35 protein-coding genes, 1 tRNA gene and 2 pseudogenes are annotated in these 43,825 nt (G+C 70.3%); 31 read left to right on the top strand and 7 right to left on the bottom strand.

What is annotated here, in order from left to right:
- Nucleotides 1-268 precede the first annotated feature (268 nt).
- Entirely contained in the window at nucleotides 269-1,684 is a 1,416-nt protein-coding gene (locus tag BUE44_RS06270) for an MFS transporter (RefSeq protein ID WP_073494703.1), read from the bottom strand.
- Nucleotides 1,685-2,902: 1,218 nt separating this feature from the next.
- Here BUE44_RS06270 and BUE44_RS06265 point away from each other — a divergent pair.
- The 6 genes from BUE44_RS06265 to BUE44_RS06235 all read left to right on the top strand — a co-directional run bounded on the left by BUE44_RS06265 (nucleotide 2,903) and on the right by BUE44_RS06235 (nucleotide 11,192).
- Entirely contained in the window at nucleotides 2,903-5,161 is a 2,259-nt protein-coding gene (locus tag BUE44_RS06265) for an asparagine synthase (RefSeq protein ID WP_107415635.1), read from the top strand.
- A 535-nt stretch (nucleotides 5,162-5,696) separates the two neighbouring features.
- On the top strand, nucleotides 5,697-6,890 hold the full coding sequence (locus tag BUE44_RS06260) for a DNA polymerase III subunit delta' (protein WP_073494701.1): 1,194 nt from the start codon (nucleotides 5,697-5,699) through the stop codon (nucleotides 6,888-6,890).
- 205 nt (nucleotides 6,891-7,095) lie between these two features.
- Nucleotides 7,096-8,313 carry a hypothetical protein gene (locus BUE44_RS37375; protein ID WP_159450233.1) on the top strand — a complete coding sequence of 406 codons (1,218 nt, stop codon included), beginning with the start codon at nucleotides 7,096-7,098 and terminating at the stop codon, nucleotides 8,311-8,313.
- Nucleotides 8,314-8,400: 87 nt separating this feature from the next.
- Nucleotides 8,401-10,041: an alpha/beta hydrolase gene (locus BUE44_RS06245; protein ID WP_073494694.1), complete on the top strand. Its 1,641-nt coding sequence runs from the start codon at nucleotides 8,401-8,403 to the stop codon at nucleotides 10,039-10,041.
- A gap of 99 nt (nucleotides 10,042-10,140) precedes the next feature.
- A tRNA-Thr gene (locus tag BUE44_RS06240) sits at nucleotides 10,141-10,214 on the top strand.
- 345 nt (nucleotides 10,215-10,559) lie between these two features.
- Nucleotides 10,560-11,192: a hypothetical protein gene (locus BUE44_RS06235; protein ID WP_073494692.1), complete on the top strand. Its 633-nt coding sequence runs from the start codon at nucleotides 10,560-10,562 to the stop codon at nucleotides 11,190-11,192.
- A 636-nt stretch (nucleotides 11,193-11,828) separates the two neighbouring features.
- On the opposite strand, the gene BUE44_RS37015 is transcribed toward BUE44_RS06235, so the two are convergent.
- From BUE44_RS37015 to BUE44_RS06220, 3 genes are all read right to left on the bottom strand, one after another.
- Nucleotides 11,829-12,491 (bottom strand): hypothetical protein, encoded by a 663-nt coding sequence (locus BUE44_RS37015; RefSeq protein WP_143172472.1) that lies wholly within the window; start codon nucleotides 12,489-12,491, stop codon nucleotides 11,829-11,831.
- Nucleotides 12,492-12,591: 100 nt separating this feature from the next.
- Nucleotides 12,592-14,196 carry a site-specific integrase gene (locus BUE44_RS06225; protein WP_073494686.1) on the bottom strand — a complete coding sequence of 535 codons (1,605 nt, stop codon included), beginning with the start codon at nucleotides 14,194-14,196 and terminating at the stop codon, nucleotides 12,592-12,594.
- Nucleotides 14,193-14,855, bottom strand: coding sequence for a helix-turn-helix domain-containing protein (locus tag BUE44_RS06220; protein ID WP_073494684.1), 663 nt, complete (start codon nucleotides 14,853-14,855; stop codon nucleotides 14,193-14,195). Before BUE44_RS06220 ends, BUE44_RS06225 begins: the two co-directional genes overlap by 4 nt.
- A 91-nt stretch (nucleotides 14,856-14,946) precedes the next feature.
- Between BUE44_RS06220 and BUE44_RS06215 the strand changes: the two genes are divergently transcribed.
- A complete protein-coding gene (locus tag BUE44_RS06215) occupies nucleotides 14,947-15,234 on the top strand; it encodes a hypothetical protein (protein WP_073495353.1) in 288 nt (95 codons plus the stop codon).
- A 78-nt stretch (nucleotides 15,235-15,312) separates the two neighbouring features.
- Nucleotides 15,313-15,489, top strand: a pseudogene (locus tag BUE44_RS39475) (HIT domain-containing protein); the annotation flags it as partial.
- Nucleotides 15,490-15,668: 179 nt separating this feature from the next.
- Here the strand turns inward: BUE44_RS39475 and BUE44_RS06205 are convergent.
- Nucleotides 15,669-15,875 (bottom strand): hypothetical protein, encoded by a 207-nt coding sequence (locus BUE44_RS06205; protein ID WP_073494682.1) that lies wholly within the window; start codon nucleotides 15,873-15,875, stop codon nucleotides 15,669-15,671.
- A 203-nt stretch (nucleotides 15,876-16,078) separates the two neighbouring features.
- Here BUE44_RS06205 and BUE44_RS06200 point away from each other — a divergent pair, with 203 nt between their 5' ends.
- A complete protein-coding gene (locus tag BUE44_RS06200; protein ID WP_073494680.1) occupies nucleotides 16,079-17,110 on the top strand; it encodes an NAD-dependent epimerase/dehydratase family protein in 1,032 nt (343 codons plus the stop codon).
- A gap of 1 nt (nucleotide 17,111) precedes the next feature.
- Here BUE44_RS06200 and BUE44_RS06195 read toward each other — a convergent pair whose 3' ends face one another.
- Nucleotides 17,112-18,446, bottom strand: a complete 1,335-nt coding sequence (locus BUE44_RS06195) for a tetratricopeptide repeat protein (RefSeq protein ID WP_073494678.1) — start codon at nucleotides 18,444-18,446, stop codon at nucleotides 17,112-17,114.
- Nucleotides 18,447-18,728: 282 nt separating this feature from the next.
- On the opposite strand from BUE44_RS06195, the gene BUE44_RS06190 reads away from it, so the two are divergent.
- From BUE44_RS06190 to BUE44_RS06090, 22 genes and pseudogenes are all read left to right on the top strand, one after another.
- On the top strand, nucleotides 18,729-19,235 hold the full coding sequence (locus BUE44_RS06190) for a serine integrase family protein (RefSeq protein WP_073494675.1): 507 nt from the start codon (nucleotides 18,729-18,731) through the stop codon (nucleotides 19,233-19,235).
- A gap of 124 nt (nucleotides 19,236-19,359) precedes the next feature.
- Entirely contained in the window at nucleotides 19,360-20,388 is a 1,029-nt protein-coding gene (locus BUE44_RS06185) for a hypothetical protein (protein WP_073494673.1), read from the top strand.
- 88 nt (nucleotides 20,389-20,476) lie between these two features.
- The gene (locus tag BUE44_RS06180) at nucleotides 20,477-22,003 is read left to right on the top strand and encodes an amino acid permease (protein WP_073494671.1); all 1,527 of its coding nucleotides are present in this window, start codon (nucleotides 20,477-20,479) and stop codon (nucleotides 22,001-22,003) included.
- Nucleotides 22,000-23,346: a glutamine synthetase family protein gene (locus tag BUE44_RS06175; RefSeq protein ID WP_079189527.1), complete on the top strand. Its 1,347-nt coding sequence runs from the start codon at nucleotides 22,000-22,002 to the stop codon at nucleotides 23,344-23,346. The genes BUE44_RS06180 and BUE44_RS06175 overlap by 4 nt, the downstream gene beginning before the upstream one ends.
- A 68-nt stretch (nucleotides 23,347-23,414) precedes the next feature.
- Nucleotides 23,415-23,789: a hypothetical protein gene (locus tag BUE44_RS06170; protein WP_073494668.1), complete on the top strand. Its 375-nt coding sequence runs from the start codon at nucleotides 23,415-23,417 to the stop codon at nucleotides 23,787-23,789.
- Between the two features lie 230 nt (nucleotides 23,790-24,019).
- On the top strand, nucleotides 24,020-24,181 hold the full coding sequence (locus BUE44_RS06165) for an FxLD family lanthipeptide (protein ID WP_235001931.1): 162 nt from the start codon (nucleotides 24,020-24,022) through the stop codon (nucleotides 24,179-24,181).
- Nucleotides 24,182-24,262: 81 nt separating this feature from the next.
- The gene (locus BUE44_RS06160) at nucleotides 24,263-27,325 is read left to right on the top strand and encodes a lantibiotic dehydratase (protein WP_322939603.1); all 3,063 of its coding nucleotides are present in this window, start codon (nucleotides 24,263-24,265) and stop codon (nucleotides 27,323-27,325) included.
- The gene (locus tag BUE44_RS06155; protein WP_073494663.1) at nucleotides 27,322-28,569 is read left to right on the top strand and encodes a lanthionine synthetase C family protein; all 1,248 of its coding nucleotides are present in this window, start codon (nucleotides 27,322-27,324) and stop codon (nucleotides 28,567-28,569) included. The genes BUE44_RS06160 and BUE44_RS06155 overlap by 4 nt, the downstream gene beginning before the upstream one ends.
- A 20-nt stretch (nucleotides 28,570-28,589) precedes the next feature.
- Nucleotides 28,590-30,602: a methyltransferase, FxLD system gene (fxlM, locus tag BUE44_RS06150; protein ID WP_073494661.1), complete on the top strand. Its 2,013-nt coding sequence runs from the start codon at nucleotides 28,590-28,592 to the stop codon at nucleotides 30,600-30,602.
- A 66-nt stretch (nucleotides 30,603-30,668) separates the two neighbouring features.
- Nucleotides 30,669-31,745 (top strand): hypothetical protein, encoded by a 1,077-nt coding sequence (locus tag BUE44_RS06145; RefSeq protein WP_073494659.1) that lies wholly within the window; start codon nucleotides 30,669-30,671, stop codon nucleotides 31,743-31,745.
- Between the two features lie 458 nt (nucleotides 31,746-32,203).
- Nucleotides 32,204-32,764 carry a hypothetical protein gene (locus tag BUE44_RS06140; RefSeq protein ID WP_073494657.1) on the top strand — a complete coding sequence of 187 codons (561 nt, stop codon included), beginning with the start codon at nucleotides 32,204-32,206 and terminating at the stop codon, nucleotides 32,762-32,764.
- Nucleotides 32,754-33,800: a helix-turn-helix transcriptional regulator gene (locus BUE44_RS06135; protein WP_073494655.1), complete on the top strand. Its 1,047-nt coding sequence runs from the start codon at nucleotides 32,754-32,756 to the stop codon at nucleotides 33,798-33,800. Before BUE44_RS06140 ends, BUE44_RS06135 begins: the two co-directional genes overlap by 11 nt.
- Before the next feature lie 318 nt (nucleotides 33,801-34,118).
- Entirely contained in the window at nucleotides 34,119-34,799 is a 681-nt protein-coding gene (locus tag BUE44_RS37010; RefSeq protein WP_143172471.1) for an MmyB family transcriptional regulator, read from the top strand.
- Nucleotides 34,800-35,449: 650 nt separating this feature from the next.
- Nucleotides 35,450-35,776 (top strand): transcriptional regulator, encoded by a 327-nt coding sequence (locus BUE44_RS06130; protein ID WP_073494653.1) that lies wholly within the window; start codon nucleotides 35,450-35,452, stop codon nucleotides 35,774-35,776.
- A 1-nt stretch (nucleotide 35,777) separates the two neighbouring features.
- Nucleotides 35,778-36,797 carry a hypothetical protein gene (locus tag BUE44_RS06125; protein WP_073494651.1) on the top strand — a complete coding sequence of 340 codons (1,020 nt, stop codon included), beginning with the start codon at nucleotides 35,778-35,780 and terminating at the stop codon, nucleotides 36,795-36,797.
- Nucleotides 36,797-37,506, top strand: a pseudogene (locus BUE44_RS06120) (ATP-binding protein). Before BUE44_RS06125 ends, BUE44_RS06120 begins: the two are co-directional and overlap by 1 nt.
- A 110-nt stretch (nucleotides 37,507-37,616) precedes the next feature.
- Complete coding sequence (locus tag BUE44_RS06115) at nucleotides 37,617-38,183, top strand: WhiB family transcriptional regulator (protein ID WP_073494649.1); 567 nt, start codon at nucleotides 37,617-37,619, stop codon at nucleotides 38,181-38,183.
- Complete coding sequence (locus BUE44_RS06110) at nucleotides 38,180-39,265, top strand: DUF2637 domain-containing protein (protein WP_073494647.1); 1,086 nt, start codon at nucleotides 38,180-38,182, stop codon at nucleotides 39,263-39,265. Before BUE44_RS06115 ends, BUE44_RS06110 begins: the two co-directional genes overlap by 4 nt.
- 103 nt (nucleotides 39,266-39,368) lie before the next feature.
- Complete coding sequence (locus tag BUE44_RS06105) at nucleotides 39,369-39,593, top strand: hypothetical protein (protein ID WP_073494645.1); 225 nt, start codon at nucleotides 39,369-39,371, stop codon at nucleotides 39,591-39,593.
- A gap of 179 nt (nucleotides 39,594-39,772) precedes the next feature.
- Nucleotides 39,773-40,210, top strand: a complete 438-nt coding sequence (locus BUE44_RS06100) for a MobC family plasmid mobilization relaxosome protein (protein WP_235001930.1) — start codon at nucleotides 39,773-39,775, stop codon at nucleotides 40,208-40,210.
- Complete coding sequence (locus tag BUE44_RS06095) at nucleotides 40,207-41,961, top strand: relaxase/mobilization nuclease domain-containing protein (protein WP_073494640.1); 1,755 nt, start codon at nucleotides 40,207-40,209, stop codon at nucleotides 41,959-41,961. The genes BUE44_RS06100 and BUE44_RS06095 overlap by 4 nt, the downstream gene beginning before the upstream one ends.
- A 106-nt stretch (nucleotides 41,962-42,067) precedes the next feature.
- Nucleotides 42,068-42,472, top strand: a complete 405-nt coding sequence (locus tag BUE44_RS06090) for a hypothetical protein (protein ID WP_073494638.1) — start codon at nucleotides 42,068-42,070, stop codon at nucleotides 42,470-42,472.
- Between the two features lie 352 nt (nucleotides 42,473-42,824).
- Here BUE44_RS06090 and BUE44_RS06085 read toward each other — a convergent pair whose 3' ends face one another.
- Nucleotides 42,825-43,262: a hypothetical protein gene (locus BUE44_RS06085; protein ID WP_073494636.1), complete on the bottom strand. Its 438-nt coding sequence runs from the start codon at nucleotides 43,260-43,262 to the stop codon at nucleotides 42,825-42,827.
- Between the last annotated feature and the right edge of the window lie 563 nt (nucleotides 43,263-43,825).

Below are 43,825 nucleotides of genomic sequence, written 5' to 3'. Positions count from 1 at the left end.
CCCTCAGGGGCGCGGGGAACGGCGCGACCAGCCGTCGAGGGGCCGCACGTCGCCACCGGCCGCAAGGGGCTGTCTCTGTCGTGTCCGGACCACCGTTCGGTGGTGGGTTGCGCGCGCAGTTCCCCGCGCCGCCCCTGAAGGTTGCCGTCTGCGCGAGCCGGCGCCGTCCGGGGGCGGGGGTACCCCCAGACGAAAGTCTGGGACCGGCCCACGGACCGGCACCCCCGTGCCGTAGAGGAACCGCGCCCCCCGCGGCCGGGGGGAGGACTTACGCGGGTGCGGCCAATAACGGCCGCGCGCGTTCGCGGAGTTCGAGCACGCGCGGCTCGTGGGAGTAGGGCTCCAGGCGGTGGAGGAGGTCGCGGACGTACTCGGTGGTGCGGGCGGAGGAGATCCGGCCGGCGACCTCGACTGCCTTGACGCCCGCCGCGCAGGCCGCGTCGAGATTGCCGGACTCCAGTTCGGCGACGGCGGAGACGACGAGCCGCAACCCGTGCGACCGCACGAACTCCTCCGTCGGCTTGGCGAGCGCGTGTTCGGTGAAACGTTGGACCTGGCGGGGGATGCGCAGGTCGCGGTAGCACTCGGCGGCGTCGGCGGCGAGCCGGTCGTAGGAGTAGAAGCCGAGCCAGCTCGGGTCGGCGTCGCCCTCCCTGGCCCGTTCGAGCAGCGCTTCCGCCGCGGCGAGCGAGGCCCCGCAGGCCGCCGCCTCGCCGGCTTTGGCGTGGGCGCGCGCCTCGACGAGGTGGAAGAAACTCATCGTGCGGGCCGTCGCGAGGCCGCGGTTGCGCTCCAGGGCGGCCTGCGCGAGGTCGACGCCCTCGTCGGCGAAGTTGCGGTACGTCGCCTGCAGCGACATCGACGCGAGCACGTATCCGCCGAGCGGCACGTCCGCGGCGGCCCGGGCGAGCCGCAGCGCCTGGATGTAATACCGCTGGGCGGCCTCCTGCTGACCGGTGTCGAAGGCCATCCACCCGGCCAGCCGGGTCAGTTCGGCGGTGGCGCCGAAGAGCGCGCGGCCGACGTCGTCGCTGTACGAGCCGAGCAGCAGCGGCGCCGCCTCGACCCGCAGGCACTCCGGCACCATGCCGGAACGCCAGTCGCCACCGCCGTACTTGGAGTCCCAGCGCCGGGCGTCCTCGGCGGCCTCGCGGAGCTTGGAGACATCGGTGTGCCCGACGTGCGCCATGCCGGGCGCGGGCGCGTCGCGCGCGACCGTCGCGTCGGCCGGGGTGATCAGCCAGCGGGACGCGGGTGTCACGTAAGCGCTCACTGCGAAAGATCCGGCCAAACTCTGCCAGATTCCGGAGCCGCCCGGCCCGCGCCGCCCGGCGAGGTCCAGCCGCCACAGATCGGTGGCCGATTTCACCGCCTCGCCGACGTCGCGCGGGAAGGCGAGACCGACCTCCGGTGCCGGATCGGCGTCGGCGAGCCCTATCTCGTGCAGCGGTACGGGACGGCCGAGCTTGCTGCCGATCGCGGCGGCGATCAGATGGGGCGCGGCGCCCTGCGGCACCATGCCCTTGGCGACCCAGCGGGCGACCGACGTCTTGTCATATCGCAGCGTCAGACCGCGTTGTGCGCCAAGGTCGTTGACCCGGCGGGCGAGTCCGGCGTTGCTGATGCCGGCCAGACCGAGAAGGGTGCCGAGTTTCTCGTTCGGCCCGCGGTGTTCTCTGTTCACTGCGGTTCACCTCGTGATGCCGCTGGGGCAGGCCGGCGGGCCTGGTCTGTCGTCGGGGCTGCGGGGGCCGCCCTCCCCTGGAGTCCGATTCAGCCACCGCGGGGGCCCGTTGGCGGCGAGCGCGGTGCCTGTGCCGGATATCCGAGCCGCACGTACGGGTGCGAACCGGATACACCCAGCGTAGTTCGCCGCCTCCCGACCGTTAAGGGTCTCGTGTCGGATGGCGCGAATCCAGCCCCTTACCCGAACGCGCCCGTAGCGCGGAAAGTGCCCCGCCCGAACATCCCCCGGCGATCCGATGATCGACGGCCGGCGACGCCAGGAGGGGGGCCGGCGGACCGCCGTCGGCGGTGAGCGGCGTGTGCTCCCGGTATATGTGGCCGTGCGCCCGCCTGTGCGCTCTGTGCCGAAGCGGGTGCGGGCGGTTGCATGGTGAGCCGTGGGTCGGCCCGCGCTTCCGCCAGGCGGCTATGGCGGGGTGCGGCGGGCCAGCGAGTTCCGCTGCCACAATCCCCGCGGGTGGCGGACCGGCCCGGGGGGCGTTGAGTCGCCCCCCGGGCCGTGTGTCGTGCGCGGGCCGCCCATCCGTTTCCGGGCGCCCGCGGGCCGCGTTCCGGCGGCCGGACGCGACCGCCGGGGGCGAGGAGGGCACGCCTCGCCGTGCACGCGCCGTAGTCGTGCTCGGCTTCCGTCGTCGCTCCACGTCGCGGCTGCGGTGCGGCGGCGGCGTGCCGAACGGTGATCAGCGACGCCGCGGACGAAGATTCCGCGGCGGGAAACGATCGCCGCCAACTGCCCCTGTTACCCGGCATATCACCTCCGGCATGTGCCCGGCGTGCGCCGCCCCCGCGCCAAAACTTTGGCGCGAACCCGACGTTTCGGCCGGGCGGCGACTCCCGCCCCCCGCGGCTGTCCGCAACGCCCCGATTGCGTACCTCCGGCGGGCCCCGGCTGACATCTTTCTGTTGTTGGTCCGTTGCGGATCCGCGTCGATCGGCCTCGATCCGCGTCGGTCGCCGTGCTGTTCCTCGGCGGCGGCCGGGCATCCGGCGCACGAACCGGCGCACCCGGGAGCACTCATGCGCCTCCTTGCGGGTGTCCACGTGGCAGCATGGTCTTTCGGACGTCAGACGTGGCGGCATGGCGGGGCGAGGCGCGCGCGAGCAAGCGGTGGGTCGGAGCCTGCGCATCGGCTGTCCACAGCCTGTGGAGGCGACGATGCGGTGGTTGGTGGGGTGGAGCAGTGCCACCGCGGGTCCCGTTCACGGCGACAGCGGGCGCACCCTGCTGCCGGTCGGCGCCCAACTCCTGTGGGGAGACCTCGATCCGCTGTGGGCGGTGGGCGACTGGCGCCCTGACGAGGTGCGGGTCGTGGACGCGGACTCCGCGCACCCGGGAGGGACGTACGGCTCGTCCTCGTACGCATCCCCCACGTCCGGCACTGCCCGCACCTCCGGCGGCAACGGCAGCGCGTACGGCGGCGGTTACGGCTCGCGCGCCAACGGCGGTACGGGCGGCGGCTCGCAGGGCATCGCGCGGCTCGCGATCCTCGGGCGCTGCGGCGCCAGCGACGCCGACCTGCGGCTCGGCCTGCTCGCCGCCCGCGGCGGTGCGCTGCGCCATGTGACCGCCTGGCCCGGCAGTTACACCGCCGTCCTGCAACTGGGCCGCCGCATCACCGTGCTGGGCGACCTCGCCGGCGCCAGACCCGTCTTCCACACCCGCTTCTCCCGTGGTACGGCCTACGCCACCGCCGCGCTGCCGCTCGCCGACCTCATCGAGGCCGGGCTCGACGTCACCCACCTGGCCGCCATGCTCGCCTGCCCCGACGCCCCCGAGGCGCTCGGCGACGGCACGCCGTACCTCGGAGTACGCCGCGTCCCACCCGGCCACGCGCTGACCCTGCGCGACGGCGCCCCCGAGATCACCGGCTACGAGCCCACCGCCTCGCTCGCCCTCGGCCATCAGCCGGCCACCGCCGCGGACGCCGACGCGGCCATCGCGGCGATACGCGACGCGCTCGTCGAGTCGGTACGGGCGCGGCTGGCGCAGCCCCGGTTCGTGCCCGACGCGGGCGGCCTGGGCCACGAGGAGGACCCCTTCGGCAGCGGGCTGATCCCCGCCCCCGGAATCGGCGCCGACCTGTCGGGCGGCAGCGCCTCCGCCACGCTGGCGCTGCTCGCCGCCGGACTCCCCGGCATGCCCGGCACCCTCCCGGGCGCGCCCGGCTCGCTGGCCGGCGAACGCCTGCTCGCCGTCACCTTCAACGACCTCACCGAAGGCGGACGGCCGCTGCGGGACGGCGAGCTGGCCAGGGCCGGCGAACTGGCCGCCGACCCGCGGCTGCGGCACGTCGTCGTACCCGGCGGCGCGGAAGCCCTGCCCTACGCCGACCTCAACGGCGGCCCCGCCGTACCGCTCACCGACGAGCCCGGCCCCTCGCTGATCGTCGCCGAACGCCACCGCCGCCGGCTCGCCGCGGGCGGCGCCGACCACCTCATCGGCTTCGGCGCCCGGCAGGTGCTCGACGCGCACCCCGCTCGGCTCGCCGACCTGCTCATGGACCGGCGCCGGCGGCACCTCGTACGGCCCGTCGCCGCGCTGACCCGGGCCGGCGGGTCCGCTGCCGCGGGGCCGGCGGTGCTGGTGCCCTTCACCGTGCCGATCACCGTCTACCGGGCCGCGCGGCGGCTGGCCCGCACCCCTTATCAACAGGGTGTGGAGGACGCGGCGGCCCGGCTGCTGCGGTACGCCTCCGACGGGTCCTTCGGCGTCTCCCTCGGGGGGTCCGACGGTCCCATCGGGGCGTCGCTCGCCGCGATGGCCTGGGTGCGGCCCGGGCCGGCCGCCCGATGGCTCACCGGCGAGGCGCTGGCCGAGGTGTCGGTCCGGCTGCAGGACGCGGCCAGGCGGCCCTGGCCGATCGAACGCCCCGGCGAGCGGCGGGCCCGAGCCGCGCTCGCCCGGCACGCCGCCGACTTCCGCGTCCTGGAGCAGGCCGCCGCCGTCCCCAGCCAGCGGCTGCACGCGCCCTACCTCGACAACGCCGTCGTCCGCGCCGCCCGCGCCCTGCCCGGCGCCCTGCGCGTCCGGCCCGGCGCGCGCGCCGACATCCTGCGCGACGTGCTCGCCAGCGCCGGCGTCCGCGACCTGCCTGCCGGCTGGGGCGCCGCCTCCCACACCTCGGCCACGGCGGCGGCCGCCAGGGCCGGCGTCCGCTCGGCGATCGACCCGCTGATCGAGCTGTTCGAGGCCCCGCTGCTGGCCGACGCGGGCCTGGTCGACGCGCGGGCCGTACGCGACGCCCTGCGAGCGGCGGCCTCCACGCCCGCGGCTCCGCTGGACGGCCTGGGGGAGCTGGTCGCCGTGGAGCTGTGGCTGCGGCGGCTGCTGGCGCGGCGGGGTTCGTGCTGGACCGGCACGGAGTCGCCTGGGCGGCGGGCGGTTGCGAGTGGGGTGCAGCGGCTCTCCCTCTGAGCCTCTGAGTACGGTCCGCCTGCGGCGGGCTGGGCCGCGGTGGGGTGCGGCTTGGGCGGGGGCGCCTGGCGCGCGGTTGCGGTGTGCGGGCTGCGGTGGGGGCAGCCGCTCGCCGCCGTGGGTGGGGGCGCCTGCGGTGCGTGGGCGGGTCGGGGCCACTCCGGGGAGTATCTCCTCGGACCGCGCACCTCGGCACTTTCCGAACCTTCCAGCGGCCATCGTGCGCAGTCCTGCGGGGACACCCCCGGATCGTCCCCTCCTGCGGTGCGTCGGCGGCCAACGGTCTGTGGGGGTTGGGTGGGGGCAGGGCGGGGGCCGCCGCCGGGTCGTCCCCCCTCCTGCGGTGCGTTGGTGGCAACGGTCTGTGGGGGTGGGGGCAGGGCGGCGGGCCGCCGGTGGCGAGGGAGGCGTCGCGGGTGGCCTGCTCGCGGAACTGCCATGTGCACGGGCACGCGCGGGTGGGCACCCGTCCGGTGGTGGCATGGGTGTCAGCGGCATGGCGCAGAATGGAGGCCTGTGGCGAAGGGAGTACGCGGTGACCGTATGGGACGACGTGGTCGGCCAGGCCCATGTGGTGGCCGAACTGTCCGCTGCCGCGGCGGACGCCGACGCTCTCGTGACGTCCGGTGGCGCCGGGTCGCGTATGACCCACGCCTGGCTCTTCACCGGCCCCCCCGGGTCCGGCCGTTCCACCGCCGCCCGTGCCTTCGCCGCCGCACTGCAGTGCGTCAGCCCCGACCGGGCGCTCGGTGCCGCCCCCGGGTGCGGCTTCTGCGACGGCTGCCATACGACGCTGGTCGGTACGCACGCCGACGTCGAATTCGTCCGCACCGACCTGCTGTCCATCGGCGTCAAGGACACCCGGGACCTGGTGCGGCGGGCGTCGCTGTCCCCGGCGGTCGGCCGTTGGCAGGTGATCGTCATCGAGGACGCCGACCGGCTGACCGAGGGCGCCGGGAACGTGCTGCTCAAGGCCGTGGAGGAGCCGGCGCCCCGCACGGTCTGGCTGCTCTGCGCCCCCTCGGTGGAGGACGCCCTGCCGACGATCCGCTCGCGCTGCCGGCTGCTCAGCCTGCGCACACCGTCCGTCGAGGCCGTCGCGGACGTGCTGACCCGGCGCGACGGTATCGACCCGCGGCTCGCGGCGGACGTCGCGCGCGCCACCCAGGGCCACATCGGGCGGGCCAGGCGGCTGGCCACCGACGAGTCGGCGCGGGAGCGCCGGGCGGCGGTGCTGCGGTTGCCGCTGCGGGTCGGCGACATCGGCGGCTGCCTGCGTGCGGCGCAGGAACTCGTCGACGCGGCGGCCGAGGACGCCAAGGCGGTCGCCGAGGGCGTCGACGCCAAGGAGACCGAGGAGATGCGGGCCGCCCTCGGCGCCGCGGCGGGCGCGGGCAGCCGGATGCCGCGTGGCACCGCGGGTGCCATGAAGGAACTCGCCGACCGCCAGAAGCGCCGCTCCACCCGCACCCAGCGCGACTCCCTCGACCTCGCTCTCACCGACCTCGCCTCCTTCTATCGCGATGTGCTCACCGTCCAGTTCGGTACGGGCGAGCGGATCGCCAATACCGAGGTCGACGACGGCATCCGGCAGATCGCCGCCACCTCCCGCCCCGAGCACAGCCTGCGCCGCATCGAGGCCGTGCTCGCCTGCCGCGACGCCCTCGACCGCAACGTCGCCCCCCTCCTCGCCGTCGAGGCCATGACCCTCGCCCTCCGCGCGGGCTGACCCACCGCCCGCGCCCCCCGAGGTCCGGCGCCCCGGGCGGCCCGACTCGCGCGTCCCCGCCGGGACGCGATGCGGCGTTCGGGTGATCGCGGCCCGGTGCACGCGACGGCAGCCGGGGCTGGGGCCGTCTCCGTTGCAAGGTGCAGGCAGTGGTCCTGCCTGCTTGCCGTCCTCGCGGGGCCGCAGCCGTCCCGAAGGGGTTGCCGTGGCTGACGTCGTGCGGACCGTAACGATGGTGCTGGCCGGTGCCGCGGCCGTACTGCTCGGGCATCGCGCGCTGCGGCACTGGTGGGCCGAGCGGGCCGGGAAGGCGTACGAGCTGCCCGTGGACCGTAGCGGTACCGCCGTCCGCGCGGGCGCCGCCGGGACCGCGGCGCTGCTGGCCGCAGCGCTGGCCCTACCGCTCCTCGGTGGTGGCGGCCGGGAAGAGGTCGACGCCGGGGCGGCCGCGCTCGCGCCCGTCCTCGTACCACCGCCACCGGCCCGTACACCGGAGCCCGCCCCGCCGCCGCCCGAGGTGCGCACTCTCGGGCATCCGGCGGGCGGCACCCTCGATCAGCTCCAGGACGGCACCCGGGTGTGGCTGCCGCCGCAGTACGCCTCGCGGAAGGCGGCCGGGATCGGCTTCCCGGTCGTCGTGGCCCACCTGCCCGCCGACGCGGAAACCGACCTCTACGGCGGCTTCGCCCTCGCCACCAAGCGCCGGACCGCCGACTCCTTCGTCCTCGTGCTGCCCGCCCACTGCGCGCCCGGCTCCGCCCACGGCCCCGCCACCGCCCTCGCCGAAGTCGCGCGCCGCTACCGCGTGCTGGCCGCCCGTACCGCCACCGGCGTCATCGGGGTCGGCGCCGGCGCCCCCTGCGCCGTACGCGAAGCACTCGCCACCACGGGCCGCTACGGCGCCGCCGCCGGGATCTCCGGTCTGTATCCACCTCTTGCCCCCTCATCACTGCCACGCCCCTCCTTGCTGCTGGCCGTCGCCACCGGCGACACCGCCGCCCGCGCCGCCACCCTGCGGTTGCGTGCCGCCCTGCACCCACACGGCGACGAGGTGCGGGTCATCGACGGCATCGCCGCCCACCGCGAACTCTTCGCCCAGATCGCCGGCTACATGACGGAGAAGCTCGACGGCCCCGCCAAGACCGTCACCCCGCCGCCGGCCCCCGTATCGCCCGCAGCGCCGGCACCGCCCGTCCTGCCCGTAGCCCCGGTACTGCCCGTACCGCTGGTGCCGCCGGTATCGCCCGTGCCACCCGGATTCCCCCCATCCTTCGCTCCCCCCTTGTCTCCCTTGTCTCCCTTGCGGCCCTCGCCGCCCCTGCCGCCCTCGCTTCCCGCCACCCGCACCCCCACCGCGGCCCCGTGGATTGCCTACCCACCCCACACCGTCCCGCAATCCCGCAAACCGCCGCAAAGCTCGTAATCACTCATTAGGGGACACCGATCCCAGTTGTCCCCGCCCGCCGCCAGTTACGCTCGCACTCATCCGACGGGAGGACCTGAGCCGCCGATGCACCTCAAGCACCCCACGCGCCTGCTCCGCTTCCCGGCCACCGTGATCGCGGTGACCGGGCTGCTGCTGTCCGCCTGCTCCGGCGGCTCCGGCCACCAGGCCGCCGCCTCCGCCCCGGCGGCCTCGGCGCCTGGCTCGCCCGCCCCGGCCGCGACCGCGGCGCCGGCCCCGTCCGACACGGCGTCGCCGACCACCAAGGCCACGCTCGCGCCGCTCCCGGCCGCCACCCCCGCGAACCTGGCGCCGTACTACAAGCAGAAGCTCGGCTGGCACTCCTGCGGCGTCCCGGACTTCGAGTGCGCGACGATGAAGGTCCCGCTCGACTACGCCCACCCCGTCGCCGCCCACGACCTCAAGCTCGCCGTCGCCCGCAAGAAGGCGGCGGGCCCCGGGAAACGCCTCGGCTCGCTGCTCGTCAACCCCGGCGGCCCGGGCGGCTCGGCCATCGACTACCTGCAGTACGCGGCCACCGGCTACCCCGCCGCCGTCACCGCCCGCTACGACATGGCCGCCGTCGACCCGCGCGGCGTCGCCCGCAGCGAGCCCGTGAAGTGCCTCAGCGACAAGCAGATGGACGCGTACACCGCCGTCGACTCCACCCCCGACAACACCGCAGAGGCCGACAAACTCGCCGCCGCCGACCGTACCTTCGCCGCCGGCTGCAAGAAGATGTCCGCCGGCCTCATCGGCCACGTCTCGACCGTCGACTCCGCCCGCGACATGGACGTCCTGCGCCAGCTGCTCGGCGACCCCAAGCTCAACTACGTCGGCAAGTCCTACGGCACCTTCCTCGGCGCCACCTACGCCGGCCTCTTCCCGCAGCGCGTCGGCCGCCTTGTCCTCGACGGCGCCATGGACCCCTCCGTGGACGCCCTGCAAAGCAGCCGCATCCAGGCCGGCGGCTTCGAGACCGCCTTCGGCGCCTTCGCCCGCGACTGCGTCAAACGCTCCGAGTGCCCGCTCGGCCACACCTCCGCCACTGACGCGGGCACCCGCCTCGACGCCCTCTTCGCCGGCCTCGACAAGCACCCGCTCCCCACCGGCACCCCACGCCCCCTCACCGAGGCCCTCGGCACCACCGGCGTGATCGCCGCGATGTACGACCAGGAGGCCTGGCCCGCCCTACGCGGCGCCCTGATCAGCGCGAACAAGGGTGACGGCGCCCCGCTCCTGCAGCTGTCGGACAGCTATTACGAGCGTGACGACACCGGTAAGTACAGCAATCTGATGTACGCCAACGCCGCCGTGAACTGCCTCGACCTCCCCCCGGCCTTCCGTTCCCCGGCCGACGTCACCAAGGCGCTCGCCTCCTTCCGCGCCGCCTCCCCCCACTTCGGCACCGCCCTGGCCTGGTCCTCCCTGATCTGCGGCTACTGGCCGCTGCCAGCCACCGGCCACCCCGAACGCATCCAGGCCAAGGGCGCCGCCCCGATCCTGGTGGTCGGCACTACCCGCGACCCGGCCACCCCGTATGCCTGGGCCCAGTCCCTCGCCGCCCAGCTCTCCTCCGGCCACCTCCTCACCTACGACGGCGACGGCCACACCGCCTACGGCCGCGGCTCCACCTGCATCGACACCGCCGTCAACGCCTACCTCCTGTCCGGCAAGGTCCCCCCACCCCACAAGAAGTGCACCTGACCTGCACCCTTCCAAGATCCCCACCCGGTCGGAACCACCCCCCACAACCCTGTAGACTTGCCCCCGCTGCGCCTGCCACCCTTGGCTGGCCCGCAGCACGCCGCCTTAGCTCAGTTGGCCAGAGCAACGCACTCGTAATGCGTAGGTCTCGGGTTCGAATCCCGAAGGCGGCTCCCGGAAGGCCCCAGGACTCACTCGCCGTGACCTGGGGTTTTTCCATTTACCGTGCACCTCGCAGCTCCCTCGGCCTAGCTGGAGATGCCGCCAGAGTGTCGGGGGAGCGCGAGGGGAGCGCATCGGGACAGATGAAGGACATCGGGCTGTTCCCGGGGAGCGCACGGGGTGCGCGGGCCGAGGCTCTTTCCTGGTCCCGTTCCTGTGGTGACCCCATGACGGCGGCCGGTGCTCCGGAGCGTTCAGCGGGTCGATCGGCTGCCCGGCGGCCCGGCGCACAGGCGTGGTGCAGCGTCTGTCGGGGTTGTCGTGTCCCGACAAGATTCAGTCCGTAGGCTGAAGAGGTGCCGGAGATCCAGCAGAGCGTTGAATTCAAGGCGGTCGTCGCCCAGACGAGCGCGGTGCTCCTGACACGCGGCGTCGAGGTCGAGCCGGTGGCAGTGCGCGATGTGGTCGCGCTGATGGTCCGCTCGGTCGCCGAGCGCATGAACCTGGACCCGGAAGAGGCCATCCATATGGTTGTGCCTGAGACCGTCGCCGACGCCATCATCGTTGCCTCGGACCCCGACCGTGAGGGCGCGGAGGGTGTACATTCTGTGCGGCCCGTCCGAGTTGACGCCCGTAGAGCCGTGGTGCCGGTACGGGTGGCGGGCCGCTTGGTGATGGCAGCCGCGCAAGCGGGCAAGTACGCTCGGCTGAACGGCAACGGGCGCGTCGCAGATCAGGCGCTGGACCTGGCCACCGAGATCGGAGCAGCATTGTCCTCCACCGCTGCTGGTGATGATGATGCCGAGCTGCCGGTCGGCGTGCTGACCGAACTCGCTGGTATCACCGAGACGGTAGCCACGCGCGTTGAACGTGACGGCTGGAGCATCTGCCCTTGTGACGAGGACCACGACCAGGCCGAAGCGGACGCGAGGATGCCCGCGACTCTGCGAGCCGACGCCGCTCTGGCTCGCCGTTGGAGCGCTGGCTGATAGTACGTACCGAGGCGGACACCAATGGAACGCTGGATGCGTTGCCCGGGAAGATCGCAAGCCCGACCGCTGAAGGTAGATTAGTAGATGTCGATGCCGGGAGGCTGAGGCGGCAGTATAGTGCTGTCGGCTGTGTTGCTTAACTCTATGTGTCTGTGTATTCATGGCACCGGCGCGGAGCGGCAGGATGGCTGATGCAGCACGTGGGGGCCACACTGGCTTGCGCGGCACCCCACGCGTGACGCGTCTCCCACAACGCGCCAACGACCGGGTGGAACGGTCGTCTGTGGTTGCGTGGGGAATCCGGCTACTTGCCTCAGCGGTTTCGGAAGTGCGAGCTGACCGCGTCAGCTATGACGCGGGCGACTAACGCGCTGACGAACGGCAAAGCGGCTTGTAACCGGATTCCTCCCCTTCCGCTGCGGTGTCGACCTCTGGGCATCGCTTCCTCCTCATCGGGGTGTTCGGCTACCCGCCGAAGTGCGGCCATGTGGCCGCGGTCCTTGCGCCGATGAGTTGGAGGTCCAGCCATGGGACTTCAACCGCTGCGAAAACCCTAGGGCAGGTGCCGAGCGCTCAGGGCCCGGTGTTCGGTAAGATCCTTAAGTCCGCTTTGGGTTATATTGTGGTGCCCTGTCATCTCCTGGTAGACCCGCCATCCTGGGGCCCGTCGGGCGCCCATGCCTCTGCTGCGACTCGTGCGATGGTGAGAGCCTTCCCGTACGGCAGCTCATAGAAGCGTTCTCCGTCGTGCTGGCGGCCGTGAAGAGTGCGTCCCAAGTTCAAGGCCACCCACTCGGCTTTGCGGGCGTTCGAAAGCACTGGCGAGACCCATAGGTTCAGCAGGCCGAAGCCGTGCCTGGCGGCATCACGTCGGTGAGTGTTGATGCGTGGCACGACATTTCCTGTCTGGCCGTACATGGCGTATTGATAGGGGCCCTGTGCTTCGAGTACGTACAGGCGGCCGGCCGGGGGAGCGACTTTGGTGGTGAGGGATTGGTCTAGCCCCTCCGTGAGCATATGTCCGAAGCTGAGGTGGTCGTAGCCGTCGTCGTTGTCCGGACGGACGCCTTTGCGGAGGATCTCTCGAAGCCGTTCAACGACGTCCGGGTGCAACACATTCTCGTATCCGGGTCTGGGGGCGGGTACCGGGCAGCGTCGATTGAGGGAATGCCAGTCGAGGTCATCCGGAACGTCGCAGGGGCCCTGGTACCAGTGATGCCCTTCATGGTCCGCAGGCCCGAAGGCTGCCATGAACAGCTTCAAGTAGTTCGAGACGGGCACGGATAAGTCGGTCACGGGCGGAACCTACCAACGAGCACTGACACTCCCGCCTTGGCGTGTGACCGAGCTACTGCATAGCTCGGCCACACGCCTGGGGACCTCTTGGCGCTGAGCGTCAGACGGTCTGGTCATCGCTGTTTCCGGAGGCGGGAGGCTTGAGTCGTGCCATCCCCGGAAGCCTGGGCGAGGCTTTCTGCCCGTGGCCAGCGATTCGGCTCGTGCGGGCCCGGGGCACCAGCTTGATGACGGCTTCGGCGGCGGCGCGGGCGAGGTCGTCGAGGACGGCCTGGTAGATGTCGCGGGTGATGCGGGTGTCGGAGTGGCCGAGGGTGTCGGAGACGACCTTGATGTCGATTCCGGCGGCGAGCATGAGGGTGGCGGCGCCGTGGCGCAGGTCGTGGAGGCGGACTGGGGGCAGTCCGGCGGCGGCGATCAGGCGCTCGAAGAGGTCGGAGACCTTGCCGGGGTGGAGCCAGGAGCCGTCCTCCTGGGTGAAGATGCGCCCGGTCAGCTTCCAGGCGGTTCCCCACTGGGCGCGCTCGCGGGCCTGCCGCTCCTTGTGGTCGCGCAGGTAGGTGATGGACTCGGTGTCGAGTGCGATGGTGCGCACTCCGGAGTTTGTCTTGGGGGCGCCTTCGATGATCTCCCAGCCGTCCTGGACGAGTTGGGTGGCCACGGTGAGGGAGGAGTCGGCCCAGTTGAGGTCCATCCACCGCAGCCCGCAGGCTTCACCGCGCCGCAGGCCCCGGAACGCGATGAGGTGCCACAGGCCGTAGAGGCGGTCATCGGCGATGAAGTCGAGGAAGCGCCCGGTCTGCCCCGGGGTCCACACCATGACCGGGGAGGGCTTCTCGCCGGTGGCCTGCCAGTGGGCGAGGCGCTCGTCGGTCCACACCAGCGCCTTCGGCTTGGCACCGGGCTCCACCTCGACGTGCTCGGCGGGGTTAAAGTTGGGCATGGCCTGCTGGGCGATGGCCACGTTCAGCGCGGCGCGCAGGGTGGCCTTGATGTGCTGCTGGGTGCTGGCCCCGGTGATCCGGCGGAAGGGCGGCATGGCGTCGATCGCCTCTTGGAGCGCGGCGCGTTGTGCGCGGCCGTCAGCACCCTTGCGTGAGGTCGCGTGGAGCTGCGTGATGGCGGCCCGGCGCTGGGTGTTCTGCTCGCCGATCTCGATGTTGGCCTCGTTGATGGCGTCGAACATCGTGTCCAGCTGGTGCACGCGGAGTTTGTCCAGCCGCAGGCCGCCCAGGTGCGGTTTGAGGTGGACGCGCACGTCCAGTTCGTAGCGCTTGAGTCCGGTCGGTCGCAGGCGCTTGCGGCCTGCGAGCCAGAGGTCGAGCCATTCGGCAACGGTGGTCTTCGCGTTGAGGGTCTGGCCGGTGGCGAAGCGGCGCCGGGTCTCGTCGTAGTCGGGCAGTGGTTCCTTGCTGCGGGCGCAGGACTCCAGCAGGTCGCTGATGAGCAGCTGCCCGGCGGGGTCGTCCTTGTCGGGTATGGACAGCAGTGCCCGGACCTTGTCGAGTTCCTCGGTGGCCTTGGTGGCGGTGGTGAAGCCGGAGCGGCGGTATTCGCGGCGGGTGCCGTCCTGGCGGGCGGTCAGTTCGTGGCGCACGGCGTAGGTGCCGTGCCGTTTGTTGGAGAACTTCGGGCATGCCTTGCCGTAGTTCTTCCCCGTCTTGGGGTCGCGGCAGGAGCACCGCCGGGTGGTGGTTCCGTTCACTGGTCGCCGTCCTCCGGGTGGGTTTGGGCTTCGGGCTGGTCGACGAACGCGAGGTCGGTAGGGAGGGCGGGGGGTACGAGGTCCCGCTCGCGCATCCGGGTGCGGAAGGCGCGCAGGTCCGCGCTGTCCTCGAAGGCGTGCTCCTCGTAACCGGCCGCGCGGTCCAGGAGGACAGCTCTGCGGTTGCGGTCCAGGGTGGTGCTGGCCTCACGCCGCCGCTCCCGGGCCAGGGCGTTGGAGGCGGTGGCGGCGGCGACGAGGTCGCCGTGGCTGCGGAAGAGGTCGAGCAGGTCGCGGGCGGTGCCCTGGGGGGCTGGCTGGGTGGTGGGGGTTTCGCCGGTGAACCAGGCGAGGGAGTCCCAGGTGGAGACCTCCCGGCCCGGCAGGACCTCGACGGTGGCGTCGGTGCCGAGGGGGAAGAGGAGGGCGACCGGCGGGATGCCGAGGACGTCGGCCAGGACGACGAGGTCGGCGATGGAGATGCTGGCCCGGCGTCCGGCCTCCAGGTTCTTGATGGTCTGCTCTTTGATATCGGGGTACCCGCGGTCGGCGCAGCCCTGGGCGAGGTCGCCCATGGTGAGGCCGGCGGCCTGCCGTGCCTCGCGCATCGCCTGGACCACACGTGCGGTGAACACGGCTGGCCATTGCTCCGTTGTCATGTATGCACTCTAAGAGAGCTGAAAGTGCATCCGCAACTCTGTGATACACATTCTCCGTACACAGGGCACCAGCAAGCGCCAGGAGGCCATCATGAAGACACTTACGTCGTCCCGTGAGGCGCAAGGATTGACAGGCGAAGAGCTTCTCGGCCTTCCGGCGGCCATCGACCTCGACACCGCCAACCGGGCTCTCATGATCGGGCGGTCGACCGGTTACGCACTTGCCAGGCAGGGGCGCTACCCGGTGCGGGTGCTCCGCCTGGGGAACGCCTACCGGGTCGTGACGGCCGACCTCCTCAGGCTGCTCGGGCTGGAGCGTCAGCCGCTGGAGGCCAATCGAGTTGGGGATGAGGGAGAGCGGCACGGCCTCTGTGCTTGACGTGCGGGTCTGCCGCTGCCGAGTCCCGCGGGGTGGGAGAGCGGCACGATCACTGTCCGATGCCGGAGGCTGCCGCGTGTGACCGATGCTGATACGGCCCCGCCTTTGTCGGACTTCTACTGCCACCAGGCCATCCCTCGTCTCACGCCGATCACCGTGGTAGCGGAAACCGAAGACGTTCTGGCGTTCGAGCACACCAACCCTGCCCACCCGGTCCACGTCGTGGTGGTCCCGAAGGCGCACACGCCATCCCTCGTCGACCTCGGGGATGACGGCGAGATACTGCTCGCCAAGCAACACGAAGGAAGAGGCGGTCGCCGGACCACCCGCCTGCGCGGGGAGAACTCGGCGCCGCCGATCGCCCCGAAGCTAACCGCCTTCGTAGTAGCCCCGGCGTCCTCTCAGCTCCGCGCGTCTGGCTTGCGAGACCATCCTCAGTCCCAGACAGCAGGGCCGCCGCCCTGCCAATCGATCAGATCCGTACTTGCAAGGTCGAGCTGGTCGATGTCTTCAAGGCCCGCTCGCCGCAGGAACTCCAGCAGGTCGCGTGATCCGTATGCGATGCCGAGGATCTGGGCACCCACACGGACCCGGCGACCGCCATCCCGGCCCTGGGGCTCGACCACGACGCGCGGTTCCATGTCTCCAGCCTGCCTATCGTCGGCAGACGACGCACGTCGGGCACACGATCGAGGTATCCGAGGAGTGCGACCAGGACCTGTCCCTCAGGACAGGGTGACCTCGGTGAGGCGGAGTGGTGTCAGCAGCGGACCCGATCGGGCCTCAGTGCGTAGCCGAAGGTCGCCCATAGCGCGATCGTGTCGGCGGCGGCATGATCGCACGCATGAAGATTCTTGTTCTGGGCGGGACTTGGTTCTTGGGCAGGGCGGTCGCGGAGGAGGCGCTGGGCCGGGGGTGGGAGGTTTCCGCCTTCAACCGGGGGAGGTCGGGGACCGCGCCAGCGGGGGTGCGGGAGATTCACGGGGATCGCACGGTCGCAGCTGACCTTGCGCGGCTCGGCGAGAATGGTCCGTGGGACGCTGTGATCGACACGTCCGCCTCGGAACTCGCGCCGCGAGACGTACTGGCGGGTGCCGAGCGTCTCGCGCCGGTGGCCGGGCGATACGTCTACGTGTCGACGGTGAACGCTTACCGGGGTTGGCCGGACGAGCCGCTTACCGAGTCCTCCGAGGTGCTGGACGGCCCCCCGGATGCGGATATCGACTACGGGCGGCTACCGGAAGGCTGGGACGGGCCCGACTGGTACTACGGCCGGCAGAAGGCCGGCGCCGAGCGGGCCTCCCTGGCGGCCTTCGGGGCGGGGCGCGTCGCGATCCTCCGGCCGGGCGTCATCCTTGGCCCAGGTGAGTACGTGGGCAGGCTGCCCTGGTGGTTGCGCCGCGCTGAGAGCGGCGGGCCGATCCTTGCGCCGGGCGACCCGGGCAAGTCCATCCAGCCCGTTGACGTGCGTGACGTGGCCGCGTTCGCACTTGACCAGGCGATGGCAGAAGGCGGCGGGGCCTACAACGTGACGGCGCCCATGGGGCGGGAGACCATGGGTGGTTTCCTCAGCTCATGCCTCGAAGCTACGGGGAGTTTCGGTCACTTGGTGTGGGCGCCCGATGATCTTCTGGTCCAGCAGGGGGTGCGGCAGTGGACGGAACTTCCCCTGTGGCGTACGCATGCCGGCGTCTGGCGTATCGACTCGACGAACGCCTACGCAGCCGGTTTCAGGTGCCGGCCGCTCGCTGAGACGGTAGCCGACACGTGGGATTGGATGCGGCGCGGCGGCCTCCCGGTGGAGCATCCTCGGTGGGCCGAGCACGGCATCGCACCCGAGAAGGAGGCGAAGATCCTGGCGCAGTTGAGCGGGTGATTCAGCCTTCGATCGCCAGTGGCGCAGCCCCACTGAGCTTCTGTGCAGTTGCCGACGCGATGAAGTCCTCGATGCGCTCGCCCAGAGTGCTTGCAGCATTCGAGCCCTGGAAGCCTCGTCGGCTCAACTCGGCACGAGCCGCGGCGAGACGCTCCAACGCGCCTGTCCCACGCCATTCCGAAGGGACGTCGAAGACGGGCTCAAGAGCCTCGTGTGCTCCGTCGAGGTCCTGGCGGAGCAGCCGTGCACGCGCGAGGTCGACAGATGCCTGTGTCGAGGTCATGAGTGGGCGCTGGTCGGCCGGCTTGGCGCTCAGAAGGCGCAGGGCGCTGCTGGCGGCTTCATCAGCTCCGTCCGCGTCACGGAGCAGAAGGTAGGTGGTGGCATTGCTCATGGCCACCCTGTCGGCGGGGAACCCGAACTCGCCGCCGACGTCGTCGTGGAGTTCGTCGCGGGTACCCGCATTCTGTTCGAGAGCACGGCGTACTGCGCGCTCAGCTTCCACTTGCCTGCCGAGGTGGCCATAGGCCCGTCCCTCGATCACCGCCAGACGGATTATGGCGGAGTCTCCGAGCCCCCCGAATCGCTGAGCGGTCTGAACGAGCCGCACCGCTTCGGCGGGTCGCCCACCCCAGTACGCGAGGAACGCCAGGGCCCCGTGGGCATAGGCCTGGAGCGGGCCGTGCTCGATGACCTGCCCATAGAGAGCCGCGGTGCGTGACAGTTGGACCGCAGTGGGGAGAGAACCCAGGTCGAAGCAGATCGAGGACAGCAAGGCGGAGGCCTGTCCTGCCGCAAGGTAGGCGCGGGTACGTTGCCGCGGTACCTGAGTCCTCTCCAACAGGGCCTGACTCAGGCCGAGCAGCTCCTTCGCCCTGCGGTACACCTCGACCGGCGACGTACTGCCATAGGTGCGCGCGAGGGCGATGACGTCGTCATCGAGTTGGTCCAGAGTCATGTCGGGGAGGCTGAGAGAGGCGGCGTCACCAGCGTGCGCCGCAGCGTCTCGTGCGGTCATTGCGAGATCACTTTCATCGAGCGCAGGAACAAATCGACTGCCAACGGCGACGTGCTCGCCGGACGGCGGGCGTAAAAGCAGGCGCGCCTGGCACCCGAACATGTGCTCCAGAACCTGAGGAGCAGGCCGATTGGGAAGCCCACTCACGCGACCTGAGGTCCACCTTCGGAAAGTCTGCTCCTCCACCGAAGCCGTCGAGATGGCCTCGCCCGACGTCGCAGCGAGGTCTCTGGCCGCCATCTCGTACGCCCGCCGGAACTGGTCGTAGGTCCAGCCACGCTCCCGGACCAACTTCTTGAGCAGCGTTGGCTCGGACATCTACCTGACCCCTCCGTCTGCCCATTCCACAGTGCCGCCCGGGTAGCGAGACACCCGATTGACTATTGCCCAGTGCGGCTCAGGTGTAGTGGTTCAGGGCGGCATTGATCCACAGATGACACCCAGGTGATACCCCAATCCCTCCGGGCTACAACAGGTCATACCCGCTGTGACATGGCAAGCCTGCCGCGACGCTGCGAGCTTTGTTGCTCCGCCCCGCTGCTCCGTTGCGGCGTTGCGGTTCGGCATCGCAACCATCGTGGGCCTGTGGAGAGGAGCATCGTGAGCGACCGCGCAGCACCGGCTCTTATCAGCCCGTACGCCCCGGATGAGTGGGGGTGGCTGTGGGACGAGCCACCCTCACGGAGTCGTGCCGTCCGCAGCGTCCAGCTGGGGGCGCGTCAACGGGAGCAGCTGGCCGGCGTGCTCGCTCGCCGGCGAGGGCCCGTCAAGGTCGTCCTCTACACGATGGCCTCGTCCGAGTCTGCAATCTCGGACAGGCTGGAACACGCGAGGGCTTACGCGCTCAGCCAGGGCTGGCAAATCGCGGGCGCCTTTTCCGATGACCCCGACGCGGAGGCTCCTGAGGGGATGCCCGGCTGGGCTAAGGCGAGTTCCGCGGTCACACGAGGGTTCGCCAACGGCATCCTCACGCTCGACCGGTCGTCGTTGTCCATCACTGACGACGACGTCTACGAGACCGTACTCGACTGGCTCAACCAACGCGGTTCGTTCTTGGCGCATGTGCCCAGTGAATGGCGCCCGTCCGGGCCTCGGGGCGTCCGATGACCCTAACTGGATTTGCGTCGACCGTAGTTACCTATTGGGAAATGCCCCGCGGTGACAAAGGGTCCCTCCTGTACGCGCTGGTTGCGTCGAACCGCCTTCGCGCTGTGGGAGTGGGGGGTGCGGTATGACCGGCGCGTTTGCGGGTGAGTACCGGCCGGCTCTGCATCCTGCCGGTCTCGACGACGAGCTGCGTGTGGTGGTCGACGAAGTGCGGATGGGGCGGTGGCGTCCGATGGGGGATCTGCTGGCCCGGACGGGCGCCGACTGGGCCTTACGCACGCAGCGGTCGCAGATCCTCGCCTCGGCCGCGGTGCGGTCGCGTGCGGTTCGCGAGTGGCTGAGGGAAGAACCGCGGAGCGTGGACGCGCTCATGATGCAGGCCCGGGTAGGGACAGAGACGGTGTTGCGTGCCCACCGGGCCGGCCACGAGGTCGCGGGCGTGGTGCTCCAGGCTCGCCAAGCCGCTCTCAGCGCTGCGCAGAGCTTCCCTCAAGATCCCGTGCCGTGGGTCTGTCTTCTCGGACAGGCGACCATCGATGTCGCGGTGACGATCGGTGCCCACCGCATGCCACCGCCTGATCCGATGCTGCCGCCCGGGCCATGGGGCCTGCTGGAACAGGTATGGCGCCGGGACCCGTTCAACCGGGAAGCCCACCACCGCGTGCTTCAGGTCCTAGCGGCGTCCCACGTCGGGGGACCTGGGGCAGGGGTGAACTACGCGCATTGGCTCCGCGGTCAAGTCCCCGCCGGGTCCGGTTCTCCACTGCTGGTGCTGCCGCTGTTCGCTTATGCGGAGCACTACCGGCACAGGCGCGGCAACCGGGCGTACGACGTGCAGGGTCACATTCACTGGAGCACCGAGGCCGTCGGCTTCGACATCGACCGCGCGTTGCAATGGTTCCGGCAATGTGATCCGGCCGGCGTCTCCCCCCTGGACCTGAACCATCTGGCACACGCGGCCTGGGCAGGGCGCCGCTACGCAGAGGCTGCCCCCGTCTTCGAGATGATCGGGCCGCATATGACGGCCCGCCCTTGGACGTACATGTCGGCACGTCCGGACGACGCCGATCTCGCTGTGGCGGAGTTCAGCAGGGCGCGCCGCCAGTGTCTGTCGGTCGCCGAAGGCAGTCAGCGAGCCGGCCCAGGCCCCTGACGTTCGGCGTGACCGCAATACCCGTGCCTTCTTCCTCCCGACATCGATCTGTCCGTCTTCCCCGTCCCCCTTCTCCGGAGGCTTTGCCATGCCCCGCACCGACCGTGTCGACTACGGCACGGATCTCGACGACGACAGCACTCTTCGCCGTATGGGCATCAAGCCCGTGCTGACCCGGCGGATGAGTCCCTTCGGGAACTTCGCGATCAGCTTCTCGGTGATCTCGATCCTCTCCGGGTGCATGACCCTGTTCGGGTTCGGGATGATCACCGGCGGCCCGGTGGTGATGTTGTGGGGCTGGGCGATCGTCGGTGCGATGGTGATGCTCGTGGGCGCCGGCCTGGCGGAAGTCACCTCGGCCTACCCGACGTCAGGCGCCCTGTTCGACATGACCAGTCGACTCGGCGGCCCGCGATGGGGCTGGTTCACCGGGTGGCTGAACCTGCTGGGCCTGCTCGGTGGCATAGCCGGCATCGACTACGGAGCCGCCCTGTTCACCGGCGCGTTCGCGAACCTGCAATGGGGCTCCCAACCCACTCCCGGCAGAACCATGCTGATCTACCTCGCGATTCTCCTGTTACACGCCACCCTCAATCTGTTCGGGGTGCGGCTGGTGAGCGTGCTGAACTCTGTGTCGGTGTGGTGGCACCTGGGTGGTGTCGCGCTCATCGTCGGTGCCCTGGCCGTGGTGCCTGACCATCACCAGTCCACGCACGTGGTGTTCACCCACTTCGTGAACGGCACAGGCTGGTCGAACCACTGGTACGTCGTCCTCCTCGGCCTGCTGCTGGCGCAGTACACCTTCAGCGGATACGACGCCTCCGCGCACCTGAGCGAGGAAACCACCCACGCGCAGACCAGCGCACCGCGCGGCATCGTCCGCGCCATCTTCTGGTCCTGGCTGGCCGGGTTCGTTCTGCTCCTCGGCCTGACGTACGCCATCCAGGACTACGCCGGCACCCTGGCCGGCAGCACCGGAGTGCCGCCGGCGCAGATCTTCCTCGACGCTCTCGGTTCGGCCGGGGCCAAGGCCCTGCTGCTCGTAGTGATCGCAGCCCAGCTGTTCTGCGGAAACGCCGAGGTGGCTGCCTGCTCCCGGATGGTCTTCGCGTTCTCCCGCAACGGCGCTTTGCCTGGTTCACCGCGGTGGCGACGGGTCTCGGAGCGCACCGGCACACCGACGAACGCGGTATGGCTGTCCGTTGCGGTTGCTGCGGTTCTGGCGCTGCCCGCCTTGTACAGCACGGTCGCCTACGGGGCAGTGACCGCGATCAACGTCATCGGCATCACCCCGGCCTACGCCATCCCCATTTACCTCCGGCTCAGATACCGCCGGAACTTCCAGCAGGGACCTTGGCACCTGGGTCGGTGGAGCACACCGATCGGCTGGACGGCCGTCACCTGGGTCACCTTCGTGACCGTCTTGTTCTGTCTGCCACAAACCCGGCCCACCCATGGGCTGGTCTCCGTCGAGACCTTCAACTACGCCCCCGTCGCCCTGGCCATCGCGCTGATCCTGGCCACCGTGTGGTGGCTGACCCGCGGACGCCACGGCTACCACGCACCCACAGCAGCTCCGGCTCACCAGAGCCTGGACGCCGAGGAGTTGGTATGACCAGCACCCTGAACGACGCGGGTCTCCTTGGCCTTGATCTTCGTGCCCGGCGTTCTCGGGCCCCGGAGGAAATGGTGCTGGTGGCGCTGCCCGACATGCAGGGCCGCCTGCAGGGCAAGCGCATGCCCGCTGGCTACTTCGCCGAGCACGTTGCGGAGACCGGTGCCGAGTTCTGTGCGTACCTGCTGGCCACCGACATCGACATGCAGCCTCTGGACGGGTACGCCCACGCTTCCTGGGCCACCGGGTACGGCGACATGCACGTCGTGCCCGATCTGGCCACGATGCGTCGCCTCGCCTGGCCCGGTGGGGGAGTCCTCGTCCTTGCCGACGCCTGTGACGCGACCGGGGCGAACCTGTCGATCGCGCCGCGCACGATGCTGCGCCGCCAGCTCGGTCTCCTCCAGCAGGAGCTCGGTTTGACTGCGAAGGTCGGCGTGGAGACGGAGTTCACCGTCTACCGCGGTACCGGGTCTGCGGCCCTGGACCAGCTACAGCCGGTCTCCGAGCGCAACCTCGACTATCACCTCACCCACCCAAGGCCGATGCGCGACTTCCTTCACTCGCTCGAAGAAGCGCTTACCGGTTCCGGGCTGCCGTTGGAGTCGACCAAGACCGAAGCCGCGCCCGGGCAGGTCGAGGTCACCTTCCGCTACGGCGATCCGATCGAGGCCGCTGACAACCACTGCATCCTCAAGCACGCCGCCCACCAGCTCGGCGAAGCGACCGACGTCACTCCGGTCTTCATGGCCGCCCCGCAGACCGGGATCGGCAACGGGCTGCACGTTCACCTGTCCCTGTGGGAGGACCACAAGCCCGTCCTCGCCTCCGACGATGGCGGCCTTCTGCCCGCCGGGCACCAGGCCATCGCCGGCCTGGTCGAGGTCCTGCCCCACCTGATGCCCTTGCTCCTGTCGACACCGAACTCCTACAAACGCCTCCGGCCGAACACCTTCGCCCCCACGCATATGAGCTGGGGCTGGGACAACCGCACCTGCGCCATCCGCGTCGCCGGCCACGGCCGCAACCGCCACTTGGAGATCCGCGTGCCCGGCGCGGACGCCAACCCCTACCTGGCCCTCACCGCCGTGATCGCCGCGATCCGCGACGGTACCGGGCGCCACCTCACTCCGCCGGCACCGGTCGGCGACAACACCACCGCCCCCGTACTGCCGGCCACCCTCGACGCGGCACTCCATCTCTTCGCGTCGAGCAAACCCGCCGCCGATCTCCTCGGCCCGGACGTCGTCAGCCACTACAGCACCGCCGCGCACCACGAGATCGAAGCCATGAACACCGAAGTCACCGACATCGAACGCTGCCGCGGCTTCGCCCGCGCGTGAGCCCGCGCCCTGTCCTCACAGACAGCCTCTCCGGCCGGACCACTACCGCTAAGGAACTGTTTCCTCCCATGACAGAAACGACGCTTTCACGCGCACTTGCCAGTCGGCTCCGTATCTGCGGGCAGCGCGCACTCCTTCCTCCTCACCTCGTCTCGGCCGCCCTGTCGTTCGGTCCGGGGACGGAGATTGCCGACGTCCAGCAGTCCTTGCGCTGCTCGCTGGAAGAGCACATCACCGGCGACCATCACGCGTTCGTCAAGCATCTCGACGGCCCCGACACCGGGTCTGTATGGGCACGGTGGAGCTGCGGCCAGCTCGCGGGGACGGTCGTTGTCCTTCCTGACTGCCGCGCCGCCAGCGCGGGCCTGGAGCCGTGCTCCGAATTCGCGGACCACCCCGGATCTCACACGTACGACATCCACGACCCGTGGGTGATGCAGTGAGCCGTCACTCTGAGTCGGCGTCCACCCAGGCGCGGGACCCGTGCGGGATCCGCTTTCGCGCACAGGGGTACAGCCTCTGCCTTCCCGGCCGGTGACACCGAAGGAGTCCAAATTGAGTAAGGGGCGTAGCCCGCCGCGGCCCCCGGACCGCTCTGGGTGTTCGACGCAGGTGAGCCGACATCGGTCGGATCACCCCCCCGCCATCAACGACTGAGATTGAGGAGAGATCCGTGACCAACCCCAACACCGCCCCCGCAGCTCCGGCAGTTTTCGGCGACGACTTCGACCTCGACGTTCGGACCGTCGAGGTCGCCGATGGCGGCAGCCTGGTGAACATCACCGGTGACAACTGCGGCTCGACCTGTGGCGCCTGCACCACTGGCGTGCACTGACCCGCAGCCCTGAGGGTGTCCCCGCCGCGTCGGCGCGGCGGGGGCACCCCGTCGATCGATCGGCGATGAAGGAGGACGTCCGTGCAGCACAACTACAGAGCCGAGGCCGGCCCCAGTGCTGGCCTGTTGCGGGCTGCGACATGGCTGGTCCCGGCAGTCGGCCCGGTTGAGGGCATGGATGAGAGGCAGCTTCGGGACTTCCTGCGGTCGGTGTGGGACTGCCCGGACACCCGCGAGGCGCTCAGCCTGGCCAGCTCGCATCTCGCGGCAGAGGTGGGGAAACTCATCACCGGCGACGGTCCGCTTACCTCGCGGCGTGCGCTGACTCGCGCGGCGTCCTCGGTCCGTAACTACCTGCTGCGCGCCGAGTCCCGACCGACGCCCTTCGGGCTGTTCGCCGGAGTGAACACAGTGTCCTGCGGGCCGCCGATTGCCCGATTCGGAACGCAGCACGTCGTGCTCGCCCGGCCGTCGGCCGCCTGGCTCGACGCGTTGATCCACGGGATCGAGCAGGGACCCCTGGTGCGCGGGCTGCCGGTCACCGTCAACAGCACAGCCTTCACGCGGGGCAGCCGCCTGATCCTCCCGTACCAGCCTGAGCAGGGGTCCGCGGCCGAGGTCAGCGTGCGCTGCACCGCCCCGGTGCGGGTCGTCCTCGGGCACGCCCTAGAGCCGATCCCGTTGTCCGACCTCCATGGCAAGCTCGCCGCGGAGTTCCCGACCAGCAGCCGAGCGCAGATCGAGGGGCTTTTGCGCGACCTCATCGGGAGAGGAGTGCTACTGAGCGCGCTGCACGCGCCGAGCACCGAGCCCTTCGCACTCGGGCGCATCATCGACGTTCTCGCCGGTCAGGCCGGTACGGAGGCGACCGAGCTGACCAACCAGTTGCGCGCCATCGATTCCGCTCTGGCCGCGGCCAGCGGACCGGTGCACCGGACCCGCACCGCGAGAGAACACGCGGTGCGGCTCATGCGCGAGGTAGCGGAGATCGATGCTCCGCCGCTCGCCGTCGACACGCGCCTCGACGCCGATGTGCGCCTGCCCCTGCCCGTCTGGAGCGCAGCGGGCGAGGCCGCCGACCTCCTGGGTGCCCTCAGCCCGGAGCCCTATGGGACTCCGGCTATGAAGGCGTGGCACCAGCGCTTCTACGAACGGTTCGGGATCGGTTCTCTGGTACCCGTTCTCGACGTCGTGGCGGACAGCGGCATCGGCTGGCCTGACGGATACCCGGGAGCCCCTGAGGCGCGGCGGCCCGCTGTGTCGGCGCGGGACCGCAGGCTGGTCGCCCTCGCTCAGCAGGCGGCCCTCAAGGATAGGACCGAAGTTGTCCTGGACGACGACCTTCTGGCCGAGCTGAGCGCCACCGACTATCCCAGGCGCCTCCCGCCACATCTCGACCTGGGCTTCCGGCTGCATGCCACGAGCGTGGACGCGATCGGCCGCGGCAGATTCACCCTGGAGGTGGTGAGCGTCGGCAGAGGCGCGGGAGTCCTGGGCGGACGCTTCCTTCCCGTGCTCGATGACGCCGGCGGGGACGCGCTCTCGCGCGCCCTGGCGACGTTGCCGACCGCTGACGACGGCTCGATCGCCGTCCAACTCAGCGTGCCACCGCTGCGCCCGGAAACCGCACACGTCAATCGCGCTCCCGGTATCCTGCCGCTGCAGGTCAGCATCGGCGAGCACCGGCGGCGCGGGGATCCCGTGCTCACGTTGGCGGACATCGCAGTCGGCTGTGACGGCCGCCGTATGTACCTGGCTGCGCCGCGACTCGGCAAGCGCCTGGACATCGTCGGCTTCACGGCTCTGAACCTTCACCTCCACACCCCACCGCTGGCGCGCCTCCTCCTGGAGATCAGTCGCGCGCAGAACACCGTTGTCACGCAGCTCGACTGGGGAGCCGCGTGCACCGACATGCCCTTTCTGCCCCGACTCAGGCGCGGCAACGTGGTCCTGAGCGCCGCCCGGTGGCAACTCGCAGCTTCGGACCTACCGCCGGTCGGCAGTTGCCCGACCACTTGGGACGAAGCCCTCCTGCACCTTTGCCAGGAGCTGCGGGTGCCTGGCCGGGTCCGCCTGCGCGAAGGAGACAAGCACCTCCCCCTCGACCTGGACCTACCCGGCCATCGCGAACTCCTTCGCCGGCGCCTCGCCCGGCATGGTCGGGCAGTGCTCGTGGAAGACGGATGGCCGCGTGACTGGATCGACAGCCGACCCCACGAGGTCGTGCTGCCCGTGAAGCTGGCCGAGCAGGGCCGACCTGCCTGGCCTCGGCTGCCCGAACCGCGGCCCGAGCGCATTCTGCCCCGCGGGCACGGCGACACCCCCGCCCACTCCCGCGTCGTGCTGGCGAGCATCTACGGTGACCTCCGTCGCCAGGACGAGATCCTGGCCGAACACCTCCCCGCCCTCCTGCGTACCACCGACGCGCCCTGGTGGTACGTCCGCTACCGCGACCCGGACCAGCACCTTCGCCTGCGATTCGGTCTGCAGACGGGAGGGCCGGGTGAATACGGCGTCATCGCAGGAAAGATCAGCGCCTGGGCAGCGGACTTGCAGACGGCCGGACTCGTCCGTGAGATCCGACTGTCGGCCTCCTACCCCGAGCACGGCCGCTGGGGAAGCGGAGCAGCCTGGGAGGCCGCCGAGGACGTCTTCCGCACAGACTCCGACGCCGTGCTCACCCAACTTCGCCAGCCGCACAGGCCGAACCGACGTTCCCTGGTCGTCGCGCACAACATCGCCATCGCGGCCGGTTTCCTGGGAAGCACCCGCTCGGCCATGACCTGGCTCCTGACCAACATCCCGCACCGGCCGCCGACAGCGGCGACGGCAGTCGACCGGAGCGCTTTCGCGGACGCCGTGCGCCTGGCAGACCCCACCGACGACTGGGTCAACCTCCGCGCAACCGACGCCGGCACAGCCATCCGAGCAGCCTGGGCCGGGCGCGATCGGGCACTGGACCGCTACCGTTCGCGTTTCCCGACCAGCGACACCGTCGGGGTCGACCCCGACGACGTTCTGCAATCTCTTCTGCACGTCCACTTCGTCCGCGCATTCGCGGTGGACTTCGCCGAAGAGGACGTGTGCTTGCACCTGACGCGGGCCGCCGCGCACGCCTGGAGTGCACGGAACGGTGCCGCATGACCACCACCGACGACACGATCGCGGACGCCTTCGCGCACCAACTCGAGGAGCCTGACGTGGTGGCCGAGGCTGTCACCGCCGCAGCCTGGTGGCGGCAGAGCCTCGCGCACGGCGCGCCCGGCATCGCGCTCCTGCACGTTGCCCGCGCCGCCAACGGACAAGCCGACTGGGACGTCGCCCACCGCTGGCTGTCCTACATCTCAGCAGCACCGCTGACCCTAGGGCAGCAGGGCAGCCATCCTTTCTACGGGGCGACGGCCCTTGCCCATGTTCTCGCCATGGCGGCCCCTCATCACCGCGAGGGGCTGCGCCGACCGCTCGACGTCCTCGAGACCGGCATCCGTGCAGACCTGCGAGTCCGACTCGACGCGGCGAACCGCCGGATCTCGCAGGGCCGTATGGCCACCCTGGAGGAGTTCGACGCCATCCACGGACTCACCGGCTACGGTGCGTACCTGCTGCGCCGAGACCCGGACGGCGCGGACACCGCCGCCGTGCTCGACTACCTCGTCCGGCTCACGGAGCCGTTAACGGTCGACGGCGAACACCTCCCGGGCTGGTGGGTGCCAACGGGCACCAACGGCCGATACGCCCTCACGATGCCCGGAGGACACGCCAACAGCGGTGTCGCACACGGAATCGCGGGCCCCCTCGCGCTCCTGTCCCTCGCCGCCCGCCGGGGGGTCACCCGACCCGGAACCAGCGACGCGATCGAGACGATCCTGGCCTGGCTCGACCGATGGCGCCCCGGACCGTCCGCACCGTGGCCGTACCTGGTCACCCGCCGCGAACTGCGCGAAGGAATCGACAATCCACCCGTCCTGCGCCCTTCCTGGTGCTACGGCGAGGCCGGCCTCGCGAGAGCCTGCCAACTCGCCGCCCTCGCCCTCGGAGACCCTGGCCGAGGTGATGACGCCGAGCGCACCGCCCGCCACGCCTTCACCTGCGCCGAGCAGCTGGCCGCAGTGCGCGAGCCATCCCTGTGCCACGGCTTCGCCGGCCTGGCCCACTGCGCCCGCCGGATCGCCGCCGACGCCCGCCCGCAAAGTGCCGAGAGCCTTCGCCACATCGCCACCAGGCTCATCGAACACGCCGGGCCGACGGCATCGGACGACCCCGCAGCCTACGCCCGCGCCACGATCCGGACCCCCGGGGCCGGAGCCGGGCTCCTCGACGGTCTCGCCGGCATAGCCCTGAGCCGGCTCGACGCCCCCGACTGGGACACCTGCCTGCTGCTCACCTGACCACCGAGGAACGACCCACCATGACCGCCTGGCACCAGACCACCGTGACCTTCGAGAGCCGAGACCGCGCTCTCGACGTCATCCACCGCGACCTCGCCCCGTACCTCACTAGGCCGGAGCACTACGGGCACTGGTGGTTCATGAACAAGCAGCCGTGGCCGATCCGCCACCGGCCGGGCCGACTCAGGGACCTGCACGGCTTGCTGGACCACCTCGAACACTCCGGTCGCATCGTCACCTGGGCCAACGGAGTCTACGAAGCAGAGGCGGTCGCCTTCGGAGGACCGGAGGCGATGGACCTGGCCCATACCCTCTTCGCCATCGACAGCCACCACCTCCTCGCCTACCCCGCCTCCGGCGCCGAACGGCTCGGCCCCCGCGAGACCTCGCTCCTCGCGCTGGCCGCGCTCACCCGCGGAGCCGGCCTCGACCGCTACGAACTCGCCGACGTCTGCGCCCGCATCGCCCAGCTCCGTCCTGCTGCACCGGCTCTCACCGGCGAGCGCGCCACCGCGCTTCGGCGTGCCGCCGACACGCTCCTCGCCGCCGACCCCGGCCGTATCGCCGACGCAGGCGGCCCGCTTCGCGGCCACCAGGACTGGATCGCGGCCTTCGAGGAGACCGGCCGGTCCCTCGGCGGCCTGGCCCGAATAGGACTGCTGACCCGTGGACTTCGAGCCGTGCTGGCCCACCAGTGGATCTTCCACGCCAACCGGGCCCGGCTCCCGCTCACCGACCAGGCTGCCCTTTCCGCACTCACGAGAGACATGATCATGGAAACCATCGACACCACCGCAACCCGCGACGAGCCGGCAGGCGACCTGCGCAACGCGCTCGTGGACGCCCTGGCCGCCTCCGGCCACGTCGTCTCACCGACCGTCGAACAGGCCATGCGCGCCGTCCCGCGGCACAGCTTCGTGCCCCAGGCGACCCTCGCCGCCTCCTACGCCAACGACGTCGTCAACATCAAGAACGACGACAGCGGTGTGATGATCAGCTGCGCCAGCCAGCCCGGCGTCGTCGCCACCATGCTGGAGCAGCTCCAGGCCCGCCCCGGCGAGCGCATCCTCGAACTCGGCGCCGCGACCGGATACAACGCCGGTCTCCTGGCGACCCTCGTCGGCCCCGAGGGGCACATCGTCACCATCGACGTCGACCAGGACATCGTGGACGGCGCCCGCGCCCACCTCGCCGACGCCGGCTTCACGAACGTCGAGGTTGTACTCGGCGACGGCGCCCTCGGCTGGGCCGAGGGCGCCCCCTACGACCGAATCATCGCCACCGTCGGCGCGCACGCCGTCCCCACCGCCTGGCTCGACCAACTCGCCCCGAACGGACGGCTCCTCGCACCTCAGCGCCTGCGCGGCAGCGTGTCGCGCTCCATCGTCTGGGAGCGCACCCCAGACGGCCACTTCGCCAGCGTCAGCAGCGCCATGAACACCTTCGTCCCGTTGCGCAACGGTGCAGCCGACGACCCGCATACCGTGATCCCCCTGGCCGTCGACGGCTCGGTCCGGCTCCAGACTAACAACGAGCACACCATCGTCGCCCCCGCCGCCTTCGCCGACGTGCTCGCCCGCCCCCGCCACGAGGTGTGGACCGACGTCCGTGTCCAGGCGGGAGAGAGCCCGGAGTACATGGAGCTCTACCTGACGCTCACCCTCCCCAACGGCCTGAACCAGATGCCCCGCACCAGGGAAGCCATCGACAACGGCCTGCTGACCGCGGACCCGTACCCCTCCTCCACCGCCACGTTCGACAGCGACGGCACCGTCACCTACCTCGCCCGCCGGCTCTCCGACCACACCACGCCCAGCGGCGGCAAGCTCTGGGACTTCGGCGTCATCGGCCACGGACCCAACGCCATCGAACTGGCGGACCAGGTCGCCGGCGCCATGCGCACTTGGAACACGACCTACCGCGACAAGGCCATCGCCTTCGAACTACACCCTCTCGACGCAGACCCCGCCGCCGGGCCCGGCCGCTTCGTCTGGGACACCCCCCTGAACCGCATGGTCGCCTACTGGAGCTGACCTGCCCTTATCCGGGGTCGGCCGCCGATGGAGGCCGGCCCCACCCCTCCCGGAACTGGAAGAAGAATGCGACAGGTTGTCCAGCACTTTCCGCTGCTCGCACGCCACCGGCCGGCCTGCCTTCCTCTCCCCGCCCGGATCCGAAACCTGACCGGGCTCGCCGAGCAGGCAGAAGCAACCAGGGACCAGGGCACAGCGTCGGCCGTCCTCAACCAGGCAGCTCTCCTGGCATCGGACACCGGTGCCGCCGAGTACGCCCAGCGACTCTGCCGCGACCAGGCACACATCTTCCTGGCGTCAGGGCCACTCGACGGACCGACCGCCATCCGAGCCCTTGAACCGATCATCAACCTCGGCCGCCTCCACACCCGCGCCGGAGCACCCGACGAAGCGCGGTCGAACCTCGCCCACCTCGCCGAGGCGATCCGCACACGGACCGAAGCCACGATTCACGGCGTCACGATTTCCTCACGACTCGTTGTCGACGATCTCGGCCGCCAAGAGGTGCTGGCCTGGCTCTGGCGGGTGACCCTCGCCGACGGCACCCGGACCCTCACCACCCAAGGACGATGGCAGGAAGCGCTGGAGCACGTCCGCGCGCACCGAGGGATCGGCAACCGGATGCTCGACGGCCGCCAGGTCGCCGTAGCGGCGCACCTCATGCTGCAAGATCAGCAAGCTGCGACGGCCCTGGTGGCAGCAACCCAGGCCGGGGAGCCGTGGGAGAACGACGTCACCGCCCTCCTCGCGGCCACCTGCCGGCAAGCCACGGTCGGCCACCTCTCCGAGCCGACGGTCCAGCACCTGGTCCACCTGGGAAGCCGCGAGCACGAACCAGGACGCACCGTGTTCGCGACCCGGCTCGCCCTCGCAGCACACGCCCAACTCCGCGCCCACCCAGTAACTGCAGTCGCGGCACAGCACCTGCAAGCCCTCATCAGACGACGGGTCTTGGCCGCGGCAGACGGCTACGCAGCGTGGGATGCGCTAGCGCACCTACCGGTGACGGGTCCTGAAACGAGCGCACTGCGCGAACTGGTGGACCTGTGTGCTCTGGGCCGAGGTCTCCCGACGGAACACCGCGTCGTACTCGACACCGCCACCGCGATAGCAGCGGACACCATTCGTGCCTCGCTGAGGTAACCGTCAGCGCAGAGCCGCGAACAAACCGGCGGAAGCAGTTGAGCGGCTCGCGAAGGAGGTCTTCTTGGCGACCGGCGTCCGCCTCGCTCCGGGCCGGTTCGACCACGCGTCGCCGAGGAACTACAACCCGACGCGTGAGCCTGGACATCTTGTGATGTCATGCTCATGTAAGAAATCTATTAGCCGCATTCTTTTTCAGGGAAAAAAGACACCCGTAGAAAAGACGAGTGACCGGCGTTAAAACTGACTGCTAGGGAGCCTTGAGTTCAGAAGAAGGGAGCGGCGTGATGCCCGTCGTCTACAGCCATGCGACACGAAGAACCGGATATGACACCGTACAAGCTATGGCCTGTGATGGTCGAAGGTCTCGGGTTTCGACGATTAACTCTCTTTCGGTCAGGCCGAGTTCGAGCCTCCTGTTGCGGGTGAGTCGCGCGGATACCGAAGGTGACACGGCGATGGTGATGGATGTCGCTCGGGCCCTGGGAGACCTCATGGCGCGGTGTCGGGGTGCCCTGGCCACCCGGCAGCTGGAAGTTGCAGCGGCAGTCTGGGGGACCGAGCGCCTTCTCGACGGGTCGGGCTGCGCGAGCGAGGTGGGCGACGGCATCCAGGTGGTGGCTGGGCGTCGCGCGATGGCGCGCGTGCTGGCCCGAGCCTACGGCCAGCCGGTAGGCAACCGCCTGAGCCTCTACTCCTCCCCCTTCGCGGGCAGTACCGAGCGGCAGGCCGCGGTCGACGGGCGGCTCGCTGCCCAGGGTGTGCGTCTACGCGCGATCTACCAGCAGCCGTCGCTTCCAAGGCGGGTGGAGCTGTCGCCGGCGGGCGTTGAGATCCGCTGCGCGAACCTGGTGCCCATGGACATGGTCGTTGACGATCGGACGGCTATCCTGCCGGTCGATCCGGATCGCCCGGGTGTTGCCCTGATGGTCATCAGCGATCCCGCCTGGTTCCAACTGGCAGGCGCACTTGCGCAGGACTGCTGGGCGCGGGCGGAAGGTCTTGGCGATGTCTGCTGAGCTCGCGGAAGTAGTCCGGCGAGCGCAGCTTTCCATCGCACCGCCCCCTCCCGAGGGCCATCTGCTGCCAGCCGAGCCGTATGACCTGGCCCTGCCGCTGTATCTGACACTGCGGCGCAGCGGCAGGGGCAAGCTCCCGGATCTCTGCGCAGTGATCGGCGTGTCGGTGCTCGAAGCGGGGTCGGCTTGGCACCACTTGGAGTCCTTGCGGCTGATCCGACCGGTCGGCAGCGGCGGGGCGTTCGCGCCCGTCGACCCCGATGCAGCCTTGACGCAGCTGTTCGACGCGCAGAAGGAGCGCCTGGGCGACCAGGCAGCGGAGCTGGCGCTGATCCACAGCTGCGCTCAGGAGATCGCCACTCGGTTTCGCCCCGCGACCCTGCGGGAAAGCGTCGGAGTCGAGGTGTCCTTCGTGGGCGACCGTGCGCTTCGAGCCGAGCGCCTGCGCTCGCTGCATCTTTCGTCCCATGTGGCCATGTGGTCGATGCATCCCGGGCCGCTGCCGACTGCGGAGATCCTGGAAAGGTCACTGGAACTCGACGCCGAGCTGGTAGCGCGAGGGCTGAGTGTCCGCGCGGTCTACGGGCGCGCGCTTGCTGCCGGCCCCCGCGCCCGGAAGTACCTGCAGACCTTGGCGGATCTCGGCGCCGAGGTTCGCCTGGCCGACCAGGTACCTTTCGATTTGCTCCTTTTCGACGCGACCACCGCCGTCATGCCAAGTGCGCCATCGCGTCCTACCGACCCCATGCTGGTGCTGCACGGCTCGGAACTCATGGGCACCTATGTCGCGATGTACAACGACGTGTGGTCGCGATCGGCCCCCCTTGCAGACCAGGCGGAGGGGTCGCTCTCGAACCGTCAGGAGGATGTGCTGCGGTATCTGGCGGCGGGGCTCTCCGACGAGCAGATCGGCAGACATCTGGGGATCTCGGCTCGGACGGTACGACGAATCGCCGTCGAGCTGATGGAGCAAGTCGGCGCGACGAGCCGCTTCCAAGCCGGCGTGAGGGCGGCGGAGCTGGGACTGGTCGGGTGAGGGCGCGCAGCATGCGGAATTGATCATTCCGAATAGTGGATGGTAGTGCCAGGTATCGACAGGCTCAGGTTTAATCCGAAGCCCTGAGTGGCGACGTTGTCGCTGGTCAGGGCTTCGGATGTTCCTGTGGGCCGGATCTGCGCACGCACGACCGCGCCAGCGAATGTAAGGCAGGCCATGTCGGATCTGTGTGCGTTTCGGGACTTCCTGGTTCAAGCCAGAGGCCGTACCGATCCCGAGAGGTTCCCTGCCCTGCGCGACCTGCTCGAGGGTCGCGATCCGCGTGGCCGACGGGGCAAGGGGGTCACGCAGGCGCACATGGACATCCTCCTGAGGCGAAGCGCGGGCACTTATGAGCGACTGGAGCGCGGCGCCACGGTTCGGCCGACGCTGCTCGAAGGAGTCGGACGGATCCTGGGACTTACTGAGGATGAGTGGCGTGCGCTATGGACTTACGCCTATTCCACCCCGCCGCCACGCCCGTTGAATCCCGCGGGCAGGGCACTACCCGGTGAGTGGAAGATGATGCTGGACACCCTCGCGCCGGCGGCCTACGTCCAAGACCAAGAGGGACGCCTCCTCGCCTACAATGCTGAGTTCGCAAGGTACTTCGGCGACGAGCCCGCGCCAGACAATCTTCTGCACTGGAGCCTGACAGCTCCCGTCGCTCGCACGATCCTTCTCGACTGGCATTCCGCCTGGGCGCCGGCACTGTGTGGACAGCTACGCGCCGCTTTGGCCGCCAACAAGCACAGCCTCGCACTCAGAGAACTGCTGGCCGACGTCCTTGCGGACGACCAGGCGGCTCCCCTGCTGAACGCCGCAGCCTCCACCGCTCCGCAATCGAACGCCCCGCGTCCGGTCCGACACCCGACACTCGGCCCCGGGTGGATCACCATGTGCGCGGCCAACCCAAGCGATTTCCCTGAAGCTCGGCTGACCATAGCGCCATTCCACCCAGGCCGACGCCCGGCGCCGTGCCAGCCGATCGGCGCCTGATCGATCGGCAGCCTTCCCTTCTTGGCACCCTCTGCTGGTGTTTCCTTCCGGGCTCTGCGTGTCTGTGGGAAACCTCGGAGTGGTCGGTTTCCTCCTGCAGCGATCCACGCTTGAGTTGGCCAGATCTGACATGGCCAAGTTGGCCACACGGGAGTGCGAGGTTCCTGGCTGGAAACTCGTTCACCGAACGAGAGGCGCATATCCGCAGGTGGGAGCCATATTCAGACGTCTGTCCGAGTGTCGGCGGACTGAGGTTTCGGGTTAGTGCGGGATTATGTCCCGTTTGAGCTGGTTGTCGCTTGTTGACGCCCGAAGGTACTCCATCCGAAGATCACTGCGGGGAGTGAGGAATTCCGTACCGCTGTTCCGACCGATGCGATGTCTTTTTGGCGTCGGTGTTCGGTAACGGCCTGTATTCGCTGGATCGTTGGGTGGCGCCTGCATATCTTGCTGGTCGACCCGCGCGCGAAAGCGACGGCGGAATCAGTACCTGAGGGGGTGAGTGGGGGATACATGAGGCCGGCGCCCGGGAGCTACCAACTCCCGAACGCCGGGCCGGCACCGAGGTGCCGATTCACATCCCGCGGGCGGCGGCGCCTTCTCTGCACGAGAACCGCCGCACCGCGCTCCTACAAGCAACGGAGTATCGCATGCACACCGCCAACGGCGGAAGTTCCACCTGCCCGGACACCGGCCGGAGGCAGCGCCTCGCCACGCTGCTCGCCGACATGATCCCCGGCGCGGCCACCCTCCGCGTCAGCCTCACCGATCCGGCGCAGGTCTGGCCCCACCCGCACGCGGTCGCCAAGGACGCGACCGGGCAGCGGCTCGAGCTTTCCCGGACGACCAGCAAGATCGCAGCCCGCTGGATCATGCGGGTGTGGCCGCACGCCGACTGGAGCGAGCCGCACACCCTCGACCTGGCCACCGCCACCCTCACCCGCAGCGACCTGGTCGCGGCAGGCCGGGGCCGCTGACGTGCCGCGCATCCGCTCCATCAAGCCCGAGACCTGGACGTCCGAGACGCTCGCCGAGGTCAGCATCCCCGCCATGGTCACCTTCCTGGCGATGACCAACATGGCCGACGACTGGGGCCGCCACCGCGACAACGCGGCCATCATCTTCGGCATCATCTGGCCGCTGCGCGCCGAACACAGCGCGGTCCAGGTCGAGGACGACCTCACCCAGCTCGAGAACGCCGGGGCGATCTGCCGGTACACCGGCTGCGACGGCAAGCGGTACTTCCACTACCCGACCTGGTTCAGGCACCAGAAGATCGACACCCCGTCGCAGTCCCGGCTCCCTGCGTGCCCGAAGTGTGAGCCGCAGCGGTGCGGGGTCTGCAAGGGCCCCTGCACCGAGCGCGCCGATGCCTCGCCGAAGGCTCCCGGAGACTTCCCGGAGGGTTCCCCTAACCTTCCGGGAACTCTCGAACACCCCGCTCAGCCCGCGCCGACCCCTCCCGCGCCCGCCCGGGACGCCCCCGCGCCCGCCCAGGACATCCCCGACGCCGCCGCGGGCACCCACCACAAGAGCGCCGGCAAAACCGCAGGTCAGGACGCACTCGTCGAACTCTCCCGGAAGGCTCCGGGAGGGTCCGGGGAACCCTCGGGGTCTGGATCTAGGATTTTGGATCCTGGATCTTCTTTCCCTACGGGGCGCGATGCGCCCGACGCGGCCGGCGTCTCGGCCAACCAGCTCGTCGGGGAGTACGTCGCCTCGTGCGACCAGCGCCCGCCGGGAGACGTGATCGGTCACCTGGGCCGGGTGATCAAGAAACTCCTGGACGAGGGCATCGCCCCGGAGCATGTGCGGGCCGGTCTGCGGCGCTTCGCCGAGATCCAGGGCCACCCGTCGCGGCTGCCGAGCCTGGTCAACGACGCGATGAACCCGCCCGCAGCCGGTTTGGCCCGTCCGGGATTCCGGCCTACCGTGCCCGCTCATACCGCGTGGACCAACCCGGTCGACGCGGCCACCGCCTACGCCGAGGAGCTGTGATGCGCAACCGAGCCCGCGAACCGCAGACCCTCGCCGGTACCGGAACCCTGGACCGGATGGCCCGGATCCTGGCCGCCCGGAACATCGACCCCGCAGTCGCCCTCGCCTACGCGGTGGCGGACGAGCCGGAGCCGTACTCGCCGCTGGACGCCCTGCAGGCGGCGATGCTGCCTCGCTATCGGGACGCGGTGGCCGACCACCCGCAGGTCCTGGCCTGGTGCCGGGAGGTCGCCGCACAGGCGGTCGCCCCGGGCATCGGCGCGCGGCGGCAGGTGGCGACGGGGCCGTCGCTGCTGATGGCCGGGGTGGTCGGCGCGGGCAAAACCCACCAGGCGCACGGCGCGGTGCGGGCCCTGGTCGGGGCGGGGGTGGGGGTGCGGTGGCGGGCGACGACGGCCGCGGACCTATACGCCGAACTGCGCCCCCGCGCCGGGGTGGACAGCGAGCGGGAGCTGGCGGCCGTGGCCCGGGTGCCACTGCTGATCCTGGACGACCTCGGCGCGGCGAAGGCGTCGGAGTGGACCGAGGAGATCACCTACCGGCTGGTCAACCGCCGGTACAACCACATGCTGCCGACGCTGATCACCACAACCTCGCGATCGGCGACCTGCGGGCCTACGTCGGCGACCGCGTCGCCTCCCGCCTCACGCAGATGACCACCCGGGTCGCCTTCGACCTGGTCGACCGCAGACGCACTCGCGCCGCCTGACTCAGGCTGCTCCCGCGGGCCCGCCCCCAGCGCGCCGCCCCTCCAACTTCCCGACCAGGCACCTCCGCCGACGCCCATCGCGCGCGGAGAGCGATCGGAGCACACCGCGCATGCCCAGCACGACGACCACGCCTGCCCACCACCGCTCGCTGGGGGACCAGTCCTGGCAGAACCAGGCCGTCTGCCAGAGCACCGAATGCCACCCGGTCGACCCCGAAATCTTCTTCCCCGACCCCGAGGAGATGGACAAGATCCGCGCCGCCAAGGCCCTGTGCAACCAGTGCCCGGTCCGCCAGACGTGCCTGGACGCCGCCCTGGAGAACGCCGACACCCACGGCATCCGGGGCGGCCTGACCGAGCAGGAACGCGCCCCGATGCACACCCGGCTCCCGCACCGCCTGGACTACTCGCGCGTGAACGCCGCCGTCGCCGGACGCGACATCCACCTCACCTCCGCCGAGCGGCAGGCCGTCATCCACGCCGCCTACCGCCACGGCCTGCCCGCCCGCCGCCTCGCGTGGATCCTGAAGATCGACGAGGAGACCGCGCTGAAGCGGTACCGCGAGACCCGCCGCGCCCTTCGCCACCGGGACCTGGAGCCCACCACACCCACCGAACCGATACCCGAGCCGGGCGAGAAGGCCATGGACCGCGACGACTTCGGGACGGCGGCGTGAGCCCCGCCAGCGCGCCGACGACGGCGCTCGTCACCGGCTGGGACCGCCTGGCCGTCATCGTCCTCGGCGGTGCCGGGTGCGCCCTGTCGGCCAGCGCCCTGATGCAGATGGCCATCGCCATCCACATCCGCCCCGCCCTGTGCTGGCTCTTCCCCCTGGTGGTCGACGGCTTCATCGCCTACGGCATTCGCGCCCTGCTGGTCCTGCGCACCGCCCCGCTGCGCGCTCGCCTCTACGTCTGGACGCTGGTCGGCACCGCCACCGGGGTCAGCGTCTGGGCCAACGCCCTGCACGCGGTCCGCCTCAACCAGACCGCCTCCTCGGCTGGCGGGCTGCAACTCGGCGACACGGTCGTCGCCTACCTGTCCACGGTCGCACCGCTCGCCCTGGCCGGAGCGGTCCACCTGTACATCCTCATCGCCCGCGGCCCGGACAACCACAGTGACCGCACCGGCCAGGCTGACCGCCATGGTCACGGCCAGCCCGGTCAGCCTGACCGCTCCGAACTCGCCGAGGTCACTGTGGCCGACCTGGCCGGTCAGCGATCACCGCACGCCGGTCAGGCAGGTGCCGGTCAGCCGGTCACTGCCCCCACCGACCCGCCCCGGGCGACCGCGAACCCGCCGACCCCGGTCACCCGGTCACTGACGGGGGCAGGTGGCCGGGTGGACACCAGCGGCTCGGTCACCGGCCACCACGACACCCAGACGTCGCGGGCGCAGGCCGCTGACCTGGGCGGTCAGCCGGACAGCGGCCCGGCGGTCAGTGACCGACCGGCCGCCACCGACCCGGTCACCGCCCACCCGGTCAGCCACCCGCCGGTCACTGACCACCCGGTCACTCACGCCCCGGTCAGTGACCGCGAGCCCCGCAGAGCCGGTGACCGGCGTGCTGACCTGGACACCGAGGAGCTGCTGGAGATTGCCCGGTCAGCGGTCAGGGCCGAGGACAAGCTGACCCGGCAGGTCGTCTCCCAGGCGATACGCGGTCAGAAGATCCCGCTGTCCAGCGCCACGCTGACCGCGCTGATGGCCCAGCTCCGCGAACAGCGCGACAAGCCGGTCACCACCTCCCGGGACTGACCCCGCACCACCGGGCCGGGTGGCCGAGCCGGACACCTCGGCCGGTCACCTGCCCCCGGATCGCCACCGTCCGACTTCCTGCCACTCACTGGAGAGCACCATCATGCGCACCAACCCCGCCACCACGGCCGAAGTGGAGACCTGGCTGGCCGTCCTGCACCAGAGCGGTCACCTCTACCGCGCGGAACCGGGACCAGACGGCACCTGGATCGTGCAGCGAGGCCCTCACGCCCGCCCGTGGACCCTGCACCACCCGGTTCTGGCGATGGACTTCATCGAGGACATCCTGCGCGACGTCCACCAGCAGGAAGCGGACCCGGGCCGGTGACCGCGAACGACCCGGCATCCATCACCCCGCAACAGGAGCGTGAGGTCACCACTGCCCGTCGGGCAGCAAGTTGTGGGGTAAGGAGTCCTTACCCCGCTCCCGCCCCCAAGGGGGCAGGAGCTTCCCGCTCGGCAGCAGGCCCGGGGGTGCCAGCTGCCGAACGGGAAGACGGCCCAGGGGTGCCGTCGGGAGAGAAGCAACCGCTGTCACCAGCGCCGTCGAACACCACCGTCCGCGCAGCGCCGCGCCGCCGACTGCGCCAGAGCAGCCTGCGTCCGCACCGCATCTGCCCCCGATTCAGCGACGCCGAGTGGACTGCCGTCCAGCAAGCCGCCGACGCCGCCGACCTCGCCCCGGGCGGCTATGCAGCTGCTGCCACCCTCGCCGCCGCATCCAGCGTCAATCCCACCGCCGCGGTCGCGGACTACCGGCGGGGCGTGCAGGAGCTGATGGAGTCCAACCGGCAGCTCGCCGCCGTCGGCAACAACCTCAACCAGGTTGCGCACTTCCTCAACGCCGGCGGCCAGCCCGCCACCGACCTGCGGCAGCTCCTGCACCGCTTCGACACCGCACTGTCCGGTGTCGACGACGCGGTGGCCTGGCTGGTGCGCCGGTGATCCCCAAGATCCGCTACGGCAGCCGCAGCACCTACGGGCTGGTCCACTACCTGTTCGGCCCCGGCAAACGCGACGAGCACACCGACCAGCACCTCGTCGCGTCCTGGAACGACTTCGCCCCCGACCCCGGACGCAACCCGAACCACACCATCGCCCAGCTCGCCGCCCAGCTCGACCAGCCCGTCAAAGCACTCGGCGACCGGGCACCGGAAAAGACGTTCTGGCACTGCTCGGTGCGCGCCGACCCAGGCGACCGGCACCTCGATGATGCCGACTGGGCGGCCATCGCCCGCCGCATCGTGCGCGCCGTCGGCATCGCCCCCGAAGGCGATACCGCCGCCTGCCGATGGGTCGCCGTCCGCCACGCCGAAGACCACATCCACATCGCCGCCACCCTCGTGCGGCAGGACGGACGCCGCGCCGACCTGAAGTTCGACAAGCGCAAAGCACAGGCCGAGGCCCGGCAGATAGAGAAGGACTACGGCCTGCGGCAGCTCAACCCCGGAGACGGCACCGCCGCGAAGAACCCCACGAGCCAGGAACGGTTCAAAGCCGAACGCACCGGCCGAGGGGAGGCTCCGCGCGAGACGCTGCGCGAGGCCGTCCGCCAAGCCCTGGCCGGAGCCGCTGGCGAAGCGGAGTTCTTCACCCGGCTGAGGGACAAGGGACTGCGGGTCAAACCCACCCTGGGCTCGTCCGGGGACGTGCTCGGCTACGCGGTCGCCCTGCCCGGTGACCGCAACGCCAAGGGTGAACCCATCTGGTTCGCAGGCTCCACTCTGGCCGCCGACCTGTCGCTGCCCCGCATCCGGCTCCGCCTCGCAGGCGCCACCCCCGACCAGGACGCGTCGCGCACCGACGGCCCGCGGACCAACTGGTCGGCGCCCACCCGAGGACGCCGAACCGCGTCCGGGATCGCCGAGCGCGCGGTCGTCGTCCTGGACAGCGGCAACGAGGGCGAGGGGGCAGCCCAGCTCGTCGGGATCGGCGAAGTCCTGGATGCCGTCGCCCAGACGTCCCCGGCCGCGACCCGCGCCGAGCTGGCCGCAGCCGCACGCTGCTTCGAGCGGGCCACCCGCAGCCACATCCGCGCCGAGCAAGCCGACACCCGCGCGCTGCGCTCGGCCGCGAGGGGCATCATCCGGGCCGGCGGGGCGCTGGGGCGGGGTGAGGACGGCGGCGCGACAGCGATGCTGCTGTCCACCCTGGTCCTGGCAGCTATCGCTGCCGCCCGCTGGCATTCCGCCCGCAGGCACGCCCAGCAGGCTGAAGCCTCCCGCCAGACCGCTCAGCACCTGCGCGCCGCATACCAACAGGCCGCCGCCGTGCCCATGCAGGCCCTGCACTTTCAAGGCCGAGCCCTGCCCGTGGCCGAACGCAGCCGCCACGAGACCACCATCCGCGCGGCACTGCCCCACCACCTCACCGGCACCGATAGCGAGACCCAGCACGACGCGCTGGCCGCCACCCTCGCCCAGGCCGAGCAGGCCGGCCACGACCCCAAGGCCCTGCTCCAGCAGGCCGTCGCCATGCGAGAACTCGACTCTGCTGAGAACGTGAACGACGTCCTGGTCTGGCGACTGCGCCGCCTCGCCGATCTCCCCGCACACCCCGGCACCGCCTCCCCACTCCCGAAGGCCGGCACCGGCCGCACTGCGCCTTCGGCTCGCCGACCCGGTGTCCACCATGCGCCGCCCCCGGCACCCCACCCGGATACCCCGGACCCCCGCAACCGCCCGCCACGCCGCTGAAACCCCGGTCCGGCAGGCCCGCACCGGGCCTGCCGGACCGGCCGAAACTCCTGGACAACTGGCCCCATCTGCTGTTACGGATGAACAGACAGGCTCACAGACGGAGATGACGCTCGTGCTCAGAACCAACGACCACCGCGCAGATGCCCCTCCCGCCCCGCCTGCTGCCCCTGCCGGCAGTGACCCGCTACTGCAACTCCAGCACGAACTCCAGCCTCCCACCGGACCCCGCGCCTACCGCTACATTCGTCATCCGCAGGAGCTGGCCCTGCGTGGCATCCCCGTGATGTGCGCGAAGTGCGGGGCACGCCGGGACTGGCTCCTGATCAACCAGGGCCGCATCACCTGGGTTCACTGCCGCTGCAACAACGAGTGGCACGAACCCGAGATCACCCGCGCCGCCTTCGAGGCACTGACCCACCTTCCCGACACCATCACCTATGCCAGCGTGGATGAGGGCGTGGCCGCCATGGGCTTCGACGGGAGCTTCGTCGGCATCTACCTGGAGTAGCAGAGCGGGTCGGCATACACCGACAGAGTGCCACCGGTCTTCCGGTGGCACTCCTTCGTTGCGTGCTCAGCTGCAGTTGCTGTTTTTGGGAGCTGATTTCCAAGAAGGGTACACGTTTTGTGGCTTTTAGCGTCTATACGTCATGACTGGTAGTGATTGCCGCCTTGTCTTCCCTGTCGGTTTGGTCCGGGAGGGGGTGGCAGCAATGGGGCCACCCGGTCCCACAGGTCGTCCGGAACCAGATCAGCATGCACCCGGACACCTTGCCGACCGAGATCGTCGAGCACAAGGCCCGTGGCATCTCATCGCGACTTGCGCGCAGGGTCTGGCGTCCGTTCGCGAGATCGAGCGCTCAGCCTGAGGCGCCCTCCAGCGGAAGGTGGTCCCGGAAGTACTGCGACTCCAACCACTCCTCCTTCACGACGAGCGGACGGGTCAGGCGCGCTGCCCCGACCTGCTGTGAGCGCAGAAGAACCCCGAGATCAGTCAGGGAAAGCGAGTCATCAGGCGTGTAGAGCAAGCAGTTCCCATGCTCCGCAGCGTGGTCCAGCAAGAACTGCTGGCCCTGTTCAGGATCGCTTCCCGCCAGAGGGAAGCCAGACAAGAAGACCTGCGGACCGGTGACCGCATCCAGCGCAACGCAGGCGAGCTTGCCCGCGTCGTAGAAGGCTTTCAGCCCATCCGCGAAGTCCTCCTGCGCATACGGACCGCCAACCCGTTCCTGCGCTTCAGGGGCCAAGAGTGCGCGGGCGACCTCGGCTGGTGACATGCCGAATTGCAGCGGCCCCACACCAGCTCCTGACCGCAGCTCCCAGCACTCCCGCCCCGCGTCTGCGCCCATCCACCCACCCCTACGTCCGACCGGTCATGATCTGTTTCAGTTGCTCAGGCCGCATGCACAAGGCCACGGGTCAAGGTGCCAGCTCGGCTGAACAAGTGCCAACGGGAGTGCTGCTCTCCGCCGGAGTCATTCTGAAACGACCAGTAAGCTTGACGCTGTCGGGGATCTTGATTGCGCCGTGAGGCGCTGTGGTTCGAGTGGAGGTGAAAGACCATCACCCCTGGCCTGTCGCAGCAGGTCAGCGTAGCTGAGGGCAGCCTGACCCGGGTGGTGCCGGAGAGGGCGGGAGCGGCCCTGACAAAGCCGGGACGTACCAGCACTGCCAGATGGTGCGGGTTCGGCGAGCGAGACGAAGAGGAGTACGCGAGGAACCGGCGTAACTACGTCCTTCAACCCCGACACCGGCTCGAACCTGGCGGATCTGGGCCGGGCGCGGTGCGTCTCGTCGTCCGAAGGACGGCGAGAACTTCCACGACCGTATTCAAGAGCGGGCGGGGGAGGCCACGAGGAAA

The organism is Actinacidiphila paucisporea (assembly GCF_900142575.1).
GTDB lineage: Bacteria > Actinomycetota > Actinomycetes > Streptomycetales > Streptomycetaceae > Actinacidiphila > Actinacidiphila paucisporea.
Note: the sequence above shows the minus strand (reverse complement) of the source record. Positions and strands in the feature narration are given on the sequence as shown.

Bases quoted from the DNA above. Each gene is read 5' to 3' on its own strand.
- BUE44_RS06265 (WP_107415635.1), top strand. From the start codon at position 2,903: ATGCGGTGGTTGGTGGGGTGGAGCAGTGCCACCGCGGGTCCCGTTCAC.
- BUE44_RS06245 (WP_073494694.1), top strand. From the start codon at position 8,401: ATGCACCTCAAGCACCCCACGCGCCTGCTCCGCTTCCCGGCCACCGTG.
- BUE44_RS06220 (WP_073494684.1), bottom strand. From the start codon at position 14,855: ATGACAACGGAGCAATGGCCAGCCGTGTTCACCGCACGTGTGGTCCAG.
- BUE44_RS06215 (WP_073495353.1), top strand. From the start codon at position 14,947: ATGAAGACACTTACGTCGTCCCGTGAGGCGCAAGGATTGACAGGCGAA.
- BUE44_RS06205 (WP_073494682.1), bottom strand. From the start codon at position 15,875: ATGGAACCGCGCGTCGTGGTCGAGCCCCAGGGCCGGGATGGCGGTCGC.
- BUE44_RS06200 (WP_073494680.1), top strand. From the start codon at position 16,079: ATGAAGATTCTTGTTCTGGGCGGGACTTGGTTCTTGGGCAGGGCGGTC.
- BUE44_RS06195 (WP_073494678.1), bottom strand. From the start codon at position 18,446: ATGTCCGAGCCAACGCTGCTCAAGAAGTTGGTCCGGGAGCGTGGCTGG.
- BUE44_RS06185 (WP_073494673.1), top strand. From the start codon at position 19,360: ATGACCGGCGCGTTTGCGGGTGAGTACCGGCCGGCTCTGCATCCTGCC.
- BUE44_RS06180 (WP_073494671.1), top strand. From the start codon at position 20,477: ATGCCCCGCACCGACCGTGTCGACTACGGCACGGATCTCGACGACGAC.
- BUE44_RS06175 (WP_079189527.1), top strand. From the start codon at position 22,000: ATGACCAGCACCCTGAACGACGCGGGTCTCCTTGGCCTTGATCTTCGT.
- BUE44_RS06170 (WP_073494668.1), top strand. From the start codon at position 23,415: ATGACAGAAACGACGCTTTCACGCGCACTTGCCAGTCGGCTCCGTATC.
- BUE44_RS06155 (WP_073494663.1), top strand. From the start codon at position 27,322: ATGACCACCACCGACGACACGATCGCGGACGCCTTCGCGCACCAACTC.
- fxlM (WP_073494661.1), top strand. From the start codon at position 28,590: ATGACCGCCTGGCACCAGACCACCGTGACCTTCGAGAGCCGAGACCGC.
- BUE44_RS06145 (WP_073494659.1), top strand. From the start codon at position 30,669: ATGCGACAGGTTGTCCAGCACTTTCCGCTGCTCGCACGCCACCGGCCG.
- BUE44_RS06140 (WP_073494657.1), top strand. From the start codon at position 32,204: ATGGTGATGGATGTCGCTCGGGCCCTGGGAGACCTCATGGCGCGGTGT.
- BUE44_RS06135 (WP_073494655.1), top strand. From the start codon at position 32,754: ATGTCTGCTGAGCTCGCGGAAGTAGTCCGGCGAGCGCAGCTTTCCATC.
- BUE44_RS37010 (WP_143172471.1), top strand. From the start codon at position 34,119: ATGGACATCCTCCTGAGGCGAAGCGCGGGCACTTATGAGCGACTGGAG.
- BUE44_RS06130 (WP_073494653.1), top strand. From the start codon at position 35,450: ATGCACACCGCCAACGGCGGAAGTTCCACCTGCCCGGACACCGGCCGG.
- BUE44_RS06115 (WP_073494649.1), top strand. From the start codon at position 37,617: ATGCCCAGCACGACGACCACGCCTGCCCACCACCGCTCGCTGGGGGAC.
- BUE44_RS06105 (WP_073494645.1), top strand. From the start codon at position 39,369: ATGCGCACCAACCCCGCCACCACGGCCGAAGTGGAGACCTGGCTGGCC.
- BUE44_RS06090 (WP_073494638.1), top strand. From the start codon at position 42,068: ATGACGCTCGTGCTCAGAACCAACGACCACCGCGCAGATGCCCCTCCC.